The organism is uncultured Granulicatella sp. (genome assembly GCF_963515095.1).
Classification (GTDB): Bacteria; Bacillota; Bacilli; order Lactobacillales; family Aerococcaceae; genus Granulicatella.
Window position 1 is genome coordinate 1 of the sequence record NZ_CAUPXD010000007.1, and the last position, 57,671, is coordinate 57,671.

Genomic DNA, 57,671 nt, shown 5'->3' on the forward strand with positions numbered 1-57,671 from the left:
TAGTTGAAGAAAAATCCTTCTCAGATAGTCTTTGGTGGGCTCTTGTGACAGTAACCACTGTTGGTTATGGTGATATTGTTCCAGTTTCCCTTTTTGGGAAATGGATAGCTGTTTTATTAATGTTGGTAGGGATTGGTACAATAGGAATGTTAACAAGTGCTTTGACAAACTTTTTTGTAAAAGATAATCCAGATGAACAGATAAAACTTGATAAACTCCAAGACGAATTATCTAGTCAAAGATTATTACTAGAGAAACAATCTGAGAAGATAGATGAACTAAATAGAATGATACAAGAATTGCTTGAAAAAATATAATAAAGGTGAGACAAAACACATAATTTAGTTAACTGTAGTGGGTTGAAGAAAAGCTAAAATCGAGAAAGGACAAATTTCATTTTTTCTTTTTTGATATTCAAAGTTGTAAATATTTTCCTGTGTATATTCATCAAAATAAGTTCCTTTTGGAAAATAGTCTCGAACCTTTTGTAATACCTAATTCAATTTCAATACGATCAGATAACGTTAAATGTTAATGTTTCATCGTTCCATAACATCATTTGTCTCATACTTAATTCTAACATAAATTTTAGTCCCAGATTAACTTCTATTTTTGATACTTAACTAGAAGTTACTTTAAAACTTTTCGTAAATTATAATAAATATTTTTAAGGATAATAAATGTATACGTTTGTTTAGATATTATTAATGGCATTTAAAGTAAAAAGAAACTTTTCTAAAAGTAGCCAGGACGGCAGCAGCCCTTCGGTCTCATGCCTAAATTTTGAGCCAAGGTCTCAAAATTTCCTGTAAAAATTAGCTTGAGAAGCTAATTTTACTTTGGCTACGGAGAAAAGTTTTTTTACTTTAAATTTGTTACGTAAGAAATTTTTATCTGGAAAATTTATCAAAGAAAATTCTAAAAGTTGATTTAAAAATTACTGGAGAATAAAAAAGTAAAGCAATAGAAAAGACTTTTATTGTAGGAGTAGTAATATTAGCCATTTTGGCTAATATTACAGGGAAACTTTGAGACCAAGGCTCAAAGTTTAGACATGAGACTCGCAAAGCGAGGCTGCTGTCGACCTTGCTACAATCGTAAAAGTCTTTTCTATTGCTTTACGTGTTAGAATACGCCGATTTTTTCAAAAACGTTTGTAATGTTTTGGTAAACCTTTTATAATAAGGAGATAGAGAAATGATAAGGAGCCGAAGGGCATGTATTCAATCGAACAATTTAAAGAAAAAATAAAAAAAGAATATCAAATACAATTTAAAAATGAAAACTATCTAAAAGAAGCATTAACTCATTCATCCTATGCAAATGAACACAAAGAGTGCAAAGGAATTTATAATGAGCGAATTGAGTTTTTGGGCGATGCCGTTTTAGAATTATTTATCTCAAACTGGTTATACCGTCAAATGCCAACAAAAAAAGAAGGCGAGTTAACAAAATTAAGAGCGCAAATCGTATGCGAAGAAAGTTTGTCGACACTTGCAAAAGAGTGTGAGTTAGATAAATATCTTTTATTAGGAAAGGGGGAACGTGCTTCAAAAGGACATGAAAATCCAGCAGTTCTCTGCGACGTATTTGAAGCCTTTGTGGGTGCTATTTATTTAGACCAAGGTTTTGAAGGTGCTAGTCAATTTCTAACACAAGTTATTATCTCGAAAATAAAAGATGGAAGATTTACTTTAGTTGGTGATTTTAAAACAGAATTACAAGAATATTTCCAAAGAAATGGGAATGTGAACATTCGTTATGAATTACTAAAAGAAGAAGGCCCTTCTCATGCACGTTATTATACCGTACAAGTTCATGTGAATGATAAAGGTTATGAAATTGGTGAAGGCAAGACGAAGAAAGCAGCAGAACAATTATCTGCTAGAAGAACATTAGAAAAATTAAACGTTATTTCTTAAAGTAAGGAGTCAAGGATGCAGTTAGAAAAAATTGAAATGTCTGGATTTAAGTCATTTGCGGATAAAACCGTTATCGAATTTGATAAAGGTGTTACAGCTGTTGTAGGTCCAAACGGAAGTGGAAAATCTAATTTGTCAGAAGCAATTAAATGGGTTTTAGGAGAACAATCAGCTAAAAGTTTACGGGGTAAAAAAATGGATGATGTTATTTTTGCAGGTTCTCAAACTCGTAAACCCGTGAATATTGCTGAAGTAAATTTGCATATTAACAATGAAGATGGAAAATTAGCAATTGAGCATTCTCAAGTTGTATTAACTCGTCGATTGAACCGTAATGGGGATAGTGACTTCTTTATTAATAAGAAAGCTTGTCGACTAAAAGATATTACAAGTTTAATGATGGATTCTGGTTTAGGAAAGGATTCCTTTGCCCTAATTTCCCAAGGGAAAGTTGAACAAATTTTCAATGATAAACCTGAAGATCGTCGTATGATTATTGAAGAAGCTGCAGGGGTATTAAAATATAAAGACCGTAAAACTCAAGCGCAAAGAAAATTAGATCAAACACAAGAACATTTAAATCGTGTAGAAGATATTTTACATGAAATTAAAAGTCAATTAACGCCTTTATTAGAACAAAAGGAAAAAGCGATTGTTTATTTATCAAAAAAAGAAGAATTACAAGGTATCGAAACAGCTTTATTAGCCGTTGAAATTGAAACTTTAAATACTCAATGGACAGTTGCTAAACGAGAAGTAGCTCAGTTACAAGAAACTGTGACGAAAACAGAACAAAAATTAGTAGAGCTAGAGCAGAAAGTATTCGATCAACAAGAATTACTTGCTGTAAAAAATACTGAGTTAGATGAAAAACAAGTGTTATACGTTGATGCGATTCAAAAAATGGAACAATTAGATGGTGAACGTAAAGTTTATCAACAAAGACAAGAATTTGCGAATCGTACCAATGAAGAAAATCAATTAGCTTTAGTGGAAGTCATTCGTCAATTAGAATCAACAGAACAAACAGTGGCTGAATTAGAGCGAGCAGTTGCCATTAAAGAAGTGGAACTGAATGAAATCGAGGCTCAATGGTCTAAATTAGTAGAAGAATTAGAACAATTAAGTCAAGGTAATGAAGAGCGACAAAAGCAATTACAAAGTGACTATATCGAGCAATTACAAGAAATTTCAAAATTAACGAACCAAGAAAAACACTTGGAACGTTCAATGGAACAAAATCAAAATCAACATGATAAATTACTTGAAAAACAAGAATTATTTGAAGAACAATCAAAGCAATTAGATCAAAAGATTGCACAATTAGTGGAAAAAGAAGAAAATCTAGCTCAACAAACTAATGGTAAACAAGAAGACTTGAATTCCTATCGTCAACAAGCAGACAGTTTACGTCAAGAACGTCAAACGATGCAAGAACAAAAACAAAAGATTGAACGACAATTACAACAAACACAAGCCAATTATCATAGTTTGAAACAAGTTTCTGAAGATTATGCCGGTTACTATCAAGGGGTTCGTGAAATCTTAAAACAAAAGAAACAAATCGCAGGTGTTATTGGTTCAGTTGCTGAATTAATTCGAGTAGATGATGAAGTTACATTAGCTATCGATATTGCTTTAGGGGCAAGTAGCCAACATGTAGTAGTAGAACATGAACAAGCGGCTGCAAAAGCGATTGACTATTTAAAACAGAATCGTTTAGGACGAGCAACTTTCTTACCATTAACGATTATTAAAGAGAAAAGAATGCCAGATGCCGTTCTACAACAATTATTATCTTTACAAGGCTATGTTGGAATTGCTAGTGACTTAGTACATGTGGAAAAAACGTATCAATCCATTGTTCGAAATATTTTAGGAACAACTGTCGTTGCTAAAACACTGGATGATGCTATGAAAATTGCTAAAGTCTTGCAATATCGTTATCGTATTGTTTCTTTAGAAGGAGATGTTGTGAATGCTGGTGGTTCGATGACCGGTGGAGCTTCTAAAAACCATCAACAACAATCTCTTGTAAAGCGGAATAGTCAATTAGAAACGTTAGAACAACAATTGAATCAGTTGAAAGAATATGAGAAGCAAGTTTCAAAAAAATGGAATCAGTTGGAAACGAAATGGAACGAAATTGTTCAAAAAGGAACAGCGATTCAAGAAGAAGAAACAATCTTAAAACAACAATTACAAGAAGTACGCTTAGAATTACAATTCTCAAAAGATGAATTTAATAAAATCAGTCGTCAAACATTAAGTCAACAATATGAATTAGATGAATCGATTCAACAGTATGAACAATTAGAACAGCAATATGTGGAAACTCATGAAGCGTTAAGAAGGATTACAAAAGAGAATCAAGCGGTTAAAAAAGAATTGGATTATTTACAATTATCTCAAGAAGACCGTACTCAACAGCTTCAAGAAAAACAACAAGAATTACAAGAAGTGGGGACACAAAAAGCTCGTATTCAAGAGCAAGTCCAACATCAAAAGAAAGAATTCAAACAAGAAAAACTGTCATTAAAACGTTTAGAAGAACAAGTTCATTTACTGGAATCGAAAAAAGATGAACAGAAGGACTTAAAAGAGAAAAATGAAGCAGATTACAACCAAACTGTAAAAGATTACGAAGCGATTAAGGAAACTGTTATAGCATTAGAAACAGATTTAGATAGACTAAAAGAAGAAAGAATTCAATTAGAAGTATTGAATAAACAAACAGAAGTTAGTCGAAATCAAGCGCAACATCAATTACAAGAGTATTTGAAACAACAATCAAAAGTTGAAACAAAAGCCAATCGATTTGAATTGGCAATTGATCAAAAACTTCAATATTTAAGTGAAGAATATGAATTAACATTTGAAGCAGCAATCGAAAAAACAGAATTAACAATGTCAATTGAAGATGCTTCAAAAGCCGTTCGTCTCTTAAAACAACAAATCGAACAAATGGGTGCAGTTAATTTAATGGCGATTGAAGAATATGATAAAGTTCAAGAAAGATTTGAATTTTTAACGATTCAACAACAAGACTTACTAGATGCGAAGAAAAATCTAGAAGACACGATTACAGAAATGGATACGGAAGTGACGAGTCGATTTAAACAAACTTTCGATGCAATTTCAAGTCAATTCCAACAAACATTCCCACGATTGTTTGGAGGAGGACGTGCTACTCTAGAGTTAACAGATCCTACGAATTTATTAGAAACAGGAATTGAGATTATTGCTCAGCCACCTGGTAAGAAACTACAATCCTTAAGTCTATTATCTGGGGGAGAACGTGCTTTTACAGCCATTGCATTATTATTTGCAATTTTAGAAGTGAAGCCAGTGCCATTCTGCTTACTAGATGAAGTAGAAGCAGCCCTAGATGAGGCAAATGTTGCAAGATATGGTCGCTACTTGAAAGAATTTACAAAAAATACACAGTTCATTGTGATTACTCATAGAAGAGGAACAATGGAAGAAGCAGATGTATTATATGGAGTAACGATGCAAGAATCTGGAGTTTCAAAACTAGCTTCGGTAAAATTTGAAGACTTTGATGGGTTGGAGTAGAATATTTTTTAGTGGTAAAATGGAAAAGCCTGAATAAAGGCTTTTTCTTTTTGTATAAGAGTCAATAATTTGATTGATGATAAATGGGTTAACATGGATATTGTGTAAAATGTATTGCGTAACGCAATACATATGGTATAATAATTGCAATCATATAAGAGGAGAAATGTGTATGAAAACAGCTAGTGTAAATGTTAGAATTCAAGAAAATATTAAAGAACAAGCAGAAAAAATTTTATCACAGATTGGTCTTTCTCGAGCAGTAGCGATTGATTTATTTTATCGACAAATTATTATGAATAATGGCATTCCGTTTTCTTTAACTGTTCCTAAGCAGCAAGTTCCTATTCGTGATTCAATGAGTGAAGAAGAATTTTACAAAATGATGGATAAAGGAATGCAACAGGTTAAAAATAATGAGTCACAAGATATGGAAAATGTATTTGATTAGTCTGCCTTGGAAAGGAGAAGTCACTTGTTAGGAGAACGTCTTAAACATAGAAGATTAGAATTAAATTTAACACAAAAGGAATTATCAGAAGGAATTTGTAAACAAAGCCAAATTAGTAGAATAGAAAATCAAAATTATGATCCTAGTGCTTTAATTTTAAAAGAATTGTCTGTTCGTTTAAATGTAAGTATGGACTATTTTTTTAATTCGAAGCTAGAGGGAACTGATTCTGTATTAAAATCATTTAAAAAAATAGCTGATGATGCTTTAAGTCAAAGGGATTTTAGTAAATTAGAATATTGTTTATCATTAGAGTTGAATAAGAAGCAAAAAATTACGTTAGAAGAGGATCTTATTTACATAGAATGGATAAAGGCAATTGTTGCGTTTAATGTACATAAAGATATTGTCAAAGCAATAGAAATGATGGAACACTTATGTAAAAAACTAAAAACTAATGATGAATACTATTTAGATTTTTTGAATACTTTAGCACTATTTTATTTTGAATGTGATGAAATTGAAAAATATAAACAGTTTTATAAAGTTCTAATGGAAGAGATTTATAAAGTAGATATGTCAAAGCAGGATAATTTACATAAGGTAATCAAAATAAGATATAACTATGCTCGAATTTTAGTAAGAAATAAAGTTACAAAAGAAGCTTTGGAAGAGATTTTAGAAACAATTGATATCTGTAAAGAAAATAGTAGTATCTATTTATTAGCCGATTTATATTGTTTATTAGCGAACATTGGAGATAATTTTCTTTCAGACGAAGATATTCTTATGTATTATGAACAAGCTAAGTTTTTGTATAAACTATTAGGAAATGAAAAACTGTATTTAAGAATACAAGAATATTTAAGTAGTCGTTTTTAATCCCTTATTAAAAATAAAAGTAAAACATTATGGGAATCAGTAATCAGATTTCCATAATGTTTTTTTATGATATGCCAAAATTAATATTCATTTAAGTATATTTTTATAAAAAAATACAAAATTGAATAAAATGGTGTTGAAAATAACATAAGGGTGTGATAAGCTTTCACTAATTAGGAGTGTGTATAATTATTGGAGGTTAATAGGAATTGGAAAATGAAGTTAGTTTGTATTTTAGGGAGATTATGGAAAAAGCAGGAATGGATTATATTCCTGATTCTGGGGTTAGTTATCATAAAACACTTAAATTTTCTTCTGTTTTAAATATTGAAGATAGATTTGAAGATTTTTTTAAGATTGATAGTTATTTATACACAAATCAAAGATGTTTTAGAGTTACAGATAAAATTCTTGAAATAACAGGGTATGAAGGAGTAGCATCTCCGTATAATCATATGTTAAGTTTCTTTTTGTTAAAGCAAGAAAATCTTGAAAAGTCCTTGAAAATCACAACTGATTTTTTTAGGAAATTAAATTTTTTAGATGGAAAAACTACAATGGTTTTATCTCAAAAGATGTTATCGTTAATAAATGCAAAAACAAAAGAATTATTTGATATTTACTTGATTAATAGTGATAAATTATCGACTACTTTAGGTGAGGATAGCTTTAAGGGAGAGTATATTAAATTCTATCGTAGAAATAAAAATGGATTAGTACCGGTTGGCAGTCTTAATGTTATTTTTAATGGAGAAAGCTATGTTATTGATAGTTCTTTTTTGAAGGAAGTCATCGAAGTTGAGTATTTTGGAAAAAATAGTATTTATGAATTGAACTATTTCAAAAATTCCTTTAAGAAAATTAGTGAAAAAATTCCTGAATCTAATCTATCAGTAGGGTTAAAATGTATTAATTTAATGAGAGTCATTTTAGTTCTTATGAATGAGGGAATCGTATTTGGAAATAAAAATCAAGAGTATATTGTTAGGAAATTGCATAGAATACTTGTTTTGGATCTTTTTTTATTATTTTTGGATAAAGAAATTACTCGTTCAGAAATTGTTGAATTGATGAGTGATATTACTTTGTCAGGTTTATCGGATTTACAAAATGTAAATACTATTAATTATTCTAATCAGTTTTTTCTAGAAACAATTATTAAAGAAACAGAAAGTTATGTTGAATTATTAGAAAAAGGTATGTTGAAGATTTCTACGCAATCATTTAACTTGGAAGACGAAATAATTTTAAAAGAACGATTTGGTATTCCATCAAAATTAATTAAAAGAATTCGAAATGGAAAACTAGAAAATAAGGATGACAATATCCCGATGAATCCGTTAAATAAAGTTATTGATATGCCAACGAAAAATTGGATAAAAGCATTACATGGAGAGTGAATCATGAAGAAAAAAGTATTAATTACAGGTGTTTGTGGAACAATTGGGGAAGCATTAGTAAATTATTTTATAGAAAATGATGCAATAGTTTATGGTGTTGATTATCAAGAAACCCAGTTAGCTATTATGAATAGAAGGTTAGATGCATCAGTATTTTACCCAGTACCAATGGATTTTACTTCGCAAGATTGTTTGAACTATATTGAAGAAATTCAACCAGATATTTTCATTCATGGAGCATCATTAAAAATGACAAATTTCTGTGAAGACTTTGCTGAGTATTATTATTCAAAAAATGTTTCACAAACAAAATTGTTTCTAGAGTCCGTATTACCTTTTGTAAAGGAAAGAGTTATATTTATCTCAAGTGATGAAGCTTATAAACCCCATAATCAGTTCGGAAGGCAAAAACTAGAAGTAGAACAATATTTGAAGAATTTAAATGATCAGTATCAAGACGGTTTCATTCAATCCTTACGATTTCCATTTGTGATTGAAAGTAATGGCTCAGTCTATCATGTGTTTGATAAACTCTCGAAAGAAAATAAACCTCTTCCTTTAACCGATGAGAGAATTACAAAGCTAGCAACTAGAAAAGAAGATTTTATTCGAGGATGGGATGATTTTTATCATCATGTTCTAAATTCAGGAGTCTATACATTAACGATTGGAAAAGTTCTGAGTATTAAAGCTTTAGCGGAAGAATTAATTGAAAAAAATCACTCTAAGAGTAAAATAGAAATTATTGGATTAAGTGGAGACGATACTTTAGGAGATCCAATAATGGACTTTAATCATTTTAAACAGATTACAGAATGTGTCAGTGAGGTTTTTGAATAAGGATATTTTATTCAGTATAAGTTGTTTAAGCAAAACTTTCAGAATAATGATGTTACAATATTGCTGATAATATTCGCTAGTACTTCCACAGCAATACACCAAACAACAATTGGAGGAAATGTTAGATGACTGATGAGGAAAAAGTACAACAAATTATTGATAAATATAATCAAAGTATCGCAGAACTCTCTGAAAAAGCTACAGCTAAAGAATTCAAGTTTGTGATGAGTTACATCGCACAAGAAGCGAATCGTAGACAGCGTGAGCTTGTTGGAATGAAAGACTAGTAGAAAGCATGGAACTAGAAATTCTAGTTTCGTGCTTTTTTGAGTGTACAAAAAATATACACTCATGTGAAATTTTTCTTTAAAAATAGTTACAATTCTAAAAAAATGGTATAATGTAAAAAAACTTAGTATTATGGGAAAATAAAAGAGGTTAATATGTTCAAAAAATAATTTGAACAAAAATGATAGAGAGTTTTTTGATTACTATTTTAAGGAGAGGTAGAAGATGGTGTTTGAAGTGAAGGGTATCGAAAAACGATACAATAATAAGACAATTTTGCATAATATTTCCTTTGAAATTCCAGAAAGTAACATTACCGTAATTCTTGGTAAAAATGGTGCTGGGAAAACGACATTAATTAAACTGATGTTAGGAATGATCAGTGCAGATAAGGGAGATATTTTGTTTAAGGGGGAAAATCTTTTAGATATTGGACATTCTTACTACCAAAATGTAAGTGCCGTGTTAGAATCTGTCGATAATGTTTACCCATTTTTAACAGGTAAACAAAATATTGAATACTTTCTTGGATTATCAAAACAATCTATACACTATATGAATGATAGTATCCAAGCGTTAATTGATGAGTTCGACCTCAGAGATGCTATTGATGAACCAGTAGGTGGGTATTCTCGAGGAATGTTACAGAAGCTCTCATTAATTATTTCATTAATGACAAATGCAGAGGTGTTATTTTTAGATGAACCAACTTTAGGATTAGATTTTCAAAGTTCAAAGCAACTTTGTCAAAAAATTAAACAACTTTCAACAGAACAAAATAAAACGATAATTCTTACCTCACACCAAGCAGAGATTATAGAATTACTAGCAGACTATGTGATTGTGATTGACGAAGGAAAGGTTGTCTATAAGGGAGATTATCAGAACTTCTTGCAACAAGTCCCACATTCACAAGAATTTGAAGCAGTTATTGAGGGAGAAGTAATTCATCAAGAGCTTCAATGCCGCATTGAAAAAGGAAAATCATACGTGAAACGAAACTCTATTGAAGAATTAACTGCACTTTTAGTAAAGCATAACTTAATGTCTCATTTAATAAAGATTGAGAAACTAAGTCCTACGGTTGAAGAAACACTGGACTACTTCTATAGTCAAAGAGGAGGAGTTCATCATGAAGTTATTTAAGGCAGAATTGTGGAAATATTTGCATGAAGTACGTACCTATTATCCGGATCATATTGTGAGTGTTGTGGTTACGACGATTGTGTTCTATATGTTTTTATTAGTTCAACATCAACAAATGAATCAAGGTTATGTAGGATTTGTGTATTGGTATTTGTTGAGTTCGGTTATTAGTGAAGCAGCAGTCTCTGTGTCTTCGGAGAAGCAAATGGGAATTTTAGATCAACTAATTATTAAACCATTTCCTTTTGAACAACTGATTATAGTAAGGACATTAGTGTGGTTAATTGTCAATCTAATGAAAGTTGCCATTGTATCCATTGTATTAAGTACGATTCTTTCGATTCAAATTTCATTCAGTGTTTGGTATATTATCATCTTCTTATTAACAACTGTTGGAGTTTTTGGATTTACCTTAGTATTAGTGGCATTGACGTTAAAATATACGAAGACAGCATCATTTGATTCGATTATTTCTTATGCACTATTATTTTTCACTGGAGCTATTTTACCTCATGAGATGATGCCTGAATGGGCAATTTTGATTGGACGATTTCTTCCAATTTCTTTAGGGATTGAAATGACTCAAAATTTGATTCAAGGTGAAAGCGTTGCTTGGATGGACTACTTATTATTAGCGGGTCAGTCAGCTTTCTTTTTGGTAATAGGCTATGTCTTATTTAAGAAAATTTACCAATCTAGTAAGAAAGCAGGAATCGATAGAAGTTATTAATGTTACGAGTGAGTATCTCTGCGTGGTTTTAAACTTATTACAAATTTTCCTAAACTCAATAATATTTGTTTATATCAATGGAAAATATTCTATAGGTAACTTGCAAGGACTGTTCATATTAAAGTTGGTATGGAAAAAAGAGAAACTTTTATCCATGGATAATGTGTTTTTAATTTCGCAAGAATGCAGTAAGATAGAAGTAATTGGGAAAGGAAATGTTGTTGTTAGATGTTGTTGACAACAAAGATTTTTTATCTGCCTTATTCAATTCAATGTATGACGAATTACCTGCACCAAAATCAATGAATAAGAAATAATCACAGGAGGAAAGAATGAGAATCGGAGTTATTCAAGCAAGTTCGCAAGCGACAAAAAATCAAATAATCTATGATACTGTATTAAAGTATGCTCCAAAGAAATCTGAGGTTATAAATTTTGGTTGTACGATGGAAGAAAATGATAAATACTCGTATATAGAAATTTCTATTCTTGTAGGTATCTTGTTGGCAAGTAGAACAGTTGATTTCGTTGTTACGGGCTGTTCTTCCGGACAGGGAATGATGCTTGCTTGTAATGGTATGCCAGACGTCATCTGCGGGTATGCACCTACACCGAAGGATGCCTATTTATTTGTTCAGATAAATAATGGAAATGCGATATCATTACCATTAGGTGAAGATTATACATGGTTAGGTATTGAAAATCTTGAAAAAACAATAGAAGTTCTTTTCTCAGAGCCATTTGGGCAAGGATACCCTGAAAGTGAGGCAGAGAGAAAGATAAGAGATGCCGAGCAACTTAAAGAGATAAGAAGCATCGGACAGGTTCAGTTTAAAGAATTCGTAAATATACTAGATATATCACTACTTGAATCAATCAAGAGGAAACAGGATGTAATTCAGTATGTAAAGGCGTATGGAGAGAAAGAAATAGCCGATTTACTGAAATGAGCAAATTACAGTGGGAATAGTAATGATGTTTATTGTATCCCAATTGCTATCTAGAGTTGACTTAGAAACGGTTAAAAAGATTTAATGGATGGGTGACTTTATGGCTAAAGAAGTTATTAAATTAATTGATATTGAGATGTCTTTTGCAGATAAAACCTTGTTTCATACTGATAAATTAATCGGTCATATTGGAGAAGTTATTGGAATTGTAGGTAATAATGGAGTAGGTAAAACAACATTATTAAATATTATTTGCGGTAATACAAAATCTACTAAGGGTAGAATAATCTGTGATGTGTTATGTAAAAAGTTTGATCAAAATTGGTTTTCAAATAATGATTATACAAATTTAAATCATAGTGCTGGTGAACAGCAAAGAGATTTCCTATATAAAATGCTTTGTACAAAACAAGGTTGTTTATTATTAGATGAACCAACTAATTTTATGGATATTCAGACGAGAGAGAACTTAATTAAAACGATTAAATCATATAAAAATGGGATCATTATTATAGCTAGTCATGATCGCTATTTTTTAAAAAATGTTGTGACTAAAATATGGGATATTGAGAATAAAGAAATCAGAGAGTATATTGGTACCTATGAAGATTATGTAAAGCAAAAAGAACTTCATCTGTTAAAACAACAATATGAAAAAGAAGAATATATTAGAGAGAAAAAACATTTAGAAACGATTATTCTAAATAATAAAGAGCAAAGATTGCGCCTAGAAAAAAATAAAAATACAAAGCCGTTTGAAAAACCTAGTCGATTAGCTGCAACCAAAGATAAAAGTACAGCTGTAAAGCGAATTGATCGGACAATAAAAAATGTTGAAAAGCGATTAGATAGTTTGGGTGAAATCAATGATATACCTATTGTACAAACAATCCATTTTCCTGAAGGCAATTTTAGAGAATTACATAATAAATATCCTATAAGAGCTGAATTGCTAAATCTCTATTATGAAGATAAACAATTATTGAAAAATGTTAGTTTTCAATTTGCAAATAAATTAAAAATTGCAATTACTGGGAAAAATGGTTCTGGTAAGTCTACATTAATAAAGAATATACTAGATAACCATCCAAATATTATACTTTCTAAAATGATCAAATTTTCAGTTTTTAAACAATTTCATTTTGATGTTGCAAGTACAAAAAATCTTATAAATTATTTACAAGAAGATTCTAATTTTTCAAGGCAAGATATTATAAATTTATTGAGAGATATTGGGATAGATGCATCATTATTGAATGTATCAATCAATAAATTAAGTGGTGGGCAGAGAACTAGAATAGAATTATTAAAAGTATTTATTAAAGATGCCAATGTTGTAATATTAGATGAACCTACAAATTCACTGGATATGATTAGTATAAGAGCGCTAGAGGTATTGATAAAAAATTATCCAGGGCTAGTGATTTTTGTTTCTCATGATATGGAATTTGTGAAAAATTGTGCAGACGAAATTTATAATATTGAAAATAAATCATTGAAAAGATATAAATAATAAAATTATAAAGTTCATCTTTAATATGGTAGAAAAGACAATGTTTGAGTTAATAGATATATGTTTTATTTGAGGAAAACTAACATTACATGCTCAAAGAATTATTGATATTATGGAAATTCTAAATAGAGATTTATAAATGCCATGTAGTCTTGTTACAAATGGTACATTAAGTAATAAGAATATCCTAAAGAAGATAATTCAATGTGGATCAAAAGATTTTCTTATTACGCTAGATAAAAAATAATTCTTTAAGAATGTACAGCAACCTAAAAATTAGACATAAAAAATCTAACTTTTCGAGTCACTTCATTCATTAGGCTTTTTTAGGGGGAAATAATGGTTTATTATATCAAAAAAATTAAAAATGTTATTTTTATTCAACTGCTCTTTCACGTACTTTATACTTCAACAAATGTTCTTATACCGTATTTAAATAAGGTGTTGTTTGATAGAGTATTAATTGAGGGTAATGAACTTCTTATAAAATTAATCGTTTGTTATCTCTTAGCGATTGTATGTAACTCGTTATTTCAATATATATCACAAGTATACGAATGGCGAACGTCAGTTGAATTTAATCGTGTTGTCAAAGGTCGGTTATGTGATTTTCTTTTATCATCGTCAGTCACAACATTTAACTCCAAGACAATCGCAGAATATTTATCGGTCTTCAATAATGATGTAGAAGTGTTAAGTGAGGAGTACTTAGATCCGTTATTAGACATTATTAAGTCGTGTATAAGTCTTGCTATTTATGCTGTATCACTGATTGTTTTTGTGGATTGGAGAGTCGCTATTGTGATCATAGCCTTATCACTGTGCTCACCCTTTGTTTCCAAGTATTTGGCACCTTATATCACTATAAAACAACGAAGATATTTAGAAGGATTAGAAGTTTACTCACAACGATTAGCTGATATTTTTTCGATGAAATCTCGTATTAACAGTGAAACCATATTAACTTTTAGAAAACTACATCAACAACAATTGGATGAAACAGAGGAAAATCGTCTCCATTATGGAAAAATCAAAACGTTATCTAATATTGCTAACGGTCTAGTCATGTTTATAATACAGCTTGCTTCATTTATAGTAGTCGGTTATCTGTTGATAAAAAATGAACTATCAATCGGAGCAGCGGTTGCGACCTTTAGTTATGTAGAAAATTTCATTTATCCAATAAAGAACATCTTAATTGATTTAAACTTAATCAATGCTTCCAAAGAAACTTTGTCAATCATCGTGAATTTAGGAGAAAAAGATCAGGAATTATCCGTACCGAAAGATATTAATAGATCTCAGATCATTATTACCAATGTGAGCTATCTTCAAGATAATGTGAACTTAGAAAATCTTAACTTAGAATTTACTGCCCCTCATAAGTATGCAATAGTAGGGAAAAGTGGTGTCGGAAAGTCAACTTTATTGAAGTTAATCATGCACCAAGTTCCATTACAATCTGGCGAAATACGGGCAGCTGTTGATCAGATTTTTTACTTGACGCAACATGAGCATTTTATGAAGGCAAAGCTAGAAGATAATATCACGTTATTTGGTCTCTATCAAGACAAAAAGCACCATTCACAAGAATTATGGAGTCGTTTAAGTCCATCAACTCAACAAGCGTTACAGTCTATGAATCCCATGTCTGAATTGAGTGGTGGTGAGAGAAATTTATTAGGATTGTTGAGAGCATTAGCTAGTGATAAAAAGATATTATTACTTGATGAACCAACTGCGCATCTCGATATGGCAACTGCAGACATGGTTATGGACTTATTATTAAGTCTGGATGATTATCTAATCATAATGGTATTGCATCATAATTTAGACTATTGGAATAGTAAATTTAATGAAGTAATCACAATAAAATAACAGGAATGAGGAAAATATAAGTTATTAAGATTGAATAAAGCACGAATTTAGGAAAATTTTTCAACTTAAGTATTAGTATTTAAATTTGATACTAGAGGTTATTTGATAGATTCTGCAGTGTCAAGAATTTTGTGTAAATTTCATTAGTGAGTAATTAAATGATTCATTCTATAAAAACAAAGAAGCTATATCCCCGTGATATGGCTTTTTATGCTAATTTAAATAAAAGTAGTAAATACGCATTAATTTTAAAAGTGATAATTGGAAATGTTGATCAAGAATGCTATAATATAGTAAATAGATTTAATAAAAATGCGTATTTACAATATATTATTAAATGAGGTGTGAGAATGGAAGTACAAAGACCAAGATATTTAAATCAACTTATCGATAAAAAAGACAATGGAAGAGTGAAAATTATTACAGGTATTAGAAGATGTGGAAAATCTTATCTTTTATTTGAACTATATAGGAAGTATTTACTTTCCAGTGAAGTTAGTGAAAATCAAATTATAATGATTGCACTTGATAGTCTGAAGAATATCAAATATAGAAATCCAATAGAGCTAGATAATTATTTAAGAGATAAAATACAAGATAATGGACTTAAATATTATATTTTTATAGATGAAATTCAATTTGTAGAAGAAATTTCTAATCCATATTTGGAAGGCACTGAATCAAAGGTAAACTTTGTTGATTTGGTACTTGGACTTATGAAAATTCCAAATGTAGATGTATATATTACAGGTAGTAATTCAAAGATGCTTTCATCAGATGTGCTCACGCAGTTTAGAGATCGTGGTGATGAAATAAGAGTATATCCATTTTCATTTGCAGAATTTTATTCATGTTATAAAGGAGACAAGGGAAAGGCTTTTGATGAATATTGTCTGTACGGTGGCATGCCAATGACTGTACAGATTAGTAATCATGAAAAAAAGAGTGAGTATTTGAAAAATGTTTTTACAAGCACCTATATTAAAGATGTAATGGAGCGTAATAAAGTTCTTAAAGATGCATCTATAATGGATGATTTGTTGGATATTATATCTTCGTCTATTGGTTCTCTATCTAATCCAACTAAGCTGGCGAATACTTTTATGTCAGAAAAAAATATAAAAATATCTCAGTTCACAGTAAGTAATTACTTGGAATACTTTATTGATGCTTTTTTAATTGAAAAAGCCAGAAGATATGATGTGAAAGGAAGGAAATATATATCATCTCCGTATAAATACTATTTTTCAGATATTGGGCTTAGAAATGCAAGGTTAAATTTTAGACAGATTGAACAGTCACATATTATGGAAAATGTAATATATAATGAACTTCGTATGAGGGGGCTAAATGTAGATGTTGGTGTTGTGGAATATAATTATAAAGATGAGAATAAAAAAACGATTAGAAAAAATTTAGAAGTAGACTTTATTATCAATAGAGGAAGTAATAGATATTATATTCAATCGGCACTTAATGTTGATACAAAAGAAAAGCAAGTACAAGAGACGGAATCGTTGAGAAGAACAGGAGATTCATTTAAGAAAGTTGTTATAGTTAGAAACAACATAGTACCTAGATTTGATGATGACGGTATTTTATATATTGGAGTAGAGGAGTTTCTCTTGGATGAAACAGTACTTGATTTATAGAGATTGCATCATATGATTTAATAAAATTGCGTATTTACAACATGATTTTAAATAAATAATAGTTCGAATAAATTTGGGTTGTTCGACAAATCTTATTGCTGAATCTAATTTGTAAGTTTTTATCATATCGATTATAGGTAAAATAAAAGTGCCGATAATGTTGTATAAATTCCATTAATTTTAATCAAATAATTAATTCAATAATAATGGTGAAGCTATATCAATGTGATATGGCTTTTTCTTTATGAATAACCTGCAAGTTGCAACAACAATTTTACGTATGCTGTTTTTTATCATATTGATATCTCTATATTTTTAAATTATAATGAAAGCGCATTAAGTAGAGGTCTTATCCTATGTGAAAAAGAGAAATAATTTTAGAAATGCTTGATGGAGGAAATAGACAAACGATATGGATGAAGTATTTGAATGGTTAAAAGCATATTATCAGTATGTGCTGATAGCAGGTGGATTACTATTTTTAATCGGTGCGATAAGAGATTGGAAATGGGTATATCAAGCTACAATCGGAGATAAAGCAAGATACGCATTTATTTTTGAAGTGTGGGGTGAGAAAGGATATAGAGTTATTATAGGTATATGTGGACTATTACTTGTAATTTGTGAGGTTGTATTTTTAATGTTGGATAAACGATAGGAAAGAGGTTAAAGAGAATTATGGATCCTAAAAAATTATGTCAAGAGGCTTGGCAAGAAATAGCAAGTCATTTCCCAGATTTTAAGGTGCTTTCAAAAGGTCAAAAATTAAAGAGAGTTACGAAAGATAAAGATATTTTCTTTGAAATATCTTTTCAAGCAAACAGACGTAATTATAAGTGCAGCGTAGAATTTATTCCACATATTGGTATTTACTCCAAATCAATGAAAAAGGCCGGTATCAATAATGGTTTTATCTATGGTGGAGATTTAGGCTCACTAAGCTCAAGAAAACCGTATGAGTGGTGGCAACTTGCAGGTGCAAGCTATAAATATACTGTGAAAGAAGTAAGCGAGCTTATCAAAATACACATTATTCCAATATTTGATTATTTCGAGGACACTCAAGCAAATATTGATAGAATTATATCGGGAAGTTGTATGTCAGATAGTTTGCTATACTATATATTTTATTTTGGCGGTAAAAATAAAGCACAGCAATATTTCAATAAAATTCTTAAGGAAAATAAATTAAGAAATAGGTATATCAGCTTTTACGAATCATTGAAAATGCTACCTCCAGAAAACATTAATTTGAATTATTCAGAATTTTCCGGAGCTATTATGATTAAATTTGCATATTTGAATGGTATTGAAATAGAAAAATAAGTTTTAATTTTTACCGAAAAGAATATATGGAAGAACTGAGGAATTTTGTAAAAATAAGATAAATAAGGAGTAAATTATGAAATATCAAAAAGAAAACAAAAAAGAATTTTTTGCGTATATAGAAAAGGTTACAGATGAAGATAAATATACGGAATGTATCATAGCGTTGGAAAGCATCCCTATGGAAGAACGGGATTACGAAGTATGGTATCAGCTTGCTCGTGCCTATCAAAACTTTGCAATTGTCGGCAATGATGATAAAGGAACACCTAGTTTTATTGGTGATAAATTTTTATTAAAATCTATAGATATTTTGAATTTGGTTAGAGAAGAGGGGAAAGATAAGGCTGAATGGAATATGCGCATGGCATATGCCTATCAATATTTGACTCATGAGGAAGAAAGAGCTATTCCTTATGCCTTGCGTTGGGCGGAGTTAGATCCTGAGGAACAGAATGCGTTGGAAGTAGTAAAAGAGTGTAAAGAAGAAATTGAAAAAAGAGAGTGCAGAGTCAATGTGGCTACGGAGAAAGTAATTGATCAAGAAACTGCCGAAATTGATGAAGACTGGTGCATTTATTTATGCAATGCATTTGCTTATGACTTACCGGCTGTGGTTCGAACCAATTTAGCTCTTACAGATTTTCAATTCACTGCAAACTACCCAAAAAGATTACATTTACAAATATTATATAAGAATGCTGATGACAACGGTTTTCCTACAAGAGAAGAAGGGGAATATGTATATCCTGTAGAAGACGCTGTAGTAGAGATTATTGAACAACATGGAGACATGTTAGCAGGCGTTGTGAAATGCGATGAGCGGACACATATTTTTACGTATGTTAAGAATGAGTTGGGGTACTACGATGAAATTTCTGAAATGATGTCAGAAAACTTCCCTAATTATGCTTATACATTGGCAGTGTTTGAAGATAAGGACTGGGAACTGTATTTTAATGGACTGTATCCTGATAGATATGAACATCAAAGCATTATGAATATGAGGCTTATTGAGAATATTGAAAGTCATGGTGATAGTATGGTGCCGAGAGTACTCGAACATTGCCTGTGCTTTACAACAGAAGAAAATGGGGAAGCATTTTTTACCAAAGTAATGGAAGACGGTTTTATAAAACTTTCATCAGAAAATCTGAGCAATAATGAAGATATAGATAAGGAATATCTATATGAACTTGTCATAGGTAGAGAAGATGCTTTTGAAAATATCGATGAAACTGTCTGGTATCTTATGGATCTAGCAGAAGAATTTGACGGGGAATATGATGGCTGGGCATGCCATATTGTAAAGTAGCGTGAAATAGCACTTTAAAGAGAAGAAGCGAGATGAAACAATGTTAACAGAAAATAACGATGTTATGTTGTCTCACTTTGTTTTACAACTCAGGCGTAAATGATTCAGTGTAAAAAACAATTAAAACTACCCAATTATTGTAATATGATGGCAGTGATATTTTATACTTTACAAGGAGAAAAATATGAGTTTTTATAAAAAAGTTATTAACGGATTATTTAATAGTTCAAAGGGAAAAAATGAAGAATATTCTAAGATTAAAGAAGCACCTCTTGCTTATTGGGAAGAATTTTCACATATGTTAGCTTTAGTGCCTAATAAATACTCACTTACAGAAGATATTTTTGAAAATATTAAAGCTATAGATGGTATTGAAATTAAAGAAAAAAGTCTTCCAAGTGAAGATTTCCCTGGACAGATTGTTCTATCATATAAAGGAACTGATTTTGATGTAAGATTCTATCTTGGAGATTTTTATGCAGAAGAAATGTATCAATGGGAATTACAATATTTTACAGAAGAAGAAAAAGAACATATTTTAAATTCAAAGAATGCCTTAATTGTTTATATGAAATTTGAGGGTGATTCTAAAAAATGTTACCATTTACAACTTAAGCTTGTATATGCTATGGTTCCGGAAATGGTTGCTCTTTGTGATGCAAGTGCTGAAAGAATGTTAAATAAAAAATGGGTTGAATTAGCAGTAAAATCAAATGTACTTCCTGCTCCATCAAGCCTATATACTGTTCAAGCTGTTTTTGATGAGAATGAAGTTTGGTTACATACTCATGGTTTATGTAGATGTAATCTTCATGAAATAGAGATTTTAGATTCAAATAAGAAAGATTATGAATCACATTATAACTTACTTTCTAATTATGCTTCTATAATGATAGATGGAAATTATTCTTATGAAGATGAAGAAGAAATACATTTAGGAATGTTTTATGATGGAGAGCCAATAGTTGCTACATCTAAAAAATGGATGGATGCTTTGAAATATTATCCTAATATTAATATTGGAGGGATTGAAGACAGAAAAAAATCGCATAATTCTAAAACAAATATAATTTTCCTATATGAAAGTGAAGAAGATTATAATAATAACATTGTAAGTTTACCTTCAAAATTTACAGAAAAGTTTGATAATAACCCATTAATGTTCTTAAGTACTGAAGAAACTGCTAGAATGAGTGATTTAGCTAGAGAAAGATTTTCTTATGTTGAAAGAATGCTTAAGAAAAAACAAGAAGGTAATGAAGATATTACTATTATTATTAAATTAGGACTTGAAACAATAGATGAAGAAGGTAATTTGGATAGTACAAATCTTGAACATATTTGGTTTGAAGCTATTTCTATGGAAGGAGATAGTTTCAAGGCAGTATTGACTCAAGAACCGTATCATATTCCAGATTTACATGAAGGTGACGAGGGGACATATTCTATTAATTATGTAAGTGATTGGATGATTTATACTGAAGAGAGTGTAATAACACCAGAGACTGTATACTTGTTAGAGTTATAAGAAAATAAAATAGAGCGTATGATAAAAAATCTGTAAATTTAAATTAAGCCTTCTATGGTAAAATGGCTCTTTGTCAAATAGGGTTGATGAAATAATTTTAGTGCGTCGATTGTAAAATTAAGGGAGAAAACAAAATGAGAGTACCAACTTATATTAAAGAAGAAAATTACAATATAATAAATATAGATGATACATTTACAAGTATTAGTATTTGCAACAACTTAGAAAGTGGAGATACCAACGAACTTTATGAAATATATTTTTATGGTTCACTTTTTGAAGAACATATGATTTGTGGTATGTATGATGAAAAAAATGAGATTAGCAATCCTTGCATGATAGTAGCAAAATATATACATACAGGAAAAGAAATTTTACTCTATGATGAAGCTAAATATGGATACAACCCTATGTTCTGTGATGAGATAAATTTAGAAGATATCAAAAAACGTCCACTTTCTAAATTAGAAATTCCAAACTCTAAAATTGAAATAGATTTTACCTATAGCATTGATTTTGATGAAGAGAAAGAAGATTTTGAATTTGATGAAGATGACTTCACAGAAACTATTAACGGAGAAAAAATTTCTTTTGAAGAAGTGAAGAGGAATGGATTTGATTATATAAAAATTACTGCTATAGACGAACTAGATACCAAAAGAGTTATCTGTGAGTTAGAACTTGCATAAGTTTATTAATTACGAGAGATATAATATAAAACCAACGAAAGAAGAATTTAGAAAATGAAAATATAGAGGAGACAACTGAAATGGGTGAAACAGAAAAGAAATTAACATACGCAAAGATTACCATAGAAAATATTAAAAGTTTAGATGAAAACTCTTATTATGATGTTGTTGATCCAATGTGGGAAACAATTAATATTTATGATGGATATGATGAGTATATTCAATCAGCGCAGACTTTCACTTTAGAGCAAAGATATTTATTAGCCATTACTTGGTATTTTGTAGAAGTAAATAATGGAGGTCATCATCAGTTTTTATATAATCCTACAGGGATAGTTTGGGAAGATGCAATAAAAGGTTTCAAACATTTTGGAATGAACGAATATGCAGGTAATTTTCAAAAAGTTGTAGACTATTGTGGTGGGACAATATCTTTTGGTAGAGAAGAAAGATACTATATGCTAGAAATGTTGGAAGAAAAATACGGAGAAGAATTTTTTAAGATATTAGATGAAGCCGATGATTTCATTTATGATTATGAAGGTGAAGAAAACGAACTAAACTACATCAAATCTCATCCTGAAAAGTTTGTATTTGAAGGAGAATACGAGAGCTTTTACAATCGGCGCTAAAAAAGAAAAAATAAATGCATAAAAAAGCTAATATGATACACTAAAACCAAATTAATCACAACAAAAATAAGAAGTGTTTCATATTGACTTACCAACATATTAGCATAGATGAATTAATGGGTGTTCGACAAAACCTGTTGGTGAATCTAATTTGTAAAATTCTACCATATTGATTATAGGTAAAATAAAAGTACCAATAAATTTGTATAAACGTCATTAGTGATTAATTAAATGATTTATTGAATAAAAACGACTCTTTGTTAAACAAGGTTGATGAAATAATTTTAATAGAAAATAACGATGTTTTTTCTTGTTTTATTTTACAACTTGGGGAAAAATTAAAGATGGAAATGAGAGTATATAATGGGACTGGAATTAGAAGTTGATGGAATTAAGGTAAAATTGGAAATAAGAGGATATTTATCAACAGATAGAAGTAATTGGTACAGTGAGTGGTGTAAAATAGACTATAGTTTTTCTTTTAAAGACAGTTTAAACTTTCATAAGGAGAATTATGAATCACTCTTGTCTTGTGAAATTGATTATCTTGTAGAACAATTAGCTAACCTTCTAGATAATAAAATAACAGAAACAGTAGAGATATCATTTCTTGAACATGATTTAGAATTTGTATTATCTCCATCTTTCGATGTAAGAACCAATCCTAATGTTATTTATGTTGAGCCAGGATTTGAAATCTCAGATATCACTTTAGAATGGAGAATATATTTTAATGATCAGTGGGCAACGGCAAATTATTTAACAATCACCTTAGATAGGAATGAGATTAATAGTCTCTTGGAATATTTAAAATCAGTAGAAAATCAATAAAAAGTTAAGGTTAATTTGAGTTTTTCGATAAATTCTGTTGGAGAATCTAATTTGTAAGATTCTATCATATCGATTATAGGTAAAAAAATACCAATAATTTTGTTTAAACTTCATTAGTGAGTAATTAATTGATTCATTCAATAAAAATAAAGAAGCTATATCCCTGTGATATGGCTTTTTCTTTAGGAATAGTCATAAACCTAAAAAGTTTGTATAATACAAGAACGAAATCAAAGAAATATACTTAAAGTGAAAAGTGGAATGATGAGCTATAGGAAAAGCCTCCCCTGATGGAAAATGCACCCACTAAATAGCATTTGCAACCCTCTAGAGTAAAAAAAGGAGATAACGGTCTTTGCAGTAGAAATAGGAATAAAGTGAATAATACAATAAAAGCTCTAAATAGATTGAAATAAAGAGTTGTTTGCTGGGATAGCTATTTTGGTATACAGACTCAATTTGGTTCGTATTAGCTAAAAATAAACCGTTAAAAGGTTGGTAATCGTTACAGGGTATTTTTAATCATAGTATTTATGGAAATTACTAATGATTGTAGACTAATTGTGTATTTTAATTATCTCATTTTGTAAAAATATATTTTGACAAAATTATTGGATTGGATTAGAATTAAATTAAAAATTGATTAGTTTTATTATTTTTTGCGAATAATGTAACTTGCATTGTTGAATTTAAATTTTCTAAATTAAAGAGGAGGGAATCAGAATGTTTCGATTCTTAAGATTTATACTAGTAGGTAATAAACGAATATTTATATGTGCTTTGTTATTTTTAGCTTTAATGTCTCTTGATGGAATTGGTGCACCGTATTTTTTAGGGAAATTTACAGATTATATGAACAATAGTGATTTTGATAGCAGTATGTATACAGTATTTTTATGGCTGATTTTTTTACTGTTAATTGTTTTATCAAAATTTTTATTTAGTGTCTTTAAAGGCAAGTTTATTCAAAATGTAAATTATCAGTTAAAAAATATACATGCAGTAAATTCTGTTAGAAAAGAGAATTTACAGCAATCACCAAGTTCTTACATCACTAGTATTACTAGTGAAGTTCAGCAAATTGAAAATAAATTTATCAATAATGTATTTACTATGATTTTGTGTACACTTCAAGGTGTTGTTACATTTATATTTTTGATGAATATCAATGTGTTAGTAGGCTTACTTTTTGTTGGTTTGGGAGCTATACCTGCTCTAATTCCTAAGTTAACTAAAAAATGGTTAAAGAAAGGAACAACACGTTGGCAAGAATCCAATGATCAATATATAGGATTTTTAACAGATTTTTTAGAGGCACGCCAGTTGATGAAAAGATTTGGTGTGGTAAATAATGTACTAAAAAAGTTGAATGAGAAGTTAGGAGTATCTGAAAAAAATTATTTTAAGATGGATTTTAATCAAAATACCGCCAATACAATTATTGGTTTACTATATGTGTGCTCATTATTGATAGCGTTAATGTTGGGAATAAGTTCTGTTCAAAATGGATATATGACAGTAGGGAGTTTGCTTACTATTTATATGGCAGCTGATAGAGTTGTATCTCCATTAATAACTGCTGCTTCTACATATAATGTGATTCAATCAATTGATCCAGTATTGAATAAAGTGCTAACTCTTAATAGTAAAGCCGAAGAATATGAGCAACTGCTAGAATTACCAACAAGTAGAGAAGTTATCTTAGAATTTAAACAAACTACAGTAGGATATCAAGATAATGAATTGATTAAAAATATTGATTTTTCACTTGGAAGTCATGATAAGATATTATTCAAAGCACCTTCAGGTTCAGGAAAGAGTACTTTTTTAAAAACTATTTTAGGGGAAACAAAGGTATTATCTGGTACTATCAATTATGGACAAGAACAAGGAATTGAACTTTTTTCTGTTGTTTCTCAACACCCATTTATATTTGACGAAACATTGCTGTTTAATCTGACGTTTGATAGTCCAATAGATGAAAGTAGAGTCATTGAAATTTTAAGAAGAGTAGGAATGAAACACTTAGCAACAAAAGAGATGCTTCATACTAAAATGGATAAGCAATTACATTCTCTGTCTGGTGGAGAATTAAAACGGTTAGAGTTAGCAAGAGCATTATTATTTGAAAAACCATGCTTACTTGTTGACGAAGCTTTATCAGGGCTGGATAATGAGAGTTCAAAAATTTTGAATGATTTGATTAAAACTTATTCTGGAGCAGTTATTGATATAGAACATCACATTTCCGAGGAAATGATGGTTGGATATGATAAGATCATTACTATCAAGGACAATCATCTAGTTATAAATAAGATGTGAGTAGAGTAGGTAATAAGTAAAATAGTGCAATTAGATAATTTTTGTGATTTGAAGAACTGAGTCTTTTTTGCTTATTCGATAAATCCTCAATATAAACAAAGAAGCTATATCCTAGTGATATGGCTTTTTCTTTAGGAATAGTCACAAATCTAAATATTTGGTATAATACAAGGATAAAATCAAAGGAATGATGAGCTCTAGGAAATGCACCACCTAGAGTCAAAAAGGAGAGAGTTAATTTGCTTAAAAAATTAAGAGAAACAGACTTGCCAATACTTCATACACTAATATATTCATCTGAAAAACCTCGATGGACACTTTATAATGCCCCTTATTTTGATGAATATAAACAATTAAATTTTGAAACATTTTTACAGTCAGAAAATCATCTTTTTTTTCTGAGTGAAAATGTTTTAGCAATTGTTCATGAAGAAAGAATTATTGGAGTTGTTACACGCTATTGGGAAGACATTAGAACTCGTTGGTTAGAAATAGGAATTGTTATTTATGATGATTCATTATGGTCTCACGGTATTGGAACATCTGCCTTACAAGAATGGATTGGGATTTGTTTTAAAGATTTCCCAGAAATTGAACGAGTGGGACTAACAACTTGGAGTGGTAATCCTGGCATGATGAGACTGTCAGAAAAATTAGGGATGACTCAAGAAGCTAGAATTAGAAAAGTTCGTTATTATGAAGGAACTTACTACGATTCTATAAAATATGGAATTTTACGAGATGAATTTTTTGCATTGAAGTAGAAGATAAGCTTATTATTGAATTTTATATAGGGAATTCGACAAAGCCTGTTTGTAAATCTAAGTGACTACAATTAGGAGTTATCGAACAACAAAAAAAAGAGAAGCTATATCACAGTGATATGGCTTTTTCTTTAGGAATAGTCACAAACCTAAAAATTTGGTATAATACAAGAATGAAATCAAAGGAACGACGAGCTCTAGGAAATGCACCTCCTAAACACAGTTTGTACCCCCCTAGAGAAAAAAAGGAGAGATTGTATGATAAAAGTCATTGCACTAGACTTAGATGGAACATTACTAACCGATGATAAAAAAGTAACACCTGAAAATAAAAAAGCTATTCAACTTGCGAAAGAACAAGGAGTAAAAATTGTTCTTTGTACAGGTCGTCCTTTAATGAGTATTTATCATTTATTAGAAGAATTAGAATTATTAGGTGATGATGATTTTTCTATCAATTACAATGGAGGAATTATACAAAAAACAAAATCACAAGAAATTTTATTTAAACAAGGTCATTCAAGAGATGATATGCAATACTGCTATGAAGAAGCGTATAAAGTAGGACTACCTCTTGTAATGATTGATTTAGAAAGAGCTTATGAAACAACTTATCCGGAAGGAAGACCTTCTATTTATCCTGGATTACCTCATCCAATTGAGTTCATTACAAAAAATCCATTGGAATTTGAAGAAAGCCACGTATTTTATAAGGCAGTGCTATGTATTGAAGAATCACTATTAGAGGAAGGAATTCGTCAATTACCAGAAGCTTTCTTTGAAAAATTCAATTGTATGAAGTCTCGTACTTTCTTATTAGAAGTAGTTCCAAAAGAAGTTTCTAAAGGAACAGGGTTAACGCATTTAGCTGAAATTTTAGGAATTACAGTAGAGGAAATGGCAGCTTGTGGAGACGAAGAAAATGATTTATTAATGCTTACAACAGTTGGATTCCCAGTAGCAATGGGAAATGGTTCTCCAGAAGTAAAAGAAGTAGCAAAATTCATTACGAAGACAAATGAAGAATCTGGGGTAGCTCATGCTATTTATCACATTTTAGAACAAAATAAACGTGAAAGAGAAGGAGTGAAATAATGGGATTATTTGATCGTATTAAACGTGCCTTTACCGGTGAAGATGCTGTCATTAAACAGCAAGAACAAGAAACTTCGATAATTATTGATAAATATGACCAAGGAATGCAAAAAACTCGTAAAAGTTTTTCGGATCATTTAAACGAATTTTTAGCAGATTTTAGAACGATTGATGAAGATTTCTTCGATGATTTAGAAGAAACATTTATTTCTTCAGATGTAGGCTTTGAAATGACGTTAGCGATTACGGATGCTTTAAGAGATGAAGTTCGTTTGAAAAATGCTAAAAATGCTCATGATGTCAAACAAGTTATTATTGAAAAAATGGTAGACATTTATGAAAAAGGTGAAGACAATTTAGCAACTTTAGCAAAAGCTGAAGGTAGACCAACTGTATTACTATTCGTCGGAGTAAATGGTGTTGGTAAAACAACTACGATTGGTAAAATTGCTTGGAGATTAAAACAAGAAGGGCATTCTGTATTATTAGCTGCAGGAGATACATTCCGTGCTGGAGCTATCCAACAATTAGAAATTTGGGGCGAACGTGTAGGAGTTCCAGTTGTTAGTGGTAAAGAAGGTGGAGATCCTTCTTCTGTTGTGTATGATGCTATTAAAAAAGCGAAAGCAGAAAATATCGATTATTTATTAATTGATACTGCAGGTCGCTTGCAAAATAAAGTGAATCTAATGAAAGAATTAGAAAAAATGAACCGTATTATTTCTAGAGAAATTGAAACAGGAGCAGATGAAACTTTATTAGTATTAGATGCAACTACAGGACAAAATGCTTTAGTTCAAGCAAAACAATTTAAAGAAACAATTGACGTAACAGGTTTAATTTTAACAAAATTAGATGGAACTGCAAAAGGTGGCGTAATTTTATCGATTCGTCATGAAATGAATATTCCAGTTAAATTTATTGGATTAGGAGAAAAAATGGACGATTTACAACCATTTGACTCAACTCAGTTTATTTTCGGATTAGTGAAAGATTCGTTGAAATAGTATAAATTGTTTTTTATAAGACTTTTCTTATGTAGCAAGGACGGCAGCAGCTTCGCTAGCGAATCTCATGCCTAAAATTGCTATTTTGGAAAGTCTTTGTTGTTTTTGTCATAAATTTTAAAACGGTTCGAATGATTTAGGTATATGATTTTTCTTATATAGCAAGGACGCTAGCAGGTTCTCAATTGAGTCCAATGGCTAAAATTTCTACTTTAGGAAGTCATTTTTTACTTTTCTAAACTTTTTTGTTCGTGTTTTACTGTATAACGAAAATGTTATACTAATTAATGTTCATAAAACACAGTTTTTTGTTTACATTTTAGTCAAAATAAGTTAAAATATTTCGTGGTAACAGATATGAAACAAATGCTTACTTAAGGAGGTTACCTCATGTTTGAAATGAAAGTTTTTGATTATGAAGATATTCAATTAGTACCGAATAAATGTATTGTAAATAGCCGTTCAGAATGCGATACAACTGTTCAATTAGGGAAACATACGTTTAAAATCCCTGTAGTACCTGCGAATATGCAAACGATTATTGATGAATCAGTTGCAGAATTTTTAGCAGAAAATGGATATTTTTATATTATGCACCGTTTTGATGAAGAAGGAAGAATTCCATTTATTAAAAAAATGCATGAAAAAAATCTTATTGCTTCCATTAGTGTGGGTGTAAAACCTCATGAATATGAATTTATTGAAGAATTAAAAGCGAAAAATTTAATTCCGGATTATATTACCATTGATATTGCCCATGGACATGCGAATTCAGTTATTGATATGATTGGACATATTAAAAAGCATTTACCAGAAACATTTGTGATTGCTGGAAATGTTGGTACACCAGAAGCGGTTCGTGAATTAGAAAATGCGGGAGCAGATGCAACAAAAGTAGGGATTGGACCTGGTAAAGTATGTATTACAAAAATTAAAACAGGATTTGGTACTGGTGGTTGGCAGTTAGCAGCCCTTCGTTGGTGTTCAAAAGCTGCCCGTAAACCAATTATTGCGGATGGCGGAATTCGTACTCACGGAGATATTGCAAAATCAATTCGTTTTGGTGCTACAATGGTCATGATTGGTTCATTATTTGCTGGTCATGAAGAATCACCAGGTAAAACAGTTGAAATTAATGGAGAACGTTTCAAAGAATACTTTGGTAGTGCATCAGAATTCCAAAAAGGTGAACGTAAAAATGTTGAAGGTAAAAAAATCATTGTTCCTTATAAAGGTTCATTAAAGGATACTTTAGTAGAAATGCAACAAGATTTACAATCATCTATTTCGTATGCGGGTGGTTCAGATTTAGAATCGATTCGTAAAGTGGATTACGTTATTGTTAAAAATTCAATTTTTAATGGTGATTCTATTTAAATTTAAAAAGATTCAATGCCGGTTCGAGTAAAATTGAATCGGCAATTTTTATTTTATTAAGATTTTTTGCTAATTTCCGCAAAAAAGAGTAAAATAATAGAGTTGATAGAGGAGGGTCATTCGTGAAAATTAAACATATTTTGGGATTAAGTTTCCTTATGGCTTCATTATTTTGTACAAGTGCTATTTTAGCGGAAGAAAATGATTCTACTACAAAAGAAGCTACGCAAGAAACTACTGTAGAATCTGAAACAACTCAAGAACCTGAAAAAATTGAACAAACTACTGTAGCAATTCCATATAGAGAAGATGTAATGGATGCTATAGCAGAACAAGGTTATGGTGTAGATGAATATTATAGACCAGAAAGTACCATAATGGTGGATGCTGATACAGGGGAGATTGTTTTTGGTAGTAATATTGACCAACCATGGGATCCAGCAAGTATTTCAAAAATGATGACAGCTTATATGGCGTTTGAAGCGATGAAAGAAGGAAAATTATCGTTAAATACAATCGTCACTGCAACAGAAGAAGATCGTGCGATTTCAACGATTGGGGAAATTAGTAATAATATTATTGTTGCTGGAGTAGATTATCCAATTGAAGAATTATTATATATGATGTTTTATCCGTCTTCGAATGTTGCTACATTAATGGTAGCAAGAGCGACAGGGTTATCAGACACTGAGTTTTTAGATAAAATGAATGCTAAATTTAAAGAATGGGGCATGGAAAATACGAAATTCAATAATGCTAGTGGAGCAGTAGCTTCTGCATTTAGAGGATATTATACACCAGAAGGTTATAATAACAATCGTTATAACCAGACAACTGCAAGAGATTTAGCTATTTTAGCGTATCATTTCTTAAAAGATTTTCCTGAGATTACAAACTTCACTAAAAATCCTTTAATAACAGTAATGGTGGGGACTCCTTATGAAGAATCATTTTACACTTACAACAGTTCTATCCCAGGAATGATTCAGGGATTTCCAGGAGTAGATGGATTTAAAACTGGTTCAAGTCCTAGTGCAGCGTTTAACCATTTATTAACGGCTAAACAAGAAGATACTCGTTTTATTCAAGTTATATTAGGAGTAGGAGCTTGGGAAGATAAGGATAATAGTTCTTTCTTCAAGAGCCAAATTGGGAATGGATTATTGAAAAAAGCTTTTTCTGAATATGAAACGCAAACCGTGTTAAAAGCAGGAGAACATACCATTGATGGTGTAAAAGTTCAACTCGACAAAGATATTAAAACTTTAGTTCGAATCGGCGAAACACCTAAATTTAGTTTAAAAGAGGATAAAATTGTTATTGAAACAGACCTTCCTCGTATTACATCAAAGATTGAACCATTAACTTATCCTGTTACAATTATTCCACAAGAAGTTGAAGAACCAGAAGAAACTACAACTACTGATGTTAAAACTGAAATGAGTTTTCAACTGGAAGAATTTTTATTAAGTTTAACGGATAAACCAATTTTATTAGGAATAATTATTATTGGAATTGCCAGTATTATTAGTATTATTATAGTTTCAATAGTATTTATTATTAGAAAGTAATGATTAACGATTTCCGTTTGGAAATCGTTTTTTGTATGTAAAATAATTTTTAGCCATGAAAGACGTATTTTAGTTATGTAACAAAAATAAGCCTTTTCATAGTAGCATGAGTACTAGAAACCGAGAGGTTTCTAGTACAGGGAAATTCGAGACCTGGGCTCGAATTTTAGGCAAGAGACTCGCTTTAGCGAGGCTACTGCCGTCCTTTGCTACTATACCAGAAAAGGCATTAAAAGATATTAATTTTGTAAGGAGTCGATAAACCATCCAAATGCTTCTTGTCCTTCAGTTGTTTGTTTAAAGACGCCGGCATTTTCTAAACCACGTTCAAAAATTTCACCAACTTTTTGACGAATCAAAGTTTCAACATTGTCTGAAGTGATTTTTTCATTGTCTTTAATTTCGTTAGCCCATGCTTTATGCATTTCAGGCATTTGATGAGCTTGACCTAGTAAGTAGTTTTCAACTTCTTTTAGTTCTGTTTTTAAACGAGGAGGAAGAATTGCTAACCCCATCACTTCAATTAATCCAATATTTTCTTTCTTAATTGGATGTACATCCACATGAGGATGGAAAATACCATCTGGATATTCTTCAGTCGTACGATTATTTCTAAGCACTAAATCTAATTCATAGATACCATCACGTACACGAGCAATTGGTGTAATCGTATTATGAGGAGTGTCTTCTGTAAATGCGAAAATATCCGCACTTTCATCTGAATAATTTCTCCATTTATCTAAAATATGAGTCGCTAATTGAACAATTTGTTTTGTATCTTTACTTGCTAGTCGAATTACGGATAAAGGCCAATGTAAACGAGAGACCGTACCGTCAAAACCTTCAAAAGAGTGGTTTTCTAAAATTGGTGCAACATCCATAGGAAAGACATGTCTACCAGATTGATAGTGATCATGAACTAAAATAGAACCACCGACAATTGGTAAATCAGCATTAGATCCAACAAAATAGTGAGGGAATTGACGTAAAATATCCATTAAATTCTCAAATGAACGTTCCGTAATTTGCATTGGACGTGGTACTTGAGTTAAGAAAATTGAATGTTCATTGAAATAAGAGTAAGGAGAATATTGGAATCCCCAATCTTCATGATTAATTTCTAAACGAATAATTCTATGATTGCTTCTAGCAGGATGATTGAAACGTCCGTAATACCCTTCATTTGTCATCGTTAATTGAGAAGCAGGGTAACTAGATTGTTTGACTAATTTTGCTTGAGCAATTGCTTTTGGATCTTTTTCAGGTTTTGATAAGTTAATCGTAATTTCTAAAGTACCATATTTTCCTGAATACGGAAATTGAATATTTTTAGCAATAGCTCTTGTTTGAATGTAATGATTTTTTTGGCTTAATGCATAGAAATAGTTAGTTGCTTTTTCAGGATTTTCTTTATAATGGTTCCAGAAGTTTTTATTTACAACAGATGGAAGAGGCGTTAATAAATTCATAACGGCTGCTTCAAATGCTTCTTTTTCTGGTAAAATATCTTCAATTACTCCTAGTTCTATCGCTAATTGAATAATTTCGTCCATGGAATCCTCTAATGATGGGATGTTATCATTAGAAATTTCAGATGGCTTATAATCATCTAATTGTAATAAATGAAGTAATTGATTGGTTGTATAAATTTCGTCCAGTGGATCTAATAATTTTTCGAGTTTTGCTTTTTCAATAAAGTTTGTAATACTATGATACATATTTCGTTTCCTCCTAACCCATTTCATAATTTATATAAAAAATGCAATCGTTAACATTTCTTTCCCTATAAAAATGTAACTGCTTTTATATAAGCCTATTATAAAATGAAACTATAAAAAAACAAACCATTTTTAGCAAAAATACTAAAAATAGTTTGACTAATCAAAAAAGTCTATGTTTATTTGAAAAAAGCCCAAATATAATCGATAATCGCAGTTAATCCATAAGTATATGCCGCTAAAGTAATAGGTTTACAAATTAAAATAATGAGGATGAATTTTTTATAACTCATTTTTGTTAAACCAGCAAGCATACATAGGAAATCATCAGGTGAAACAGGAAAAGCCATCATGAAAGTAAAGAAGTAATCAAATTTATTTCCACGATTTAGCCAACCGATATAACGATGATAGGTGCTATCGTTTACCATTGATTTTACAAATAATTGTCCATAAATTCGAGCTAAATGGAAAGCGATAATAGAACCGATGATAATACCGATATAGTTATATACATTTCCAATAAACATTCCATAAATATATACACCTGCAATACTTGTTAAAGCACCCGGAATAATTGGAATAACTGTTTGTAGAATTTGTAATAAGATAAAAACAGGTGGTCCCCATATGCCCGCACGTTGCATATATTCACTAAGTGCTTCTTGGGAAGTAAATAATCCTTTTTGATATGCCCAAATACAAAAGATGACCGTTGCAATGGCTCCTGCGATAGAAGCAGCATGCATCATTCTTTGTGCAAATGGAGACAGAGGCTTACCTTGTTTAATATGTGTTTCAGTCATAAATTCTCCTTTATTTTAAATGATTTTCAACAGCTACTTTATCATAAAAGGCTTGCCATTGTTGGAGTACATTTTCTTTAGAGTAGAATTGTTCTCCTTTTTTAGATTTTTCGCAAGCTTCTTGATAGAAAGCCTCATCTTGCTGTAATTGACGTAAAATCTCTTGGAATTGTACTTGAGAATTTCCTTTTAAATAATAATCAAATAAAATAGGGCGATATTCTCTTAAATCTCTTAATAATAATGGAATATTCGCATTCATCGATTCCAATATCGTCATAGGGAATAGCTCTTCAAACGAAAGTTGTAACATTACATCTCCCATATTAAAGAATTCATTCATTCGTTCTCTTTCTACAAGCCCTAAGAAATGAACATTACTTGGTAATTCATCCATATGTTCCATAATTTCTTTTCGACCTTCAGAAATCCCTTTAAACGCAAAGTCACCCGCCCATACAAATTGGATATCAGGCATTTTTTTAGCTAAATCAATAAATTCTAAAACACCTTTTCTCATTTGTAATTGTCCTGCAGATACAACGGTAAATTTATCTGGATCTAATCCAAAAGATTCCCGAAGAGTTGCTTTTGAACGATCTGTAATTTTATAAAAAGTATCACGTGATACAAAGTTTGGAATGTACGTGATTCTTTCTTTTGGAATTCCATAATGTTCTAGATCTTCAATAAAACGTGGATTAACGGTTACTAGATAATCTGCTTGTTTATAAAATTGAAGAACATATTTATAAAATAATTCTTTAATCGGACGAGGTAGGGAAATACTTTTTTCTAAAGTTTCCGGTAAAAAGTGAACAGAAGCAATCATTGGACGGTTTTGTCTTGTGATAACAGATTTAATTAAAAAATCTGGATTAATCGTATGAATATGAGTAATATTGTATGTTTTTAATTGATTCACAACGACTTGATAGTCTTTTAAACCTTCTGTTACGAGATTAATTTGTTCTTCTGTAGCAGATAGAACACCTTGTCCTTTTACACTATCTGCTCGTGTAAGCATATTGATCGTTAACATATTGACTCCTTTAAGAAACAATTTCGTTTACTATTCTACCATGAAATGAAGCATTTGGAAAATAGCTAGTAAAATCTTAATAGATTTTAAAATATTTATCGAAAAATAGAATCTGAATTATATATTTATTTTATTGATAACACTTTTCAAATATACTACAGATAAAGAATGATTCTAATGGAAATATAATAAGGAAGGGTTAAAATGGTAGGGATTTTGATGAATTCTAGTGTACAAATAACGAATAAAAAAGAGTTCGAAGAGTTACAAAAAAATGACAACACCAAATACAGTGGTAAATATTAAAGAGACTATTCAAAATAGAATTAACCCTAAAAAACTCAATAATGAAAAAAACAATGTTCTATTGATTTTAAAGGGATATGAAAGCGCTATAACTTCTTAATTATACTGCAAATAATTTTTTAAAACAAGACTTGTTTTTTTGGAATGATATGCTATGCTTTGGATGAAATATGGAATATAAAGAAATATAAAAGGGATGATACCAATGTACACAGTACCATTTTTTTATGGAATTAAAATGTTAACATAAATAGAAAGAAGGATTTTTATGAAGAATAAGAAAAAAATATTATCATTTATTGCAATGCTTATTGTTTATAACCTTGTATTTATCGTACATTTTCTTATTACAAAAAGTACTAATTTCATGTTTAGTTTTGTTTCTTCAATTGGAGCAATAGTTGTCTTTACACTTTTATATATGTGGGATAAAAAAAGAGCAGTCAAAAAATAAGAACACTCTATCTTAAAAATGAAGTGACCCAAAAAGTTAGATTTTTTGAGACGACTTAAGTCGTCTCTTTTTGATTCTTCATAAGTTAATTTCATAAAAAACACCCAAAAATTAGATTTTTTATGTCTAACTTTTTGGATGTAGTATAAATAGAATTACTCTGGGAACAAAGATACATAGAAAAAATTCTGGTGATAAAAAGGGAGGATTAAAAATTGATAGTAGATATTGAATTAATTGAATCTTTATTAGAAAAATATACTGCATATAAAATAAGTAAAGATACTGGAATAAGCTATACTACAGTGAATGATTGGAAAAAAGGTGAAACAAGTATTTTCAAAATGCAGTTAGGAAGTGCTATAAAATTATCAGAATATGCAAAAAAAGAAAACGTTGAAAAAATTCAAAGATAACTTTTTGCCTTATGGGTAATTTTTTTGTATACTAGATACAGAGAAATCAAGAGAGGTTATTCATGAAGCGTCAAAAAAATAAACCTAAAGGTAAAGCATCTAAAAATTCAAAAGAAGCAATGACATTAGTGGATTGTTATTATATTCCAACAGCGATTGCAGAACATTTTTGCCTATTACGTGAGCATTGTGCGACAGAAGTAGAACAAACTTTATTACAGCACTTTGCAAAAGTTCAAAGAGAACAACGGGAAGACATTGGCGAAGTAATTGTTGCATATGATGAAGCTGGTACATGTCATGGCGAGATTAGTTTAAGTCCAACTGAAATATCAAAATTAGAAAAAGAAATTTCAGCCGAGAGATTAGATAAATATTTAGAAATTTATTTCAAATAAGATATTTTAAATAATGGATAAAGTATAATCTGTAACAACTCCTGTTGGAAATTCCTTCAGGAGTTTTTTTCTTAAGTCGTGTGATTTGCCTCGACACTTAGAGCTTGATATCATCAAATAGAAAGGTAGGAGATATTATGGAATTAGGAATTCGTAATTTTACATTTAGAAACCCAACAAAAATTTTATTTGGAAAAGATCGTATTAAGGATATTGATGGAGAAATTCCAAAAGATGCAAAAGTATTAATTTTATATGGTGGGGGTTCTGTAAAAAAGAATGGAGCTTTCGACCGTGCTGTACAAGCATTAGGAAATCGTGAATGGGATGAGTTTGGAGGAATCGAAGCAAACCCAACATACGAAACATTAATCAAAGCTGTTGCACGTGTAAAAGAAGAAGGATTTACTTATTTACTAGCAATTGGTGGTGGTTCTGTCATTGATGGAACAAAGTTTGTAGCTGCAGCTAGTGTTTTTGATGGCAATCCATTAGATATGTTTCGAGGTGGATTTGGAAAAGGTCTTCCTGTTACAAAAGCTGTTCCATTTGGAACGATTTTAACATTACCTGCTACTGCATCTGAAATGAATAGTGGTGCGGTGATTACCTTTGTAGCATTAAAAGCAAAAGTAAGTTTTAGACCAGATGTTACATTCCCTCAGTTTTCAGTTTTAGAACCTGAATTAACGTATACATTACCAAAACGACAATTAGTGAATGGTGTATTAGATACCTTTATTCATACAATGGAAAATTATTTAACATACCCTGTAGATGCAAAATTACAAGATCGTTATGCAGAAGGCATTTTACAAACATTAATTGAAATTGCACCAACAGTCATTGATGAGGATAATCACGACTTTGCTGCAAGAGCGAACTTTATGTGGTGTGCAACAAATGCATTAAATGGAACAATTTCTGCAGGTGTGCCAACAGACTGGGCAACTCATGCATTAGGACATGAAATTACATTAAATCATGGAATCGATCATGGACGTACATTATCGATTGTGTTGCCAGCTATGATGAAAGTACGTAAAGAACAAAAATGGGATAAACTCATTCAATATGGAAAACGAGTTTGGGATCTATCTGGAACACCAGAAGAAATCGTCAATGGAGCCATAGAAAAAACAGAAGAATTCTTTGCATCATTAGGTGCACCAATTCGATTTAAAGATATTTCATTAGATGAATCAGTCATTGAAGCTTTAGTGGAAGGATTAGGACGTCACGAGAAAATTCATTTATCTGAGCATCATAATTTAGAATTAGAAGATGCAAGAATCATTTATCAAACTGCATTATAGTAGGGGGAAGGAGCGAAAAAATGGCAAGTGAATTAATTGAAGAAAAGTTAAAACAATTGCCTGATTTACCAGGATGTTACTTGATGAAAAATCAAGAAGATGAAATTATTTATATTGGTAAAGCAAAAAACTTAAAAAATCGAGTTCGCTCCTATTTCCGTGGAGCACATAATACTAAAACTGAAAAATTAGTGAGTGAAATTCATCATTTTGAATTTATTGTTACAAAAACGAATAAAGAATCATTATTGTTGGAAATTAATTTAATTAAGAAATACCAACCTTATTACAATATTAAATTAAAACAAGGAACCATGTATCCTTATTTAAAAATTACAAATGAGAAAGATCCTCAACTGATTATTACAAGTAATGTTGAAAAAGATGGGGGCATGTATTTTGGACCTTATCCGAATGTTTATGCGGCAACAGAAACGCAACAGCTCATTCAAAAAATTTATCCATTAAGAAAATGTGGGAAAAACGAAACACGTGCTTGTTTCTATTATCATTTAGGGCAATGTATTGGCTGTTGTGATCATGAAGTTTCACCAGAAATTTATCAACAACAAAAGAAAAAAATCCAACGGTTTCTTGAAGGCGATGTAAAAGAAATTAAGCAAGATTTACAAAAGAAAATGGATGAAGCTTCAGAACAATTAGAATTTGAACGAGCCATTGATTATCGAAATCAAATTCAATATATCGAAACAACAGTAGAAAAACAGCATATTATGTCACAAGACTTTACAAATCGGGATGTATTCTCATTCTATATGGATAGAGGTTGGATTTCTATTCAAGTCTTTTTACTTAGACAGTCCACAATTATCAAGAGAGAAGCAGCATTATTCCCGATTTATAATTCAGCAGAAGAGGAATTAATATCATTTATTGTACAGTTTTATCAAGAACAAAATCATATTTTACCAAAAGAAATATTAGTTCCAGCAGAAATTGATAAGGAATTATTGGCTGAAGTATTAGAAGTTAAAGTATTAACCCCTCAAAGAGGACCGAAGAAGCGAATGCTTGATTTAGCGACACAAAATAGTGAAGTAGCTTTACTTGAAAAATTCAAGATTGATGAAAATAGTCAGCAAAAAACATTAGGTGCGGTGGAACAATTACGACAAGCACTTGATTTAAGCCGTTTAAGTGTCATTGAGTCATTTGACCACTCGAATATTCAAGGGACAAATCCTGTATCAGCAATGGTCGTTTATCGAGATGGAAAACCGGAGAAAAAAAGTTATCGAAAATTCAATATTAAAACGGTACAAGGGAGTCATGAATTTTTAACGACACAAGAAGTTGTTAGAAGACGATATTCAAGATTATTAAAAGAACAGAAACCTTTACCGGATTTAATTTTGATGGATGGTGGAAAAGTTCAGATGAGAGCTGCCATGGAAGTTTTAGAAGATGAACTTGGATTATCTATTCCAATTGCTGGAATGGTAAAGGATGAGAAACATAAGACCGCTCATTTACTGTATGGGGAAGAGTATGAACAAATTGAATTAGATCCAACGAGCCAAGCTTTCCATTTATTACAACGAATTCAAGAGGAAGTCCATCGATATGCGATTACATTCCATCGTCAGGTACGAAGTAAAAATGCTTTTTCATTCATTCTTGATGAGATTGAAGGAGTTGGACCAAAGACTCGTACGAAACTATTACAGTATTTTAAAACAATGAAGGGAATTCAAGAAGCAACAGTTGAAGAGATTCAAAAACTAGGAATTTCTGAGAAAGTGGCAACCAGAATCAAAGAATCAGTGAAATAAATTCATCGGGATTTCTCTTGATGTTGTGAGGCCCGCCAGCAGCCTCCTTCGGAGTCTCATGGCTAACATTTGAGCCTAGGGTCTCAAATGTTGCCTTAAAAGCTTCCTCTGGTCAGGAAGCTTTTATTTCACAACTGCTGCGATAAATCCCATGTGTTCTTTTCATTAACGGATGGTTCGCATAGGATGTTTTTTACGTTAAACTCATTTATGTTTTGGCGTGTGGCAAAGGCGCGCTTTGCGCTGTTTGCCTATTGGTGTACCTGGGTGGTGATTTCTCTTGGGGTTGTGAGGCTGTGATTTGGGAGAATTGTGTAAATTCAGGCTCACTTCTGTATCTTTAATTGTTATACAAAGTTTTAGAGTGGTTTAAGTGTTTATATAACAGATTTTTAAATCTGTTATATTTTTTTATGAAAATAGTAAAAAATGATTGATTTCTTTCTCTAGGTGTGCTATTTTAGGTTAGTCAAAAATATATGAAAAAAGGACGGTAAAATTATGAATAAATGGTTTAAACTTGGTGCAGTTGCTGCAACATTATTTTTAGGAGCTTGTTCGACTTCGACAAGTACTACTACAAGCAAGGATACTGTATCACAAGCACAAAAAAATTGGGATGCAATTGAAAAAGCAGGAAAGATTAAAGTTGCAACAGCAGGTACTTTATATCCACAATCATTCCATACAGATAAAGACAATTCTTTAACTGGTTATGATGTTGAGATTGTAAAAGAAGTAGCTAAACGCTTAAAATTAGAAGTTGAATTCACAGAAATGGGTGTTGACGGTATGTTAACAGCATTAGATAGTGGTCAAGTAGATATTGCTAACTATTCAATTGAAGATGGAGCAAAAAATATTGATAAATATTTACGTACTGAACCTCATAAATATTCATTTACATCAATGGTGGTTCGTGAAAGCGACAATTCAGGAATCTATTCTTGGGCTGATGTAAAAGGTAAAAAAGCTGCAGGTGCTGCAAGTACAAACTACATGAAAATTGCTAAAAAATTAGGGGCAGAATTAGTTATTTATGACAATGTTACAAATGATGTTTATATGTCTGATTTAGTAAATGGTCGTACAGATGTTATTATTAATGACTACTATTTACAAAAAATTGCTGTAGCATTCGGTAAAGATACTTTCCCAATTAAAATTAACGAAGGTATTTACGCAAACCCATATAGCGCAAGCTTCTCTATTAAATTAGGAAATGACGTTATCCAACAAAAATTCAATGAAGCATTAAAATCAATGAAAGAAGATGGAACATTAACAGAAATTTCTAAAACATTCTTTGCTGGTGAAGATGTAACTCAACCAAAAGACTTGAAATTAGAAAAAATTGATTTTTCTGATGTAGAATAAGAGGCGATGTCGATTGTTTAATCTTAAGTTAGCGATTCATAGTCTTTCCTTTGTATTAAGTGGTTTACAATATACATTAGGAATTGCTGGAGTAAGTTTTATTTTTGGAACAATCTTAGGTTTCATGTTTGTTTTAATGAAACGATCGAACATAAGAATTTTAAGAATGATTGCTAATTTTCATGTTTCTTTTATGAGAGGAACTCCTACATTAGTATTTTTATTCTTATTATATTTTGGATTACCTTATTTAAAAATTCAACTTCCAGCTCTAGTCTGTGCAATCTTATGTTTTAGTATTGCAAGTAGTGCATATATATGTGAAGTTTTACGTTCTTCAATTGATGCAGTGGACTATGGACAATGGGAAGCTTCTACTTCCTTAGGATTGAATTATTTTCAAACATTAAGAAGAGTGATTGTTCCTCAAGCATTTAGAATTTCAGTACCACCTTTAAGTAATGTGTTATTAGATATGATTAAAGGAACTTCGTTGGCAGCAATGATTACGGTACCTGATATTTTTCAAAATGCTAAAATTGTTGGAGGTCGAGAATTCGATTATATGACGATGTATATTTTAGTAGCGTTAATTTACTGGAGTATCTGTTTAGTGTTTGAACAAGGTCAGAAAATTTTAGAAAAAAGATTATCATTATATTAAGAATGAAGAGGTTGGAATTCCAGCCTCTTTTTTGTATGCAACGAGGATTGCTAGAGATTTTAAGGAAAATATGATAGACTATCCAGGAAGAAAAGGAGTGGTGATCATGAAAAAATTAGCAATTATAGGCACAGGGTGGATATCTTCATCTTTTGTAGAAGCGGTGCAACAAACAAATAGTTTTGAAGTCGTATCTGTATACAGTAGAACTCTAGAAAAAGCAGAAGAATTTGCTAAAAAACACCAGATTCCTTTTTGGACAAATCAATGGAGTGAATTTTTATTAGAAAATAATTGGGACGTTGTCTATATCGGATCACCAAACCATACACATGGTGACTATTCAAAACAATTATTAGAGCATCAAAAAAATATTATTGTTGAAAAACCTTCTTTTTTATCGGTTGAAGAGTGGGATGAAGTTCATCAATTAGCGATGGAAAAAAACTTATTCGTTATTGAGGCTATTCGTCATTATTATGAACCAGCCTTCCAAGAAATTGGTAAAATGATTGATTCTAGAATTGATGAAGTAAAAGGTGCAGTTTTATCGTATGCAAAATATTCTTCAAAATATGATGCATTTTTAAGAGGTGAAATTGCGAATTCATTTTCATTATCCTCTGGTGGAGGTGCTTTAATGGATTTAGGAGTTTATCCTATTTACAATGCGATTAGTTGGTTTGGAATGCCAGAAAAAGCTCATTATCAAGCACGTAAATTACAAAATCGAGCGGATGGACAAGGAATTGTATCATTGGAGTATCCAACATTTGATGTAACAATTTTTGTTGGAAAAGTGTTAAATGTATGTCTCCCTCAAGAAATTTACTTTGGCAAAAAAACGTTGCAAATAAATGACTGCCAAGAAATTAAAGAAGTCAAAACATTATATATGAGTGAAGTTGAGGAAACAAAGAAATATGAACTTCGTAAAAATCCATTAGAATGGGAAGCCATTGGTTTTGCAAAAATATTAGAACGTACACCAGAATCCTTAAAACAATATGAACAAAGTAAAAAAATAAGTCGTAATGTTTTAGAAGTGATTGAAGCATTAAGAAATTCAGCAGGAATTACATTTAATTAAGGAGAAATTATGAAAGAATATATTCAAAACAAATGGAATGAAAAAGGTTTTAAAGACTTAACGCCGATTCAAGAAGCAACAAAGGAATTGATTCAAAATGGGGAAGATGTAGTAGCAGTCTCTCCAACTGGAACAGGAAAAACATTAGCTTACTTGTTACCCTTATTAGAGAAAATTGAAATCAATCATGAACTACAAGCAGTCATTTTAGTACCTAGTCAAGAATTAGCACAACAAATTGGTGAAGTTATTCGTGAATGGAAATTACCAGAACTAACCATGTTAGTTTTAGCAGGAGGAGCTAATGTAAAGCGTCAAATTGAAAACTTAAAGAAAAAACCAGAATTAGTCGTTGGAACACCAGGACGACTAACAGAATTAGCGAATCAAAGAAAATTAAAACTTCATCAAGTTCAAACACTTATTTTAGACGAAGCAGATTATTTATTAGCGCAAGAACATTTAGAACAAACTCGTTCTTTTATTAAAAAATGTCCATCACAACGACAAATGATTTGCTTTTCAGCCACTAAAAATGAAATATTAGAATCTATTCACCAATGGATTAATATGACACCAAAATGGGTTGAAAATGTACAGAAGATATCTGGAAATGGGAATGTAAAACATGTGTATATTGAATCTCCTGTTCGTAAAAAAGATGAATTGTTAAGAAAGTTCGCAAATATGAAGGAATATCAAGCATTAGTATTTGTCAATTCACTTGTAAATGCAGGGATTTTAGCAGAAAAATTACAGTATCACAATATTCCTTGTGCATTATTAACGAGCCAAGAAAATCAAATCAATCGTAAAGCTGCAATTCAAGCTTTTAAAAAAGGAGAAGTTCCTATTTTATTAACAACGGATGTGGCAGCACGTGGATTAGATATTGAAGATTTACCAGTCGTCATTCATTATGACTTACCTGAAAATAAAGAGGTATATACTCATCGTTCAGGAAGAACTGGAAGAATGGGCAAAGATGGATTAGTTATTAGTTTTGTTACGGAAAAAGAAGTAAGAGACTTGAAAAAATTGATCCCAGCTGATGCAACACTTGAAGCGTTCCAAGTTCATTCAAGCCAACTACAAGTTGCTCAGAAGAAAAAAATGGTGGAAAAGAAACCATATAAACCAAAAGAGAAAAAAGGAACCGCTAAAAAAGCTTATCCATCAAAAGATAAAAAATCCTTTAAAAATAAAAAATCATCAGGTAAGAAAAAGTAAAAAGGAGTCTCTTAAATGCTTACATTGGAGTTTTTAAAAAATCATTTAGAAAAATATCATTTACCATATGAAGACAAAGCTGTGTTCATTCAAGTTAAAAGACTCATTCATGAAGAAAATGAGATTTGCTATTGGTCTTCAAAGGGATGTGTATTTTTTGGGTTAAAAGATGATGCGACTTTTACTGATACAAGACCTCTACTATTTCCAGTTGGACGAATAGAGAAAGTACAGTATCAAAAGAAATTTTTATCAAATGATGAATTCAGTTTTGAAGTTGAAGGAGAAAAGTTTCAATTTGAAATTCCTCATCGTTCTAAATATTTTTCAAATCAAAAAGAACAATTAAAACTGTTCCGAGTAATGATGGAACAATAAAGGAGACGGACATGGAAATAATTCGTTCGCACCAAAATGCAATGGTAAAAAATTATCAAAAATTACAAACTTCCAAAGGTAGAAAAAAAGCGGAAGCGTATATGATTGAAGGGGAACATTTAGTTGAAGAAGCTATTCAATCAAATATTTCCATTCAACGCTTAGTAGTCAGTGAGGACACGATTCATCTTTATGAAAAATGGACAAAGAGCTATCCAACAATGTTTGTTTCAAAAGAGGTGTTTGAAAAATTATCGATGACTCAAACGAATCAAGGTATTTTAGCGATTGTACCATTAGAAAAAAAACCATTGGTCGAAGTTCCTCAGGGGCGTTATCTTTTAGCAGATGCGGTTCAAGATCCCGGTAATTTAGGAACGATTATTCGTACTGCCGATGCTGCAGGATTTGATGCAGTTGTTTTAGGAGAAGGCTGTGTGGATTTATACAATGATAAAGTTGTTCGCTCCATGCAAGGAAGCCAATTTCACGTAGCGATTTATCACGAGAATTTAATGGATGTATATGGGAAGTTAAAAGAAAATGATATTCCAATTGCGGTAACAGCACTTCATCGTGATGCTAAAGATTTCAAATGGTTAACTGGCAGAGAGTCTGTTGCAATTGTAGTTGGAAATGAAGGAAATGGCGTTCGTGACGAATTGATTGAATCTGCGGACTCCATTATTCAGATTCCGATGTTTGGTCAAGCAGAATCGTTGAATGTTGCGATTGCTAGTGGGATACTTATGTACCAAACGAGAATATAAAATATATAGGGATTGGGCTGATGTTGTGAGGCCGCCAGCAGCCTTGCAAAGCAAGTCTCATGGCTAATTTTTGAGCCTGGGGTCTCAAAAATTGCCTATGAAAGTACTCTGGAAACAGAGTACTTTCATTTTCACAACGGCGCCCAATCCCATGTGTTTCGGTCATAACAGGAGAGTACGTTTAGGATGTGGGGTACGGAAGTGTCTTTTACGTTCTGTCGTGTGGCAGAGGCGCTTCGCTGTCTCCCTAATGAGGGACTATTTGGGGTTAGTGAGTTAGTCCTAGTTTAGTACTTCTCATCGGTTATGAGCGTTTTGTTTGATTGATATTTTTATCTGTGCTATACTATTTATGAATTAAGATGACGTGGAAAGGAGAGTGAGCAGGAATGCTCACTCTTTTTACGCAGTTATGTAAAGGAGGTTATCTATGAGTAAAGTAGCAGAATTAGTTTCAACACTCGCTTTGCCAGTTATTGAAGCAGAAGGGTTTGAATTAGTCGATTTAGAGTTTGTAAAAGAAGGGAAAAATTGGTTTTTACGTTTTTACCTTGACAAACCAGGTGGAATTGATTTAGATGATTGTGCGTTTATGAGTGAAAAATTTAGTGAATTATTAGATGCACAAGATCCAGATCCGATTCCTCAAGCGTATTTCCTTGAAGTATCTTCTCCTGGTGCTGAACGTCCTCTGAAAACTGAGAAAGATTTGAAAGAAGCGATTGGACAATATGTTCATTTATCTTTCTATCAACAAGTTGAAGGTGAAAAGTTTTTAGAAGGATTTTTAACAGAAGTAACTGATGAGTCAGTGACTTTAGAAGTGAAAATTAAAACGCGTAAAAAATCAGTTACGATTGTGCGTGAAAATATTGCAAAAGCTCGATTAGCGATTCAATTCTAGGAATCAATGAGAAACATTTTTGACAAAGGAGTCACATTATGAGTAAAGAAATGATTAAAGCATTAAATATTCTTGAAGAAGAAAAAGGGATTTCTAAAGAAGTTGTGATTACAGCTTTAGAAGCGGCTCTTGTTTCTGCTTATAAGAAAAACTATGGACAAGCACAAAATGTTGAAGTTGAATTTGATGCTAAAAAAGGAAATATGCATGTATATGCAGTGAAAGAAGTTGTGGAATATGTATTTGATTCAACACTTGAAGTGAGTATTGACGAAGCTCATGAATTACATAAAGCTTATGAAGTTGGAGATAAAATTCGTTTTGAAGTAACTCCAAAAGACTTCGGTCGTATTGCTGCACAAACAGCTAAACAAGTCATTATGCAACGTTTAAGAGATGCTGAACGTACAAATATTTATAATGAATTTATCGAATATGAAAATGAAATTATGACAGGTGTAGTTGACCGTCAAGATTTCCGTTATGTATATGTAAATTTAGGTAAAATTGTTGCAGGAATGACAAAACAAGATCAAATTCCTACTGAAGAATATTTACCAGATCAACGTATTAAAGTATTAGTATCTAAAGTTGATAACACAACTAAAGGTCCATTAATTTTCGTAAGTCGTACACATCCAGATTTATTAAAACGTTTATTTGAACAAGAAGTTCCTGAAATTTACGAAGGAGTTGTAGAAATCGTTTCTATTGCTCGTGAAGCAGGAGATCGTGCGAAAGTTGCCGTGCGTTCTAGAGATACGAACTTAGATCCAGTTGGTACTTGCGTAGGACCTCGTGGACAACGTGTTCAAAATATTGTAAATGAATTAAATGGTGAAAATATGGATATCGTTGAATGGAATGAGGATCCATCTGTATACATTGCGAATGCATTAAATCCTGCACAAGTTGTGAAAGTAGATTTTGATTCTGATCGTAATAGCTGCATCGTTGTAGTTCCAGATCATCAATTATCATTAGCGATTGGGAAACGTGGACAAAATGCTCGTTTAGCGGCTAAATTAACTGGTTTCCGTATTGATATTAAATCGGAATCAGCTTATCAAGAATATTTAGACCAATTAGATTCAGAATTACCTACAGTTGAAGAAGATTCAAGTGAAGAAGTTCAAACTGAAGAATAATCAAGAAGGAGGCATCTTATGAAAAAAAGAAAAGTTCCAATGCGTCGTTGTATAGCTTCTGGAGAAATGATGCCTAAGAAAGAATTGGTACGGATTGTTCGTAACAGTGAAGGTGTCGCTCAAATTGATCCTACTGGAAAAGTCAATGGAAGAGGAGCTTATATTACATTAGAACCGACTCTTGTTGAAAAAGCATGGAAGAATCATTTATTTGAACGTCAATTAGAAATCGAAATCCCAGATAGTTTCTATGAAGAACTATTGCAATATGTGGATCACCAAAAAGCTAGAAAAGAGTTATTTAGTGATGGAAAGCATTGATAAAAAGAAAGCTCTCAATTTATTAGGTATGGCGACAAGAGCTCGTAAACTAATATCTGGAGAAGAGCAAGTACTGCAAAGTATTCAAAAAGAAAAAGTGAATCTCGTTATTTGTACAACAAATAGTAGTGAGAATACCGTAAAGAAAATCAAAAATAAATGTGAATATTATGAAATCCCTTTTATTCAGCAATTTACAACGGAAGAAGTTTCGCAGGCGATTGGAAAACAACGTTCGATTATCGCCGTTGCTGATCAAGGTTTTACAAAAAGTCTGATGAAGATGAAAGGATTTAACGATATGAACGAATAGGAAGGTGAACGTATGTCAAAAACACGTGTATATGAACTTGCAAAAGAGTTAAAACTACCTAGTAAGGACATTATCGAAAAAGCAAAACAATTAGGCATTAGTTATAACAGCCATATGTCAACAATGGAAGATGGAGAAATTGCAACAATTAAAGCTTCAATTTCAACAAAGAAAGAAGCTCCAAAAAAAGTTGTTGAAAAGAAAGAAACTCCTGTGCCTAAAAAAGTAGAGGCAAAAAAAGAAGCAGTGCAACCTAAAAAGGAAACTGCAAAAAAAGAAGAAGTGAAAAAAGCTGAACACAAACCAGCACATTCACCAAAACAACAGGATAAAAATCATCAACCAAATCAAAATAAACACGGACATAAGAAGGAATCTATGCAAAAACAAGAAAAAGTAGCAAATAAAGGACCAAAACATCAATCTCGTGATGAAGAATCATATTCAAATCATCGTGAATCTAAAAAAAATAATGATTTCAAACGTGGAAATCAAAAACGTGGTGGCGAACGTAATCAACAAGAAAACTTTAATAAGAAAAATCGTCATCAAAAAAATAACCGTAAACAACAAAAGAATGCTGAACAAAAACCAGCAGTTCCAGCACGTAAATTCCATGAATTACCAGATGTATTAGTGTATACAGATGGAATGACAGTTGCTGAATTAGCTAAAAAGATTAAACGTGAACCAGCAGAAATTATTAAAAAATTATTCTTATTAGGAGTAATGGCAACATTAAACCAAGGATTATCGAAAGATGCGATTGAATTATTAGCAGCAGACTATGGTATGGATGCTGAAGAAAAAATCGAAAAAGATATTTCTGATTTAGATGTATACTTTGAAGAAGCAGCTGCTGAGAGCGACTCACATGCAGTTCGTCCTCCAGTTGTTACAATCATGGGTCACGTTGACCATGGTAAAACAACTTTACTTGACCAATTAAGAAATTCTTCTGTAGTAGCTGGAGAAGCCGGAGGAATTACACAACATATTGGTGCTTACCAAATTAAAATTGATGGCAAACCAATTACATTCTTAGATACACCAGGTCACGCGGCATTTACAACAATGCGTGCTCGTGGTGCGGATATCACAGATATTACAATTATTGTAGTTGCTGCTGATGACGGTGTAATGCCACAAACAATCGAAGCAATTAACCACGCTAAAGCGGCAGATGTTCCAATTATTGTTGCTGTAAACAAAATTGATAAACCAGCTGCTAACCCAGGACGTGTGATGCAAGAATTATCTGATTTAGGTTTAGTTCCTGAAGCATGGGGTGGAGACACAATCTTCGTTGAAATTTCTGCTAAATTTAATCAAAATATCGAAGAATTATTAGAAATGATCTTATTAGTAGCTGAGATGCAAGAATTAAGTGCAAATGCTAATCGTTTAGCATTAGGTACAGTTATTGAAGCTCGTTTAGATAAAACAAAAGGACCTATCGCAACATTATTAGTTCAAGAAGGAACGCTTAAAGTTGGAGATCCAATCGTTGTCGGAAATACATTCGGACGTGTTCGTGTAATGGTGAATGACCAAGGACGTCGTGTTAAAACAGCTGTCCCAGCAACTCCAGTTGAAATTACAGGGTTAAATGCATCTCCACAAGCTGGTGACCGCTTCGTAGTATTTGAAGATGAAAAATCAGCTCGTGCAGCCGGTGAAGAACGTGCAAAACGTGCTTTAATTGAACAGCGTAACGCATCAAGCCGTATTACTTTAGATAACTTATTCTCAACATTAAAAGATGGAGAAATGAAAGAAGTTAACGTCATTATTAAAGCAGACGTACAAGGTTCTGTAGAAGCATTAGCTTCAAGTTTACAAAAAATTGAAGTTGAAGGCGTACGTGTGAAAATTATCCATACAGCTGTTGGGGCAATCAATGAAAGTGATATTACTTTAGCAACAGCAAGTAATGCGATTATTATTGGTTTCAACGTAAGACCTACACCTCAAGCGAAGATTCAAGCTGAATCTGATCAAGTAGATATTCGTTTACACCGTATTATTTATAATGTTATTGATGAAATTGAAACAGCGATGAAAGGTATGTTAGATCCTGAATTTGAAGAAAAAATTACTGGTTCTGCTATCGTTCGTGAAACTTATACAGTATCTAAATTAGGTACAATTGCTGGTTCATATGTTACTGAAGGGGTTGTAAAACGTTCTAGTCAAGTTCGTTTAATCCGTGATAACATTGTTATTTATGAAGGTGAATTAGCAAGCTTGAAACGTTTCAAAGATGATGCTAAAGAAGTGAAATTAGGATTTGAATGTGGAATTATGATTGAAGGCTACAATGATATTAAAGTAGATGATATTATCGAAGCATTTGAAATGGTTGAAATTAAAAGAAAATAGTCGTTAAATGATGGAATGAAGAGAGGAGAGTATCAAATGGCGAATTTCCGTGTTGGTCGTGTTTCTCAAGAGATTTTAAGAGAAGTGAATGATATTTTGTCAAAAAAAGTTCGTGATCCTCGTGTGCAAGAAATTACGATTACAGAGGTTGATGTAACGGGCGATTTACAAATTGCGACGGTTTATTATACAACTTTGCAAACTTTAGCGAGTGAGCGACAAGCAACTGAACGTGGATTGGAAAAATCTAAAGGTTTAATTCGTCGTGAATTAGGGAAACGTTTATCTCTCTATAAAACGCCTGAATTAATTTTTAAACGTGATGAGTCTGTTGATTATGGAAACCATATCGAAGAATTGTTGAAGAGTATCCAACAAGAGGATGAAGAGCGTTAAATATAAATAAAAAAGTTTTTCTATAGTAATACAGGACGCCAGTAGCCCCCTATGGGGTCTCTTGGCTAAAATTTGAGCCATGGTCTCAAATTTCCCTAGTAAAAGTAGCCAGATGGCTACTTTTACGCATATTACTATAGAATTTTTTATTTGTATTTACCTTAAGAATTAATACTTCTAAGTAGGAAACGTAAATTATTATAATAAAAAATACTCTCCGTAGTAGCTCCAGTAATGGAATCCTGATTAAGGATTTCATTACGGGAAAAATTGAGACCTTAGGCTCAATTTTTAGCAATGAGACTCGCAAAAGCGAGGCTGCTTGCGTCCCAAGCTACTACAGAGAGTATTTTTTGTTATAATTATTATAATTATTTTAATAACTTCGTGAAAATTTTTCTAACTGTGGTATAATAAAAACACTATGAATAAAAGAGGTGTGTTATGATTTCTGCAAATGAGACTTGGATTCTTTGGTCCATTATTATCGTCATTGCAACAGCAAGTATTTATTTAGAAAATCATTATGAGTGGGCATCGAAAATTAGTGGTCCGATTATTGGTTTATTAGCAGCAGCTACATTAAGTAATGTTGGCATCATTCCTGTTGAATCTCCTGTTTATGATCAAGTATGGGATATTGTAGTTCCATTAGCAATTCCGATGTTGCTATTCACATGTGATTTAAAACAAATTTGGAAAGAAAGTGGACGTTTATTAATAATTTTCTTAATTAGTTCTGTAGGAACTATATTAGGGGCTTTAGTAGGATATGCCTTCTTAGGAAAATTGATTCCCGTATTGAATCATATTGCTGGAATGATGGTTGGAAGTTATATCGGTGGTGGAGTTAACTTTGTGGCAGTTGCTTCTGCCTTTGATATTCCAAAAGAATTAATTTCTGCAGCTACTGTGGCGGATAATTTATTAATGGTATTCTATTTCTTAATTTTATTAATGATTCCATCAATGGCATTTTTCAAAAAACATTTTAAATCTGCTTATTCAAATGAAGAATTAGAAGACTCTAAACAATATCATTCAAAAACAGTAGTAACTTTACAAGATATTGCCTTTGTATTTGCGATTGCTGTAGTAATTGTAACGGTAAGCTTTAGTTTATCAAAAGGAATTGCCACTCTTGGACAAAATAGTGTGATTCAATTTATTTCTAATAAATATTTGATTCTAACAACTTTAACAGTGGCAGCTTCAACAATTTTTTCTTCATTTTTCAAGAAAATTCATGGAGCAAATGAAATTGGAACTTTCTTAATTTATTTATTCTTTGTCGTAATTGGGATTCCTGCTTCAATTGAGGCGATTATTGCGAAATCTCCATTACTTTTAGTGTTCTGTGCCATTATGGTCTTTGTAAATATGTTCGTGACATTCTTAGGGGCAAAAGTATTTGGATTTACCATTGAAGAAGCTATTTTAGCATCAAATGCAAACATTGGAGGTCCAACAACAGCAGCAGCCATGGCAGTATCAAAAGGCTGGCATCGCTTCGTAGCACCAACAATGCTAGTAGGAACATTAGGATATATATTAGGAACCTATATCGGAATATTAGTAGGAAACTTACTCATGTAAAACAAAAGACAAACATCAACTTAGAAAAAACTAAGAAGATGTTTGTCTTATTTATTTAGAATGATACCACCAAAAAAGACTTCCTATAGTAGTATGAGAAATATAAGCCAAGGCTTATATTTCAGGAAATTTTGAGACCTTAGGCTCAAAATTTAGGCAAGAGACCCGCAGGGGCTACTATATTCCACAGTATCCATTATTAAATAACAACAGCACATTATGTCATATGCCACCAAACAAAGACTTCCTATAGTAGTATGGGAAATATAAGCAAAAGCTTATATTTCAGGGAATTTTGAGACCCAGGCTCAAAATTTAGGCAAGAGATTCGCTACGCGAAGCTACTGCCGTCCTAATACTACTATATTAAGAAGTCTTTTAATAGATATATTATTTTGTTAGGTAAGTAACCGCCATCGCCTCTACGCCTGTATGGCTCATAATAATTGGTGAAGTCATTACAATTGTAAATTTAGCATCTGGGAATAAGTCACGTAAAGTGTCGATTTGAGTTTGATTAAACTCATTCAATCCAGCATGCATAATCCCAATTTCTTGAATCCCATTAGGGCAAGCTTTCATTTCCTCAAAAACTTCATCATATTTCTTCTGAAGAGACTTTAAACCTCTCCCTTTTTGAACAATCTCAATTTTACCATTGATGACTCCTAAGAATAGTTTAATGTTTAATAAATTCGAGAAAGCTCCCATGACACGACTAATACGGCCACCCTTAATTAAATTATCTAAGTTTAAAACGGTTAAATATAATTTCGTACGTTGACGAGTACTTTCAATAACTTCTAAAACTTCTTCAGCACTTTTGCCTTCTTTGGCAGCATTCGCAGCTTCACGAACAATAATCCCCATTGAACGAGAAGTGAAGTCTGAATCAACAACCGTTACAGTTGATTCAGTAATATCTGCTGCTTGTCTTGCAGCATTTACAGTTCCACTAATTGAATTCATCAAGTGAATAGAAATAATTTCAGAACCGTCTTTACCTAATTCATCATACAGTTCAACAAAACGACCAATAGAAGGTTGAGCAGTCATTGGTAATTCAGAACTTGCAATCATTTTATTTTTGAATTCTTCTTTTGTAATTGTTTCACCGTCTAAATAATGTTCCTCTTGAATGGTAATATTTAATGGAACTACATGAATATTGAAATCTTGGATTTCTTGTTCGGTTAAATCAGCAGTTGAATCTGTCACTATGATTATACGAGACATGTTGTCACTCCTTTTAACTTAATGTATTTCTATCATATCATATTTTTTTACAAAACACCTAGCATTAATATTTTTTACTAAGGATAGAGAATTGTTCAAGCGTAGGATTTGTTTTTTTTTAAGAAAATCTATGATAAAATATGAAAGGTTATTAAGTTAAATTTATTGAAAAAGGAAGAAATCAATGGACGGAATTTTACCACTATGGAAAGAAAAAGGAATGACTTCATTCGATTGTGTCTTTAAAGTAAGACGCTTATTACAAACGAAAAAAGTTGGGCATTCAGGTACATTAGATCCAGAAGTAGATGGAGTTTTACCAATTTGTGTTGGAAAAGCAACAAAAGTGGTAGAGTATTTATTAGAATCCAATAAAGTCTATCAAGGAGAAATTTGTTTAGGCATTGCGACTGAAACAGAAGATGCTCATGGAGAAATCGTGAAACAAGAAGCGATTATGACTCCATTTACAACAGAAGAAATTGATGCCATGATGGAAACTTTCATTGGAGAAATTACTCAAATTCCTCCAATGTATTCTGCTGTGAAAGTTAATGGTAAAAGACTGTACGAATATGCTCGAAAAGGAGAAGTTGTAGAACGTCCAGAAAGAAAAGTAAATATCTACGAGTTTAAACGAACTTCGACTCCTAAATATGATGAAGTGACAAAAACACAAAAATGGACTTTTGAAGTTAGTTGCAGTAAAGGGACTTATGTTCGTACATTAGCTGTTGATTTAGGAGAAAAACTAGGAGTACCTTCTCATATGTCTCAGTTAACTCGTATTAAAAGTGGACCATTTATGTCAGAACAATGTGTGACCTTATCACAATTAGAAGCTTTAGTGGAACAACAGCAAGCAGAATCGATTCTTCGACCTTTAGAAGAAGTATTTAGTACGTACCCTAGAGTGGATATTAGTGAGGAATTCATGACAAAAGTGAAAAATGGTGCCATTTTAACAATAGCAGAATTACCACAAGTGATAGAACCTTCAACTTTTTATATTGAAGGTGAATTAATAGCCTTATATGGGCCTCATCCTGAGAAAAAAGGACTATTAAAACCGATTAAAATGTTTTAAGGAAAGAGAGATAACATGCAAATTATAAAAATCACCCATCCTTATGAGCCTTCTCAAATTGTTCAAGAGCCGATTGTGTTGGCACTTGGATTTTTTGATGGGATTCATTTAGGGCATCAGGAAGTGATTCAACAAGCAAAGGAAAAAGCTCAAGAACTAGGCGTGAAATTAGCGTTAATGTCATTTGACCATCATCCTTCGATTATATTCCAAGGAGTAGATCCAGACGAATTACAATATCTATCACCCTTTGAAAGAAAGGTAGAGTTATTAGAAGAATTCGGCGTAGATATTTTCTACGTTATTGATTTTACAAAAGAATTTGCTTCATTAAGTCCTCAAGAGTTTGTTGACCAATATATGGTTGGACTAAATGCTATAACGGTTGTTGCTGGATTTGATTACACTTATGGGAAAAAAGAGATTGCTAATATGGATTTATTACCTACTTATGCAAAAGAAAGATTTTCAATTGTTACGATTTCTGAACAGCAGACAGAAAAACAAAAAATTGGTTCAACAGCGATTCGAAACTATTTAGAAACGGGTCAAATTGAAGAAGCAAATGCACTATTAGGCTATGAATATACAATGATTGGAAAAGTTGTTCATGGTTTTGGACGTGGAAGTGCCTTATTAGGATTTCCCACAGCGAATATTGATGTTTCAACGGACACTTATTTATTGAAAAAAGGAGTTTATATTGTAGAAATTCAAGTAGAAGATCAGTGGTATCCTGCGATGGCTTCAATTGGAGTGAATCCAACGTTTAATGATGTAACGAAAATTACGATTGAAGTCTATATTTTAGATTTCCAAAGAGATATTTATGAATTCCCTGTAAGAGTAAAATGGTTGCATTATTTACGAGACGAATTAAAATTCGATGGAGTAGAAGCACTTATTGCTCAATTAAAAGAAGATGAAGTAAATACTAAAAAATATTTTGAAAAATAATAGGGGAAAAATATGTGGTACTTGAAAAATTTTGACGAATTATCGAAAACAGAAGTCATTGAAATTTACAAAGCAAGAATTCAAACCTTTATTGTGGAACAACAATTAAATTATCAAGAAATTGATGAAATTGATAAAAGAGCGTGGCATTTATTTGAAACAGATGAAAATGGTAAAGTGATTGCTTATTTACGAATTTTCCAAGAAGTCGATGGCGCTCATATCGGACGTGTCCTTGTTGATGAAGCTTATCGTAGACAAGGAAAAGGGACAGCTCTAATGGAAAGAGCGATAGAAATTTGTCAAGAATGGTATGTCGATCAGCCGATTATGATTCATGCACAAACGTATTTGCAACTGTTCTATGAATCATTAGGCTTCGAAGTTTGGTCACAACCTTATCAGCTAGTTGGAATTGAACATATAGATATGATTTTAAAATAGGAGGCATTTGTATGATTACTCGTTACACAAGACCGGAAATGGCTAAGATTTGGTCAGATGAAAATCGTTATCGTTGTTGGTTAGAAGTTGAGATTTTAGCTTGCGAAGCTTGGGCAGAGTTGGGAGAAATTCCTAAAGTTGATGTCCAAAAAATTCGTGACAATGCTAGTTTTTCAGTGGAAAGAATTTTAGAAATTGAAGAAGAAACAAGACACGATGTTGTAGCTTTTACTCGTGCAGTGAGCGAAACGTTAGGGGAAGAACGAAAATGGGTTCATTATGGTCTAACAAGTACAGACGTTGTGGATACTGCCTATGGTTATCAATTAAAACAAGCGAATGATATTTTACGTAAAGATTTAAGACGTTTCTTAGAGATTATCGAACAAAAAGCGCTTGAACATAAATATACTGTCTGTATGGGAAGAACGCATGGAGTACATGCAGAGCCAACGACTTTTGGGTTTAAACTTGCATTATGGTATTCCGAAATGAAACGCAATATCGAACGATTTGAACGTGCTGCCCAAGGTGTAGAAGCTGGTAAAATTAGTGGGGCCGTTGGAACTTTTGCCAATATTCCAACTTCAGTAGAAGCATATGTATGTGGGCAGTTACATATTCGTCCACAAGAAATTTCAACACAAATTTTATCAAGAGATTTACATGCTGATTATATTTCAACGATTGCTTTAATTGCGACAAGTATAGAAAAATTTGCGACTGAAATTCGAGGCTTGCAAAAATCAGAAACACGTGAAGTCGAAGAATTTTTTGCAAAAGGTCAAAAAGGATCTTCAGCAATGCCACACAAGAGAAATCCAATTGGTTCAGAAAATATGGCTGGGTTATCAAGAGTGATTCGTGGACATATGGTAACAGCGTATGAAAATGTCAATTTATGGCATGAAAGAGATATTTCGCATTCATCAGCAGAACGAATCATTATTCCAGATAGTACGATTTTATTAAATTATATGTTAAATCGTTTTGGAAATATTGTTAAGAACTTAACGGTATTTCCTGATCGAATGCTTAAAAACATGGATGCAACATTTGGATTAATTTATAGCCAACGTGTTCTATTAAAATTAATTGATAAAGGATTAAGCCGTGAAAAAGCTTATGACTTAGTACAACCATGTACAGCATTAGCTTGGGATGAACAACGTTCATTTAGAGAAATTATTGAGAACCACGAAGAAATTATGTCACATTTAAGTGCAGAAGAGTTGAATGATGCCTTTGATTATCACTATCATATTCGACAAGTTGATGAAATTTTCCACAGAGTTGGACTTGACTAGTGCATTTTTCTAAAAAATATGGTATAAACGTATAGTAAACAAAATATGAAGGAGAGTTAACATGATTAACGTAAGTGATTTAAAAGCAGGAATGACTTTCATTCTTGATGGAAAATTAATTAAAGTGTTGGAAATCA

At 31.6% G+C, this 57,671-nt stretch carries 55 protein-coding genes and 1 pseudogene (1 of these 56 running past the window's edge); 52 read left to right on the plus strand and 4 right to left on the minus strand.

From position 1 onward, the window contains the following. The 28 genes and pseudogenes from RWL86_RS02830 to RWL86_RS02965 all read left to right on the plus strand — a co-directional run. On the plus strand, positions 1–317 hold a 317-nt coding region (locus RWL86_RS02830; protein ID WP_314077078.1), incomplete at its 5' end, for an ion channel. A 900-nt stretch (positions 318–1,217) separates the two neighbouring features. After that, the gene (gene rnc / locus RWL86_RS02835) at positions 1,218–1,922 is read left to right on the plus strand and encodes a ribonuclease III (RefSeq protein WP_314077079.1); all 705 of its coding nucleotides are present in this window, start codon (positions 1,218–1,220) and stop codon (positions 1,920–1,922) included. Positions 1,923–1,937: 15 nt separating this feature from the next. Beyond that, positions 1,938–5,498 (plus strand): chromosome segregation protein SMC, encoded by a 3,561-nt coding sequence (smc, locus tag RWL86_RS02840; protein WP_314077080.1) that lies wholly within the window; start codon positions 1,938–1,940, stop codon positions 5,496–5,498. A 172-nt stretch (positions 5,499–5,670) separates the two neighbouring features. Then, the gene (locus RWL86_RS02845; RefSeq protein ID WP_314077081.1) at positions 5,671–5,949 is read left to right on the plus strand and encodes a type II toxin-antitoxin system RelB/DinJ family antitoxin; all 279 of its coding nucleotides are present in this window, start codon (positions 5,671–5,673) and stop codon (positions 5,947–5,949) included. A gap of 24 nt (positions 5,950–5,973) precedes the next feature. Then, complete coding sequence (locus tag RWL86_RS02850; protein ID WP_314077082.1) at positions 5,974–6,831, plus strand: helix-turn-helix domain-containing protein; 858 nt, start codon at positions 5,974–5,976, stop codon at positions 6,829–6,831. 209 nt (positions 6,832–7,040) lie between these two features. After that, positions 7,041–8,231 carry a hypothetical protein gene (locus RWL86_RS02855; RefSeq protein ID WP_314077083.1) on the plus strand — a complete coding sequence of 397 codons (1,191 nt, stop codon included), beginning with the start codon at positions 7,041–7,043 and terminating at the stop codon, positions 8,229–8,231. A 3-nt stretch (positions 8,232–8,234) separates the two neighbouring features. Then, entirely contained in the window at positions 8,235–9,071 is an 837-nt protein-coding gene (locus RWL86_RS02860; RefSeq protein ID WP_314077084.1) for an SDR family NAD(P)-dependent oxidoreductase, read from the plus strand. Between the two features lie 125 nt (positions 9,072–9,196). Next, positions 9,197–9,358, plus strand: a complete 162-nt coding sequence (locus RWL86_RS02865) for a hypothetical protein (RefSeq protein WP_314077085.1) — start codon at positions 9,197–9,199, stop codon at positions 9,356–9,358. Positions 9,359–9,584: 226 nt separating this feature from the next. Next, positions 9,585–10,505: an ABC transporter ATP-binding protein gene (locus RWL86_RS02870; protein WP_314077086.1), complete on the plus strand. Its 921-nt coding sequence runs from the start codon at positions 9,585–9,587 to the stop codon at positions 10,503–10,505. Continuing rightward, positions 10,492–11,235 (plus strand): ABC transporter permease, encoded by a 744-nt coding sequence (locus tag RWL86_RS02875; RefSeq protein ID WP_314077087.1) that lies wholly within the window; start codon positions 10,492–10,494, stop codon positions 11,233–11,235. The genes RWL86_RS02870 and RWL86_RS02875 overlap by 14 nt, the downstream gene beginning before the upstream one ends. Positions 11,236–11,444: 209 nt before the next feature. Further along, positions 11,445–11,552: pseudogene (locus tag RWL86_RS02880) on the plus strand (competence protein TfoX); the annotation flags it as partial. Positions 11,553–11,567: 15 nt separating this feature from the next. Further along, positions 11,568–12,185 carry an RpiB/LacA/LacB family sugar-phosphate isomerase gene (locus RWL86_RS02885; protein WP_314077088.1) on the plus strand — a complete coding sequence of 206 codons (618 nt, stop codon included), beginning with the start codon at positions 11,568–11,570 and terminating at the stop codon, positions 12,183–12,185. 100 nt (positions 12,186–12,285) lie between these two features. Next, the gene (locus RWL86_RS02890; protein ID WP_314077089.1) at positions 12,286–13,698 is read left to right on the plus strand and encodes an ATP-binding cassette domain-containing protein; all 1,413 of its coding nucleotides are present in this window, start codon (positions 12,286–12,288) and stop codon (positions 13,696–13,698) included. Positions 13,699–14,037: 339 nt separating this feature from the next. Further along, positions 14,038–15,576 carry an ABC transporter ATP-binding protein gene (locus RWL86_RS02895; RefSeq protein WP_314077090.1) on the plus strand — a complete coding sequence of 513 codons (1,539 nt, stop codon included), beginning with the start codon at positions 14,038–14,040 and terminating at the stop codon, positions 15,574–15,576. Between the two features lie 350 nt (positions 15,577–15,926). Then, positions 15,927–17,228, plus strand: a complete 1,302-nt coding sequence (locus RWL86_RS02900; RefSeq protein ID WP_314077091.1) for an ATP-binding protein — start codon at positions 15,927–15,929, stop codon at positions 17,226–17,228. Between the two features lie 412 nt (positions 17,229–17,640). Next, the gene (locus RWL86_RS02905) at positions 17,641–17,886 is read left to right on the plus strand and encodes an immunity 17 family protein (RefSeq protein WP_314077092.1); all 246 of its coding nucleotides are present in this window, start codon (positions 17,641–17,643) and stop codon (positions 17,884–17,886) included. Between the two features lie 20 nt (positions 17,887–17,906). Beyond that, positions 17,907–18,554 carry a DUF4304 domain-containing protein gene (locus tag RWL86_RS02910; RefSeq protein ID WP_314077093.1) on the plus strand — a complete coding sequence of 216 codons (648 nt, stop codon included), beginning with the start codon at positions 17,907–17,909 and terminating at the stop codon, positions 18,552–18,554. A gap of 76 nt (positions 18,555–18,630) precedes the next feature. Next, positions 18,631–19,869: a DUF695 domain-containing protein gene (locus RWL86_RS02915; protein WP_314077094.1), complete on the plus strand. Its 1,239-nt coding sequence runs from the start codon at positions 18,631–18,633 to the stop codon at positions 19,867–19,869. A 184-nt stretch (positions 19,870–20,053) separates the two neighbouring features. Beyond that, the gene (locus RWL86_RS02920; protein WP_314077095.1) at positions 20,054–21,397 is read left to right on the plus strand and encodes a DUF4026 domain-containing protein; all 1,344 of its coding nucleotides are present in this window, start codon (positions 20,054–20,056) and stop codon (positions 21,395–21,397) included. Between the two features lie 134 nt (positions 21,398–21,531). Further along, complete coding sequence (locus RWL86_RS02925; protein ID WP_173253944.1) at positions 21,532–22,086, plus strand: hypothetical protein; 555 nt, start codon at positions 21,532–21,534, stop codon at positions 22,084–22,086. Between the two features lie 80 nt (positions 22,087–22,166). After that, entirely contained in the window at positions 22,167–22,718 is a 552-nt protein-coding gene (locus RWL86_RS02930; RefSeq protein ID WP_314077096.1) for a DMP19 family protein, read from the plus strand. Between the two features lie 363 nt (positions 22,719–23,081). Then, positions 23,082–23,549, plus strand: coding sequence for a hypothetical protein (locus RWL86_RS02935; protein ID WP_314077097.1), 468 nt, complete (start codon positions 23,082–23,084; stop codon positions 23,547–23,549). 723 nt (positions 23,550–24,272) lie between these two features. Next, complete coding sequence (locus RWL86_RS02940; protein WP_314077098.1) at positions 24,273–25,871, plus strand: ABC transporter ATP-binding protein; 1,599 nt, start codon at positions 24,273–24,275, stop codon at positions 25,869–25,871. Between the two features lie 239 nt (positions 25,872–26,110). Beyond that, positions 26,111–26,635 (plus strand): GNAT family protein, encoded by a 525-nt coding sequence (locus RWL86_RS02945; RefSeq protein ID WP_314077099.1) that lies wholly within the window; start codon positions 26,111–26,113, stop codon positions 26,633–26,635. A gap of 258 nt (positions 26,636–26,893) precedes the next feature. After that, a complete protein-coding gene (locus tag RWL86_RS02950) occupies positions 26,894–27,730 on the plus strand; it encodes a Cof-type HAD-IIB family hydrolase (protein WP_314077100.1) in 837 nt (278 codons plus the stop codon). After that, positions 27,730–28,737: a signal recognition particle-docking protein FtsY gene (gene ftsY, locus RWL86_RS02955; protein WP_006702571.1), complete on the plus strand. Its 1,008-nt coding sequence runs from the start codon at positions 27,730–27,732 to the stop codon at positions 28,735–28,737. The genes RWL86_RS02950 and ftsY overlap by 1 nt, the downstream gene beginning before the upstream one ends. 399 nt (positions 28,738–29,136) lie before the next feature. After that, positions 29,137–30,114: a GMP reductase gene (gene guaC / locus RWL86_RS02960; protein WP_314077134.1), complete on the plus strand. Its 978-nt coding sequence runs from the start codon at positions 29,137–29,139 to the stop codon at positions 30,112–30,114. A gap of 122 nt (positions 30,115–30,236) precedes the next feature. Further along, positions 30,237–31,685: a serine hydrolase gene (locus tag RWL86_RS02965; RefSeq protein ID WP_314077101.1), complete on the plus strand. Its 1,449-nt coding sequence runs from the start codon at positions 30,237–30,239 to the stop codon at positions 31,683–31,685. Positions 31,686–31,924: 239 nt separating this feature from the next. Here the strand turns inward: RWL86_RS02965 and galT are convergent, their stop codons facing one another. From galT to RWL86_RS02980, 3 genes are all read right to left on the minus strand, one after another. Beyond that, positions 31,925–33,403 carry a UDP-glucose--hexose-1-phosphate uridylyltransferase gene (gene galT / locus RWL86_RS02970; protein ID WP_314077102.1) on the minus strand — a complete coding sequence of 493 codons (1,479 nt, stop codon included), beginning with the start codon at positions 33,401–33,403 and terminating at the stop codon, positions 31,925–31,927. Between the two features lie 179 nt (positions 33,404–33,582). After that, positions 33,583–34,209, minus strand: coding sequence for a TVP38/TMEM64 family protein (locus RWL86_RS02975; protein ID WP_314077103.1), 627 nt, complete (start codon positions 34,207–34,209; stop codon positions 33,583–33,585). 10 nt (positions 34,210–34,219) lie between these two features. After that, a complete protein-coding gene (locus RWL86_RS02980; RefSeq protein WP_314077104.1) occupies positions 34,220–35,251 on the minus strand; it encodes a glycosyltransferase family 4 protein in 1,032 nt (343 codons plus the stop codon). Positions 35,252–35,525: 274 nt separating this feature from the next. On the opposite strand from RWL86_RS02980, the gene RWL86_RS02985 reads away from it, so the two are divergent. The 19 genes from RWL86_RS02985 (at position 35,526) to RWL86_RS03075 (ending at position 52,503) form a co-directional block, all read left to right on the plus strand. Continuing rightward, complete coding sequence (locus RWL86_RS02985) at positions 35,526–35,657, plus strand: hypothetical protein (protein ID WP_314077105.1); 132 nt, start codon at positions 35,526–35,528, stop codon at positions 35,655–35,657. Positions 35,658–35,825: 168 nt separating this feature from the next. Then, the gene (locus tag RWL86_RS02990) at positions 35,826–36,011 is read left to right on the plus strand and encodes a hypothetical protein (protein ID WP_314077106.1); all 186 of its coding nucleotides are present in this window, start codon (positions 35,826–35,828) and stop codon (positions 36,009–36,011) included. A 215-nt stretch (positions 36,012–36,226) separates the two neighbouring features. Continuing rightward, positions 36,227–36,427: a hypothetical protein gene (locus tag RWL86_RS02995; protein WP_314077107.1), complete on the plus strand. Its 201-nt coding sequence runs from the start codon at positions 36,227–36,229 to the stop codon at positions 36,425–36,427. 62 nt (positions 36,428–36,489) lie between these two features. Then, the gene (locus tag RWL86_RS03000; protein WP_006702577.1) at positions 36,490–36,825 is read left to right on the plus strand and encodes a hypothetical protein; all 336 of its coding nucleotides are present in this window, start codon (positions 36,490–36,492) and stop codon (positions 36,823–36,825) included. Between the two features lie 137 nt (positions 36,826–36,962). Next, complete coding sequence (locus RWL86_RS03005) at positions 36,963–38,141, plus strand: iron-containing alcohol dehydrogenase (protein ID WP_314077108.1); 1,179 nt, start codon at positions 36,963–36,965, stop codon at positions 38,139–38,141. 20 nt (positions 38,142–38,161) lie between these two features. Continuing rightward, a complete protein-coding gene (gene uvrC, locus RWL86_RS03010; protein ID WP_314077109.1) occupies positions 38,162–39,934 on the plus strand; it encodes an excinuclease ABC subunit UvrC in 1,773 nt (590 codons plus the stop codon). A 501-nt stretch (positions 39,935–40,435) separates the two neighbouring features. Continuing rightward, positions 40,436–41,311 carry a transporter substrate-binding domain-containing protein gene (locus RWL86_RS03015; protein WP_314077110.1) on the plus strand — a complete coding sequence of 292 codons (876 nt, stop codon included), beginning with the start codon at positions 40,436–40,438 and terminating at the stop codon, positions 41,309–41,311. Positions 41,312–41,324: 13 nt separating this feature from the next. Next, positions 41,325–41,975 (plus strand): amino acid ABC transporter permease, encoded by a 651-nt coding sequence (locus RWL86_RS03020; RefSeq protein WP_314077111.1) that lies wholly within the window; start codon positions 41,325–41,327, stop codon positions 41,973–41,975. A gap of 106 nt (positions 41,976–42,081) precedes the next feature. After that, complete coding sequence (locus tag RWL86_RS03025; protein WP_314077112.1) at positions 42,082–43,065, plus strand: Gfo/Idh/MocA family oxidoreductase; 984 nt, start codon at positions 42,082–42,084, stop codon at positions 43,063–43,065. Between the two features lie 9 nt (positions 43,066–43,074). Next, positions 43,075–44,295: a DEAD/DEAH box helicase gene (locus RWL86_RS03030; RefSeq protein ID WP_314077113.1), complete on the plus strand. Its 1,221-nt coding sequence runs from the start codon at positions 43,075–43,077 to the stop codon at positions 44,293–44,295. A gap of 15 nt (positions 44,296–44,310) precedes the next feature. After that, positions 44,311–44,673 carry a hypothetical protein gene (locus RWL86_RS03035; RefSeq protein ID WP_314077114.1) on the plus strand — a complete coding sequence of 121 codons (363 nt, stop codon included), beginning with the start codon at positions 44,311–44,313 and terminating at the stop codon, positions 44,671–44,673. Positions 44,674–44,684: 11 nt separating this feature from the next. Beyond that, on the plus strand, positions 44,685–45,443 hold the full coding sequence (locus RWL86_RS03040) for an RNA methyltransferase (RefSeq protein ID WP_314077115.1): 759 nt from the start codon (positions 44,685–44,687) through the stop codon (positions 45,441–45,443). Positions 45,444–45,873: 430 nt separating this feature from the next. Continuing rightward, entirely contained in the window at positions 45,874–46,347 is a 474-nt protein-coding gene (gene rimP / locus RWL86_RS03045) for a ribosome maturation factor RimP (RefSeq protein ID WP_006702587.1), read from the plus strand. A 38-nt stretch (positions 46,348–46,385) separates the two neighbouring features. Next, on the plus strand, positions 46,386–47,495 hold the full coding sequence (gene nusA, locus RWL86_RS03050; RefSeq protein WP_314077116.1) for a transcription termination factor NusA: 1,110 nt from the start codon (positions 46,386–46,388) through the stop codon (positions 47,493–47,495). An 18-nt stretch (positions 47,496–47,513) separates the two neighbouring features. Beyond that, positions 47,514–47,816, plus strand: a complete 303-nt coding sequence (gene rnpM, locus RWL86_RS03055; RefSeq protein WP_006702589.1) for an RNase P modulator RnpM — start codon at positions 47,514–47,516, stop codon at positions 47,814–47,816. After that, positions 47,803–48,129: a ribosomal L7Ae/L30e/S12e/Gadd45 family protein gene (locus tag RWL86_RS03060; RefSeq protein ID WP_314077117.1), complete on the plus strand. Its 327-nt coding sequence runs from the start codon at positions 47,803–47,805 to the stop codon at positions 48,127–48,129. Before rnpM ends, RWL86_RS03060 begins: the two co-directional genes overlap by 14 nt. Positions 48,130–48,141: 12 nt before the next feature. Continuing rightward, positions 48,142–50,511, plus strand: a complete 2,370-nt coding sequence (gene infB, locus RWL86_RS03065) for a translation initiation factor IF-2 (RefSeq protein ID WP_314077118.1) — start codon at positions 48,142–48,144, stop codon at positions 50,509–50,511. A 36-nt stretch (positions 50,512–50,547) separates the two neighbouring features. Continuing rightward, positions 50,548–50,907 (plus strand): 30S ribosome-binding factor RbfA, encoded by a 360-nt coding sequence (gene rbfA / locus RWL86_RS03070; protein WP_227931372.1) that lies wholly within the window; start codon positions 50,548–50,550, stop codon positions 50,905–50,907. A 444-nt stretch (positions 50,908–51,351) separates the two neighbouring features. Further along, positions 51,352–52,503, plus strand: coding sequence for a DUF819 family protein (locus RWL86_RS03075; protein WP_314077119.1), 1,152 nt, complete (start codon positions 51,352–51,354; stop codon positions 52,501–52,503). Between the two features lie 390 nt (positions 52,504–52,893). Here RWL86_RS03075 and RWL86_RS03080 read toward each other — a convergent pair whose 3' ends face one another. Next, positions 52,894–53,739 (minus strand): DegV family protein, encoded by an 846-nt coding sequence (locus tag RWL86_RS03080; protein ID WP_314077120.1) that lies wholly within the window; start codon positions 53,737–53,739, stop codon positions 52,894–52,896. 184 nt (positions 53,740–53,923) lie between these two features. Between RWL86_RS03080 and truB the strand changes: the two genes are divergently transcribed. The 5 genes from truB to efp all read left to right on the plus strand — a co-directional run. Continuing rightward, positions 53,924–54,826, plus strand: coding sequence for a tRNA pseudouridine(55) synthase TruB (gene truB, locus RWL86_RS03085; protein ID WP_314077121.1), 903 nt, complete (start codon positions 53,924–53,926; stop codon positions 54,824–54,826). Positions 54,827–54,841: 15 nt separating this feature from the next. After that, a complete protein-coding gene (ribF, locus tag RWL86_RS03090; protein ID WP_314077122.1) occupies positions 54,842–55,783 on the plus strand; it encodes a riboflavin biosynthesis protein RibF in 942 nt (313 codons plus the stop codon). 12 nt (positions 55,784–55,795) lie between these two features. Then, the gene (locus tag RWL86_RS03095; protein ID WP_314077123.1) at positions 55,796–56,227 is read left to right on the plus strand and encodes a GNAT family N-acetyltransferase; all 432 of its coding nucleotides are present in this window, start codon (positions 55,796–55,798) and stop codon (positions 56,225–56,227) included. An 11-nt stretch (positions 56,228–56,238) separates the two neighbouring features. Beyond that, a complete protein-coding gene (gene purB, locus RWL86_RS03100; protein ID WP_314077124.1) occupies positions 56,239–57,534 on the plus strand; it encodes an adenylosuccinate lyase in 1,296 nt (431 codons plus the stop codon). A 61-nt stretch (positions 57,535–57,595) separates the two neighbouring features. Continuing rightward, a protein-coding gene (gene efp / locus RWL86_RS03105; RefSeq protein ID WP_006702601.1) for an elongation factor P crosses the window boundary here: on the plus strand, positions 57,596–57,671 show its beginning. It continues 488 nt past the right edge of the window; 76 of the gene's 564 nt are visible here — the first part of the coding sequence; its start codon is at positions 57,596–57,598; the stop codon falls past the right edge of the window.

Bases quoted from the DNA above. Each gene is read 5' to 3' on its own strand.
- rnc (WP_314077079.1), top strand. From the start codon at position 1,218: ATGTATTCAATCGAACAATTTAAAGAAAAAATAAAAAAAGAATATCAA.
- smc (WP_314077080.1), top strand. From the start codon at position 1,938: ATGCAGTTAGAAAAAATTGAAATGTCTGGATTTAAGTCATTTGCGGAT.
- RWL86_RS02845 (WP_314077081.1), top strand. From the start codon at position 5,671: ATGAAAACAGCTAGTGTAAATGTTAGAATTCAAGAAAATATTAAAGAA.
- RWL86_RS02860 (WP_314077084.1), top strand. From the start codon at position 8,235: ATGAAGAAAAAAGTATTAATTACAGGTGTTTGTGGAACAATTGGGGAA.
- RWL86_RS02865 (WP_314077085.1), top strand. From the start codon at position 9,197: ATGACTGATGAGGAAAAAGTACAACAAATTATTGATAAATATAATCAA.
- RWL86_RS02870 (WP_314077086.1), top strand. From the start codon at position 9,585: ATGGTGTTTGAAGTGAAGGGTATCGAAAAACGATACAATAATAAGACA.
- RWL86_RS02875 (WP_314077087.1), top strand. From the start codon at position 10,492: ATGAAGTTATTTAAGGCAGAATTGTGGAAATATTTGCATGAAGTACGT.
- RWL86_RS02885 (WP_314077088.1), top strand. From the start codon at position 11,568: ATGAGAATCGGAGTTATTCAAGCAAGTTCGCAAGCGACAAAAAATCAA.
- RWL86_RS02890 (WP_314077089.1), top strand. From the start codon at position 12,286: ATGGCTAAAGAAGTTATTAAATTAATTGATATTGAGATGTCTTTTGCA.
- RWL86_RS02895 (WP_314077090.1), top strand. From the start codon at position 14,038: ATGGTTTATTATATCAAAAAAATTAAAAATGTTATTTTTATTCAACTG.
- RWL86_RS02900 (WP_314077091.1), top strand. From the start codon at position 15,927: ATGGAAGTACAAAGACCAAGATATTTAAATCAACTTATCGATAAAAAA.
- RWL86_RS02905 (WP_314077092.1), top strand. From the start codon at position 17,641: ATGGATGAAGTATTTGAATGGTTAAAAGCATATTATCAGTATGTGCTG.
- RWL86_RS02910 (WP_314077093.1), top strand. From the start codon at position 17,907: ATGGATCCTAAAAAATTATGTCAAGAGGCTTGGCAAGAAATAGCAAGT.
- RWL86_RS02915 (WP_314077094.1), top strand. From the start codon at position 18,631: ATGAAATATCAAAAAGAAAACAAAAAAGAATTTTTTGCGTATATAGAA.
- RWL86_RS02920 (WP_314077095.1), top strand. From the start codon at position 20,054: ATGAGTTTTTATAAAAAAGTTATTAACGGATTATTTAATAGTTCAAAG.
- RWL86_RS02925 (WP_173253944.1), top strand. From the start codon at position 21,532: ATGAGAGTACCAACTTATATTAAAGAAGAAAATTACAATATAATAAAT.
- RWL86_RS02930 (WP_314077096.1), top strand. From the start codon at position 22,167: ATGGGTGAAACAGAAAAGAAATTAACATACGCAAAGATTACCATAGAA.
- RWL86_RS02935 (WP_314077097.1), top strand. From the start codon at position 23,082: ATGGGACTGGAATTAGAAGTTGATGGAATTAAGGTAAAATTGGAAATA.
- RWL86_RS02940 (WP_314077098.1), top strand. From the start codon at position 24,273: ATGTTTCGATTCTTAAGATTTATACTAGTAGGTAATAAACGAATATTT.
- RWL86_RS02950 (WP_314077100.1), top strand. From the start codon at position 26,894: ATGATAAAAGTCATTGCACTAGACTTAGATGGAACATTACTAACCGAT.
- ftsY (WP_006702571.1), top strand. From the start codon at position 27,730: ATGGGATTATTTGATCGTATTAAACGTGCCTTTACCGGTGAAGATGCT.
- guaC (WP_314077134.1), top strand. From the start codon at position 29,137: ATGAAAGTTTTTGATTATGAAGATATTCAATTAGTACCGAATAAATGT.
- galT (WP_314077102.1), bottom strand. From the start codon at position 33,403: ATGTATCATAGTATTACAAACTTTATTGAAAAAGCAAAACTCGAAAAA.
- RWL86_RS02975 (WP_314077103.1), bottom strand. From the start codon at position 34,209: ATGACTGAAACACATATTAAACAAGGTAAGCCTCTGTCTCCATTTGCA.
- RWL86_RS02980 (WP_314077104.1), bottom strand. From the start codon at position 35,251: ATGTTAACGATCAATATGCTTACACGAGCAGATAGTGTAAAAGGACAA.
- RWL86_RS02985 (WP_314077105.1), top strand. From the start codon at position 35,526: ATGACAACACCAAATACAGTGGTAAATATTAAAGAGACTATTCAAAAT.
- RWL86_RS02990 (WP_314077106.1), top strand. From the start codon at position 35,826: ATGAAGAATAAGAAAAAAATATTATCATTTATTGCAATGCTTATTGTT.
- RWL86_RS03000 (WP_006702577.1), top strand. From the start codon at position 36,490: ATGAAGCGTCAAAAAAATAAACCTAAAGGTAAAGCATCTAAAAATTCA.
- RWL86_RS03005 (WP_314077108.1), top strand. From the start codon at position 36,963: ATGGAATTAGGAATTCGTAATTTTACATTTAGAAACCCAACAAAAATT.
- uvrC (WP_314077109.1), top strand. From the start codon at position 38,162: ATGGCAAGTGAATTAATTGAAGAAAAGTTAAAACAATTGCCTGATTTA.
- RWL86_RS03015 (WP_314077110.1), top strand. From the start codon at position 40,436: ATGAATAAATGGTTTAAACTTGGTGCAGTTGCTGCAACATTATTTTTA.
- RWL86_RS03025 (WP_314077112.1), top strand. From the start codon at position 42,082: ATGAAAAAATTAGCAATTATAGGCACAGGGTGGATATCTTCATCTTTT.
- RWL86_RS03030 (WP_314077113.1), top strand. From the start codon at position 43,075: ATGAAAGAATATATTCAAAACAAATGGAATGAAAAAGGTTTTAAAGAC.
- RWL86_RS03035 (WP_314077114.1), top strand. From the start codon at position 44,311: ATGCTTACATTGGAGTTTTTAAAAAATCATTTAGAAAAATATCATTTA.
- RWL86_RS03040 (WP_314077115.1), top strand. From the start codon at position 44,685: ATGGAAATAATTCGTTCGCACCAAAATGCAATGGTAAAAAATTATCAA.
- rimP (WP_006702587.1), top strand. From the start codon at position 45,874: ATGAGTAAAGTAGCAGAATTAGTTTCAACACTCGCTTTGCCAGTTATT.
- nusA (WP_314077116.1), top strand. From the start codon at position 46,386: ATGAGTAAAGAAATGATTAAAGCATTAAATATTCTTGAAGAAGAAAAA.
- rnpM (WP_006702589.1), top strand. From the start codon at position 47,514: ATGAAAAAAAGAAAAGTTCCAATGCGTCGTTGTATAGCTTCTGGAGAA.
- RWL86_RS03060 (WP_314077117.1), top strand. From the start codon at position 47,803: ATGGAAAGCATTGATAAAAAGAAAGCTCTCAATTTATTAGGTATGGCG.
- infB (WP_314077118.1), top strand. From the start codon at position 48,142: ATGTCAAAAACACGTGTATATGAACTTGCAAAAGAGTTAAAACTACCT.
- rbfA (WP_227931372.1), top strand. From the start codon at position 50,548: ATGGCGAATTTCCGTGTTGGTCGTGTTTCTCAAGAGATTTTAAGAGAA.
- RWL86_RS03075 (WP_314077119.1), top strand. From the start codon at position 51,352: ATGATTTCTGCAAATGAGACTTGGATTCTTTGGTCCATTATTATCGTC.
- RWL86_RS03080 (WP_314077120.1), bottom strand. From the start codon at position 53,739: ATGTCTCGTATAATCATAGTGACAGATTCAACTGCTGATTTAACCGAA.
- truB (WP_314077121.1), top strand. From the start codon at position 53,924: ATGGACGGAATTTTACCACTATGGAAAGAAAAAGGAATGACTTCATTC.
- ribF (WP_314077122.1), top strand. From the start codon at position 54,842: ATGCAAATTATAAAAATCACCCATCCTTATGAGCCTTCTCAAATTGTT.
- RWL86_RS03095 (WP_314077123.1), top strand. From the start codon at position 55,796: ATGTGGTACTTGAAAAATTTTGACGAATTATCGAAAACAGAAGTCATT.
- purB (WP_314077124.1), top strand. From the start codon at position 56,239: ATGATTACTCGTTACACAAGACCGGAAATGGCTAAGATTTGGTCAGAT.